The sequence below is a fragment of the Flavobacterium sp. genome (assembly GCF_043778725.1).
In the GTDB taxonomy this organism is placed as follows: Bacteria; Bacteroidota; Bacteroidia; order Flavobacteriales; family Flavobacteriaceae; genus Flavobacterium.
On the sequence record NZ_JAYWFT010000153.1, the window covers coordinates 1 to 57,671 of the forward strand.

A 57,671-nucleotide genomic window follows, 5' to 3' on the forward strand; every position below is an offset into this window, starting at 1 on the left:
GCATTGAAAATTAAAAAGAGAGGCAAAACAAGAGTTAATACGGATAAAAACGGAAATAATTTAGGCGCAAGAAAAGGCAAAACATAGGCAAGAAAGGTCAATACAGTAAGCACTATATTAAAAAAAAACATTATTTTATTGAACCATGAAAGTCTTTTCATTAAAAGAATTTAAAAAATAAATGTGATAGCTAAAGTATAAATATCTAAGAGTTAAAAGTACAAAATCATTAGGTTATAAAACAACTTACTTTTGTTAATTTGTTACTTTTCGATCTCACGCATAGAATCCATTTTTTTATGTGCTAAGAAACCTTTAATGTCTTCAAAATGCTCTTTTACGCGTTTATTTCCAAATTCAAATACTTTAGTAGCCAATCCGTCAAGGAAATCTCTATCGTGAGAAACTAAAATTAGAGTTCCGTCAAAATCACGTAAAGCATCTTTAATAATGTCTTTGGTTTTCATGTCTAAATGATTAGATGGCTCATCAAGTATCAATAAATTTACTGGTTCAAGCAATAATTTAATCATTGCCAAACGTGTTTTTTCGCCTCCAGATAGTACTTTTACTTTTTTAGTTATATCATCACCATGAAACATGAATGCACCTAAAATATTTTTTATTTGTGTTCTTACATCGCCAACGGCAATATCATCTATTGTTTCAAAAATAGTAGCATTTTCTTCTAATAACGAAGCCTGATTTTGAGCAAAATAGCCAATCATTGAGTTGTGACCAACCTCAACAGAGCCACTATTGATTTCTATTTCTTTCATAATGGCTTTAATCATGGTAGATTTTCCTTCACCATTCTTACCAACAAAAGCTACTTTATCGCCGCGTTCAATGACAACATTGGCATCTTTAAAAATTAAATGATCACCATACGATTTTTCTAAATCTTTAACAATTACAGGATATTGTCCCGAACGAATTGCAGGCGGAAATTTCAATTTTAATGCCGATGTATCAACTTCATCAACTTGAACTAAAACCAGTTTTTCTAGCATTTTAACCCTTGATTGAACAGCATCGGTTTTAGAAAAAGTTCCTTTAAAACGATCAATAAATGTTTGATTATCGGCAATCATTCTTTGTTGTTCATCGTAGGCTTTTTGTTGGTGCATTCTTCGATCTTTTCTAAGTTCGAGATAATGAGAATATTTGGCTTTATAGTCATAAATTCTTCCCATTGTAACTTCAATAGTTCGGTTTGTTATTGCATCTACAAACGCTCTATCGTGCGAAATTACAACTACAGCTTTCGCTGAATTGATTAAAAAATCTTCCAACCATTGAATACTTTCAATATCCATGTGATTGGTTGGCTCATCAAGAAGAATCAAATCTGGTTTGCGTAAAAGGATTTTCGCCAATTCAATTCGCATTCTCCAACCTCCAGAAAACTCGGATGTTTGACGGTTAAAATCTTCTCTTTCAAATCCTAAACCTACTAAAATTTTCTCAACTTCGGCTTCATAATTGACTTCTTCAATGGCATAAAATTTCTCACTCAAGTCTGAAACTCGTTCAATTAATTTCATGTAAGCATCACTTTCATAATCGGTACGAATCGTTAATTGCTCATTGATTTCGTCAATTTCAGATTTCATTTTGAAGATTTCACCAAAAGCTTTTGATGCTTCTTCCATTACTGTTGAACCATCTTGAGTTAGCAAATGCTGGGGCAAATAGGCAATAATGGCATCTTTAGGAGCAGAAACATTTCCAGTTGAAGGTTTACTTTCTCCTGCAATAATCTTTAAGAGTGTTGACTTTCCAGCTCCGTTTTTACCCATTAAGGCAATTTTATCATTCTCATTGATAGCAAAAGAAACATCGCTAAATAAAGTGGTTCCGCCAAAATTTACGGAAATATCGTTAACTGTAATCATAATATAAGTTTAAGGTTTAAAAGTTTAAAAATTTAAAAATGGCTCCTTAATTTTTTTGAAGGTGCAAAGATAGATTAATTAGGCAATTTTAATATGACAATTGCATAGGAAACTTTGAAAAAATACTATCTAATAAAGAAAAATGTTATGTTTACCTTTAACTTTGTATAAGTAACTTCAAATTTAGAAACCGATGCCATTAATTGACTATAGTTTTTTGAGTAAAATTTTACCTAAAGCAAAGATTAAAAAGTCGTTTAAAAAAGCTAAAAGTTCCTATCTTTCTAGAGTACGCTTTGCCACGGCATTATTTTTCTTTGGCATGGGATTTTGCTTTGCAACTTGGGCAAGTAGAATTCCCGATTTAAAACTGAGTTTGAATTTAAGCGAAGCCAATCTCGGAACAATTTTATTCGCATTGCCAATTGGTCAATTAATTGCAATGCCATTTTCGGGAAAAGTTGTGGCCAAATATGGAAGTCGAAAAATTGCAATTTTAGGATTACTTTCTTATGCTTTTTTCTTAATTTTTCTGGGTTTACCGACGCAAAGTTGGCAACTGGGATTGGGATTATTTCTCTTCGGATTTTTTGGTAATTTTTGCAATATTGCGGTCAATACGCAAGGTGTTTACACACAACAATTGTATGAAAAACCAGTTATGGGTTCCTTTCACGGTTCGTGGAGTTTAGCAGGATTTTCAGGAGCATTATTGGCGTTGATTATGTTATATTTTAAGTTAAATCCGTTTGAGCATTTTGTAACTGTTTTTGGAATTATTATTTTACTGATTGCTTTTAATTACCGTTATTTAGTTGAAACTTCTTCAAACAAAATAGAAGAAAAAGAAAAAGTTTCCTTTTTTAAAATTCAAGATAAATCACTCATTTGGCTTGGTGTGATTAGTTTTTGCTGCATGGCAAGCGAAGGAATCATGTTCGATTGGAGTGGCGTATATTTTAAAGAAATTGTAAAAGCACCAGGATCATTAGTCGTGTTGGGATATACTTCTTTTATGGTAACTATGGCAATTGGACGCTTTTTAAGTGATGTTCTTGTGGGAAAATTTGGTCCAAGAAAAGTATTAATTGTGAGCGGATTTGTAATTTCAACAGGATTATATACAGCAGTTTTATTTCCAAATTTAATTGCTTGTACTTTGGCATTTATGTTGGTAGGATTTGGAGTTTCCAATGTAATTCCGATTGTTTTTAATGCCGCTGGAACTAGTAAAAAAGTACCTACAAGTATTGCTTTGACAATCGTTTCAAGTATTAGTTTTATGGGTTTTTTAATTGGTCCGCCAATAATTGGTTATATCGCTGAACTAACGAGTTTGAAATATTCGTTTGCTTTTATAGGTATTTTTGGAGTTTTTATTTCGATGCTAACGTTTAAATTGAAGTTGTTTAGGTAAAATTATTTAATGTTAGAATTTTCAATAATATTTATTAATTCCTGCTGTTTTTCAGAACGTATTTTATAACCACAATAAATTCCTAATTTTGAATAATACTTTGTATAGTTATCAAATTGGTTTTTATAAAATTCAGATTTCAAATAAAAATATAACGTTTCCTTATCTAAAACTTCTAGCTTTTCAATTGTAAAACTTTTGATTTTGTATTCTGAATTCATACCATTTACTTCTTTAACAAAACGATCTTGAAGTTCAATTTCTTCTGTTTTATTTTTAGTTTTTAAATCTAAAAAAAGAATATCAAGTTTTTTTGTAACTGTATTCAATGTATCAAATTCTCCTGATTTAAATCCATAATCTTGATGTTTAGCATTGATTGCCGCTGAAATTTGTTTGATTTGTTCATCATAAAAACTTGAAGTTTCTTTTAAGTTTTCAAGAAATAAACTTTCTGTTGTATACTTTTCTTTTTTACATGAAAAGCTTATAAGCACTATAAAAATTACGGCTATTTTTTTCATGTTTAATTTAATTTTCCAAAATCACTTTCAACTTCTCCTGATAATCTTCATTATTATTAATTCCTAAATGACCTTGATTTTCTAATTCGAAAAATGCATCATTAGGTTTTAACAACTTTTGCAATCTACTTGAATTTTCAATCGAAATTAATTGATCTTGATTGCCGTGAAAGATATAAATTGGTACTTTTACTTTTGTAATGTATTTATCGGTTTCAAATTGAAATTTCTTTAAAAAATCAGGAAAATATGGTGCTCGTGAAGTTGAAAATTCTAAGAAATTATAATATGGCGCTTGAAGAATTAATTTATTTGGATTTTTAATTGATGCCAAATAAGTTGCCAATCCTGTTCCTATTGAGTATCCAATAATAATTGTTTGTTTATTTTTATATTCCGATTTTACTTTGTCATAGACAATAGAAATATCTTTAAAAACCTGATTTTGATCTTCAATATGTCCTTCGCTTTTTCCAAAACCACGGTAATCTAAAATAAAAATATCATACCCTAAATTGGTGTAAATTTCGGCAGCATTTCCCCAAGAATCTAGTGAACCAGCATTTCCGTGAAGATAAAAAATAAGTCCTTTTGGATGTGGCGTTGTAAATAATAATCCATTTAATTTTTTATTATCGAACGAGGGAATATTTAATTCTTCAAATTTCTGATTGAATTCAAACTTGTAGTTTTCAGGAAGTTTATTAGCTCTAAAAACCATTTCAGCTTGATTAAAATAGATGTAACTCACATAAAGCAAATAAATTATACCAAAGAAAGTAAAAAGTGAAATAAATATAAATCGGATGGCTTTCATCTATTATTAATTTTAAACTATTTTAACACAATTAATCTATGATAAAATGATCCAAATCGTTTTGGGTTGGAACAATATAAATTCGTTCCCAATGATCGCCTTCAATAATTCTCCACGAATGACCTTCGCCTTCGGTATCTTTGGCTATTAGAATAATTCCGGGTTCGATAATAAAGGTATTTCCTTCGGATGTTGTAAATTCTAATTTTCCTTTTAAAGTAACAACAAACTGGTATCTTGGCGCAGTATGTTGGTGTTGCTGATACGCTTCAATTTTAGTTTGGATATTAAAATATTCGACTTCAATTTTATGATATTCTGGTAAAGTTCCTTTTTCAAAATAGGAATTTCCAAGATCGTCATTAAGTAATCGTATTGCTTTCATGAAAAAATTTATTGCTAAATATTCAACCTAAACTCCTCAATTACAGGATTTGCTTTGCCAAAATCGGTTTCTTGAATAAATAATTCCGCAGCTTTTGCAGCTTGAATACTTGGCAACACATTAGCTTGATTGTTGTTTCTAAGAACAGTATTAATTCCTATTGATTCGATTTTTTCTTGTAATGAAACAGCAAGAATTTCGCTTCCTGAAAATATTTTTATTAAACCCATTTTTTAATTTATAATGTATTTCTGTATAATGTAATCTTATTGTGAGATTCTAACACAATGACACCGTTTTCTTAAATCTGTTTTCTAAAATCTATTCCTCTTCTTCCATTTCGAAGAAAGATGGTTCTATCATGATATTATCGGCTAAACTTTCTACTCTTTCTGTAATTTCGTTACAAAAGAAAATACGTTGCGTTTTATCTATACTAGCTGAAAGTCTTAAAATTGTGGCGTCTAACCTATTTCTAAAAAGAATATCGGCATCATCAACGACAAACATTTTTATGGTATTAATGTTAAATCCAGCAGAAGCAAAAAGCGCATTTATCCTGTTTGGCGTTCCTATAAGAATATCTAATCCTAAAGAAATGATATTTTTATCGTAGTCAATATCGCCTTTATCGTGCGAACCAAAAATGCTTAAATCAGTGTAATTGCCATATTTTAAGAACAATTCTTCCATTTCGAGAACTTTCTCTTTGTTCTCAACTATAATTAGAGCTCTTGTACTTTCATCCATGGTTTTTTCTAAACGCTGAATAACATTTAGTACAATAGTTGTAGTTTTTCCTGTTCCTTGTGGCGATTGAATCACAGCATCTTTTCCGCTTTTTATGGTTGAAAAAGTGTCTTGTTGCATTTCATTAGCTTCAATTAAATCGTTTTCAATTAAGGCTTGCTGCAGGTTTAGATTTATTTTTTTTAATTGCATAATTTTAGTTTCGGGTTTTGAGTTTCGAGTTTTGGGTTTTTGTTTTGTGGTTATTACTTTCAAAACTTTAAACTCGCAACTTTAAACTCGCAACTTTTTTATTTACTTGCGAATAACTTCACGTCGGTTTCTGAAATTTCGTTTCCTCCCAGTATTATTAGTCGTTCTACTACGTTTCTTAATTCGCGGATGTTTCCTGTCCAATCGTATTCTTGTAATAATTTTATGGCTTCTACTGAAAAGGTTTTTTGAGCATTTCCTTGTTCTTCGGCGATTTTTATTGCAAAATGTTCGATGAGCAAAGGTATGTCATCACGTCTATCATTCAATGCCGGAACTTTAATTAAAATTACAGCTAATCTATGGTATAAATCTTCACGAAAACGACCTTCGGCAATCTCGGTTTTTAAATCTTTATTGGTTGCTGCAACCACACGAACATTGACTTTAATATCTTTATCGGCGCCAACTCGTTGAATTAAACTTTCTTGTAAAGCGCGCAACACTTTGGCTTGTGCGGCCAAACTCATATCGCCAATTTCATCAAGAAAAATGGTTCCGCCATCGGCAGCTTCAAATTTTCCGGCTCGATCTTTTACTGCCGATGTAAATGCTCCTTTTACGTGACCAAACAATTCGCTTTCTATTAATTCTGATGGAATTGCAGCGCAGTTTACTTCGATTAAAGGATAAGCTGCGCGTTCGCTTTTTTCGTGCAATTGGTGTGCAACTAGTTCTTTTCCTGTTCCGTTTGGTCCAGTTATTAAAACTCTTGCGTCTGTTTGCGCTACTTTTTCAATCATTTGCTTGATGTGATTGATTGGTTCTGATCTTCCAATCATTTCGTAGTTTTTACTGACTTTTTTCTTTAAAATTTTGTTTTCTACAACTAGCTGTTTTTTGTCTAAAGCGTTTCGAACAGTGTTTAAAAGTCGGTTTAAATCGGGTGGTTTTGAAATGTAATCAAAAGCTCCAAGTCGCATTGTGTTTATGGCAGTTTCCATATCGCCGTGACCAGATATCATGACCATTGGAATTTCGGGCTTTATTTTTTTAACGGCTTCAAGTAATTCTTCGCCGTCCATTTTGGGCATTTTGATGTCGCAAAGAACCAAATCGTAATCGTTGTTTTTTATTTTTTCTAGACCTTGAACTCCGTCTTCGGCTTCTTCAACTTGATAGGTATCGTTTTCTTCGGATAGAATTTTGGTTAAAACTCTTCTTATAGATGCTTCGTCTTCTATGATTAGTATTTTGCTCATGCTTTGGGTTTCGGGTTGTGAGTTTCGAGTTTATGGTTACAAAGTTAACAAAAATTAAAATGGTTTTTCTTTTAGCCCTGATTGAAATGGAAATCCTTTTTTCAATTGCTTGGGGTTTAAACCCGATGTAATTGAAAAAAGATTGGAATGAAAAGCAGGAATAAGGTTTACTGATAAAGCCCAAGCCATTCGCTTCTTAATATTTTAACCATTTATATAATTCTTTCCAAGTTGGTTTTTTTCCATACATTAAAATTCCGACACGGTAAATCTTAGCCGCAAACCATACTACTCCAAAAAATGTTGTGAAAAGAATTGTCATAGAAATTAAAATTTGCCACCATGGCACGCCAAAAGGAATTCGCATCATCATAACTATTGGCGATGTTAATGGAATCATTGAAAATACGGTTGCAATTGTTCCGTGTGGATCGTTTATTACGGTAAAAAAACCTATGTAAACACCAAGAATTAGTGGCATTATGATGGGTAGTAGAAATTGTTGCGAATCGGTTTCGTTATCGACAGCTGCACCAATTGATGCGTAAAATGAGCTGTAAAGAAAGTAACCACCAATGAAATAAACGAGGAATGAAATAAGTATTGTAGCAATTGGCAAATTCCATAATTCTTTAATATACATTTGAATTGTTCCTGCCATTTCGTGTTGTGCAGATTGTATAACTTGGTCTTGCATGCCCGATGTTGCTCCCATTTGTACTCCGAATACAGATGACATAATGAACATTGCCGTCATACCAAGTATTGCCCAAATCAAGAATTGTAGAATTCCTGCAAGTGAAGTTCCTATGATTTTGCCCATCATTAATTGGAATGGTTTTACAGATGAAATGATAACTTCAATAATACGAGAGGTTTTTTCTTCGATGACACTTCGCATTACCATGTTTCCATAAATAATAATGAACATCATGATTAAATATCCAAATGCACCACCAATTCCGATTTTTATTTCGTTTAAACCTTTTAGTGCTGTTTCGCCTGAAGCTTTGGATAAATTAATGGAAACATCGGCCTTGGCTTGGTTGATTTTTAATGTGTCTAGACCTGCTATTTTATAGTTTTCGGTTGTTAATTTTTTATTGATAACATCTTGTAAGTCTTCAATAAAAATAACACCTGGACTATCGTTGGATACATATTGAATATGTTTTTGAAAGGTTTTAGTATTAGTAAACTTGGGAATTATTAAAAGTCCTTCATAGCTTTCTTTAACAATACTGTCTTTTAGAATTTTGGTATTTATTGTTGAAAAATCGACATATTTATATTCTACATCGCTTTTAAATTCTTTAGCGAACATTCCTGTTTCATCGTGTATTGCAATGATTTTTAAATCGGCTTTCATGTTACTCAAAAAGCCAACAAAAACGCCTATTGCAACAAATAAAAGCGGACTCAAAAAAGTCATTACTATGAATGATTTATTGCGGACTTTGGCAATAAATTCTCTTTTTATGATTAATAATAATTTAGACATATTTTTATAAATTCCAATTTTTAAATTCCAAATTCCAATTTTAATTTAGCTTATTTTGGAATTTGAAATTTTGAATATTATTTTTTATTCGGTTACTGTTTTAATGAAAATATCGTTTACGCTGGGTATTTTTTCCATGAAATGGGTTACTTGACCACGTTGAATTAAGATATTTAATAATTCGTTTGGAGTTGCTTTTCCGAGGTTTACTTCTAGTTTTAATTCGTCGTTTAACGATTTAAAATCGGTTTGTGATAATGTAAATTTTTGTGATAAATCGAACATTAATGCTTCGATATTATCGCTTAAAATTCCGACTTCGTAACTGTTGGTTCTAAATTGTTTTTTTACATCGGTCAGTTTTCCTTCTATTAGTTTATTGGATTTATGAATTAAAGCAATATGGTCGCACATTTCCTCTACACTTTCCATTCTATGGGTTGAGAAAATAACCGAAGTTCCTTGTTTGTTCAATTCTATAATTTCATCTTTAATTAAATTGGCATTAACTGGATCGAAACCTGAGAATGGTTCGTCAAGAATTAATAATTTAGGTTTGTGCAAAACGGTTACAACAAACTGAATTTTCTGAGCCATTCCTTTAGAAAGTTCTTGAATTTTTTTGTTCCACCAACCTTGAATTTCTAGTCTATCAAACCAATAATCTAGTTGTGTCTTGGCATCATGTTTAGACAATCCTTTTAGTTGCGCTAAGTACAAACATTGCTCTCCAACTTTCATTGATTTATACAAACCGCGTTCTTCGGGCATGTAGCCAATATATTGAACGTCTTCTGGCTTTAAAAGGGCACCGTCAAGAATTATTTGGCCACTATCGGGCATTGTAATTTGGTTGATAATTCTAATAAGAGATGTTTTTCCGGCGCCATTTGGGCCAAGAAGTCCGTAAATACTTCCTTGAGGAACAGAAAGCGAAACGTTGTTGAGTGCGGTATAATTACCGTATTGCTTCACGACATTTTTTACTTCTAGTATATTGCTCATAAGTTAGTTTTAAATATCAAAAAATCAATTGCAAATTCAATCAAAATTACAAACTCATTATTATGATTGTTTTTTGACATTGTAATTGATATTGTCGTTGTAAAAGTACTGAATTAGTATAGATTTTAATGGAATTTTTACAAAAAAAAACCCACCCTTATTTTAACACAAGGATGGGAAAAATTGCTATGAAAAAGAAATTACTTGTTTCCAAGTAATATTCAAATGTAGAAATAAAATTACAATTACGAAAACATATCTTTAACTTTTTCGAAAAAAGATTTATCGGTCTTTTCTGGATGTGGAATAAAGTTTTCGTCTGTTAGTGTTTTCTCAAAGAATTGTCTTTGTTCTTTGGTTAATGTTTTTGGAGTCCAAACGTTTACGTGAACTAATAAATCGCCACTTCCATAGCTATTTAAACTCGGAATTCCCTTACCTTTTAGTCTAAGAATTTTACCCGATTGAATTCCTTCTTCTAGTTTTATTCTTACTTTTCCGTTAACTGCATCAATATCTTTAGATATTCCTAATGCGGCTTCTGGATAACTTATGTATAAATCATAATGAAGATTTTCGCCTTCACGTTTTAAAAATTCGTGTTCTAGTTCCTCTATTGCAACTATTAAATCTCCTGGAACACCGTTTCCAGGCGCATCGTTTCCTTTGCTAGAAACTTTTAGTTGCATGCCATCAACGACTCCAGCTGGAATTTTTATTGATACGGTTTCGTCTTCAAGAATCATACCTTGCGAATCGGCATTGGCAGGCTTACTTTCAATAGTTTGTCCTGCTCCGCCACAAGATGGACATGTTGAAGCAGATTGCATTCTTCCTAATATAGTGTTGGTAACTCTTAAAACTTGCCCTTGACCATTACAGGTTGAGCAGGTTTTATATTTTACTCCTTGTGCTTGAATTTTACGTTTAACTTTTACTTTTTTCTCTACTCCATTAGCAACTTCTTCTAGAGTAAGTTTTACTTTTATGCGAAGATTACTGCCTTTAACACGACGTTGACCTCCAGAGTTTCCTCCGAAACCTCCAAAACCGCCACCTCCAAATATATCACCAAATTGACTAAAGATGTCGTCCATATTCATGTGACCACCACCATAACCGCCACCACTTGCTCCATCAAATGCTTGATGACCGTATTGATCGTATTTGGCTTTCTTTTGAGAATCGCTTAAAACTTCGTATGCTTCGGCTGCTTTTTTAAAATTTTCTTCGGCTTCTGCGTTACCTGGATTTTTATCTGGGTGAAATTCTATTGCTTTTTTGCGGTAGGCTTTTTTAATTTCGGCTTCGGTTGCTGATTTTGTTATGCCTAATATTTCGTAAAAATCTTTTTTCATAAATATAATGCTGAATTAAATTCCCTAGGCTGCGCTTGGGATGATAGTAGGTCGATTACAATTAAGGACTATCGCGACTTGTTACTATAAATAATTATTGTCCTATTACAACTTTTGGAAAACGGATGATTTTATCTCCTAGTTTATATCCTTTTTCTAATACGTCAACAATTTTTCCTTTTAACTTGTCGTTTGGAGCAGGAATTTGGGTAATTGCTTCTGCATAATCTGCGTTGAAAGCATCGCCTGGACGAACTTCTACTTCTTCTAATCCTTTAGAAACTAGGGTTGACTTTAATTTTTCGTGAATTAATTCGACACCTTTTAATAATAATTCGTCGTTAGATTTTGATATTTCAATCATTGCTCTGTCAAAATCGTCTAGGACTGGCAAGATGGCTTGAAGTACTTCTTGATTGGCAGTTTTAAACAAATCGATACGCTCTTTGGTTGTGCGTTTTTTATAGTTTTCAAATTCGGCAAAAAGGCGTAAGAATTTGTCTTTTTCTGTTGTTAAATCTAGTTGCAATTGTTCTTCAACACTAAGTTCTGTTGTAGTTTCAACTTCATTAACTATATTTTGTGTTTCGTTTTCGATTGTTTCTTTGTCTGTATTTTCAGTACTCATCGCGCTTTTATTTTTAAATATATTTTTGATGTTCATTTTGTTTTTTGTTCCGAATTATTGTTTGCAAAAGTACTGCCATTTCTTAATAAATGTCAAATTGTCACTTCTTTTTACTTAGAAATTAAGTTTGAAAAGAATTTGCGTTTTTTTTTTAATATTGGGATGTAAAATACTTCTTAGGAAATTATATTAATGGATTAGGATAATTTTAAATTGAAATAACTTGTTGGTGAAAAGAAATTGTAAGAATATATGAAAAAAGTAATTTGAACTACTGATTTTAGAAGCCTAAAGATTGAATTTTAACCCTGATTGTAGTGGAAATCCTTTTTTTTATTGCCTTTGTTTTAAAGGTAATAAAAAAAAGATTGAAATGGAAAGCAGGAACATGGATTGATAAAATGCTAGTTGTGATGTTTCTAATTAAAACTTATTGTGAACTTTAAAATCTTGGTGTTTTAGGTAAAAATAAAACGGGAATAAAATTTAATAAAATTTTAAGACTATTACGATATAGTTTGTGTATTTTTGAATTATAAAAGGTTTACAATTAGTCGAAAGGCAAAAGATACTATTAATTCATTTATGAAAAAAGTTCCAGCTACAACTGGAACTTTTTTTATTTTATAATGTTATTTAGTGCTTGTTCAATGGTTGGGAATTGAAATTGAAAGTTGAGCTGGGTTGCTCTTTTAGGAAGTATTTTTTTATTGTTGAATAACAAAATATGCATTTCGCCTAGTATTAATTTCATAAACCATTGTGGTATATTGGGTAAAAACAAAGGTCTTTTAAGGTGTTTTGCAATTGCTATTGTGAGTTCTTGGTTGGATATACAATTGGGTGCTACTGCATTGATTATTCCTTCTGATTTGTTTTGAATTACAAAATAATAGAGGTTGGCTATGTCTTGCAAATGTATCCATGATTGTATTTGTTTGCCCGAACCGAAGCCCGAACCGACATACATTTTTATTGGTTTTATCATTTCTAGCAGTGCTCCACCTTTCTCTGAAAATACGACTCCTGTTCGCAGTTTTGTTACTGGTATGTTTAACAATTTAAATTGGTCTGCACTTTCTTCCCACTTTACAACTACATGCCCTAAAAAAGTAGTGTCTATTTGTGTTGATTGTTCTTCATAAATATTAGAATAACTGTCGGGATATATTGCTGTACCTGATGCAGAAATGAAGTGTTTTACGTGGTTGGGTGTTTTTTTTAGTAAACTAAATAGTAAGTTGGCTGACAGAACACGGCTTTCTATAAGCTCTTGTTTGTATGCTTTTGTCCACCGCTTAGAAATAGATGCTCCTGCAAGATGAATAATTGCATCTACTCCGTGTATGCAATTATCATCAATTTTAGACTCTTGTGGATTCCAATAAAAGCCGTTATAATTGTTGGTGTTTTTGATTTTTAACGGTGATGTAGTTAAATAATTAACTTCATGATTATCTTTTAGAAGTAACTCTGTTAATTGATGTCCTATCAGTCCTGTTGCGCCAGTGATTAAAACTTTCATTATCTTTTTTATTCAAATTTACGCGTTATTAATTAAAAAAGTAAGTTAATTGGTATTGGTTTAACTTTTGTTGAAGATGATTTAAGTTTTTTATTTGGTTCTTTTTTTATCTAAAAAAATTTGTCAATTAGATCCGAATTTAATTTTTATATCTAAAAAGAGGGATTGATTACCTTATTTTTTTTGATAAAAATGTTGCTAATTCATTAAAGACACTAATAGATTAATTATTTTTAATAAAAAAATGAGCCCGATAAATATCGAGCTCATTATTAAAAATTCTAGTTATCATTTTATTGACACTTTATATTTAATTATGACAATTTGCGTCTAGATGTCTCTTTTTTCCGTTAGATGTACCTGTGCACAGTGGAATATTAGCAAAATCATAATAAAATGTTTCTCCGCCAACTAGGTATTTTAATTCAAATTTAGTTGTATATCCATCATTATCGTCATCAGTATCAAGAAAATCTGGTGTTCCGTCTTGATCGGTATCGTCTTCAAATGTAACATCGTTATCTCTTAAATATCCGTCACCATTTATGTCTTCTTGAAACGAATAAATCCCATCAGCATCGTTATCTACTCTTTGAACTTCAAATAATTTAAAGTTAAATATTAGTGGTGAATAAGATGGTATTGCAGTAGTAGATTGAGAATAATAACCTAAACCAGAAGGTAAAAACATTACACCTGCACCAAAGTTTGTGTTGGTAATTGTTCCATCAGGATTAGCTGTATAAGTACCTGTTTTAAATTTTGGAAATAATTCACTCCAACCTCTAATTACTTGGGAAAGGTAAAGGTAAGATTGAGGATAAAAGTTAGAATCGAAAACAGTTCCATCTAATAACTGACCCTTATATGCAGTTAAAACGCCATCTGCATTACAAGGAGATTTACTAGTTGCTCCTGAACCTTCTCTTAATTTTAAATAATATAATTTATATACAATTCCATCTTTATCAACATTTATTGATTGTAAAGGGTATGTGGTTTGATCCCAAATAGAAATTTGTGTTCCGCCTGTAGGAATTAAAGTTAGTGTAATATTTTGATCATCGTTTGCACCTGGATTATTAACAACGGTTATAAAGTGCGTTTTTAGATAGTTTTCAATACTATTAATATCCGTTGTATATTGTTCCGTATAGTCTCTCAGTGGCAAAACATCGACAGTATCACTTTTAGAACATGAAGCCAAAACTACACAAAAAACAAATACAGAAAGTATTTTAAAAAAATTATTCATTATTAATCAATTTTAGGTGCGCAAGATACAATATTGATTTATTTTTGTAAACTATTTAACGTTGATTTTAGATATTTTTATGAGAGTAGATAAATATTTGTGGTGCGTACGATACTATAAAACGCGAAATATGGTTACAGAAGCTTGCAAAAAAAACCATATTACAGTAAATGGACAGGTTGCAAAAGCATCTAGAGAGGTATTTCCTAGTGATAAAATTACGTTTAGAAAAGACCAAATTATTCATATTATTGGTGTTTTGGATATTCCTGACAATCGTGTTGGAGCAAAATTGGTTGATATTTACAGAAAAGATGAAACTCCAGCCGAATCTTTTGCTCATTTAGAACTTCTAAAACTATCAAAAGAGCATTATAGAAAAACTGGAACAGGAAGACCTACCAAGAAAGACAGACGTGATTTGGATGATTTAGAACTAAATAATGAATCAAATGAAGCTGAATAGTACGTATTGGGAAGAGCGATACAAAAATAAAGAAACGGATTGGGATGTTGGAGAAATTTCGACACCTTTAAAAGAGTATATTGACCAAATTAAAGATAAATCAATCAAAGTTTTAATTCCAGGAGCAGGTAACGGCTATGAATTTGAATACCTATTAAATAATGGATTTGAAAATGTTTTTGTTTTAGATTTTGCTCAATCACCATTAGATAATATTCAAAATCGGGTTCAAAATTGCTCTAAAAATCAATTGATAAAATCTGATTTTTTTGAACACGATAATCAATATGATTTACTTACAGAACAAACATTCTTTTGCGCTTTAGAACCTTCACTAAGAGAAAATTATATAAAAAAAAACAAAATCATTATTGAGTAGCAACGGAAAAATTATTGGCTTACTTTTTCAGTTTCCATTAACTAAATTTGGTCCGCCATTTGGTGGTTCAAAAGAAGAATATCTAAAATTATTTAGTAATGATTTTAATATAAAAACTTTAGAAACTGCATATAATTCGGTTAAACCTAGACAAGAAAACGAACTCTTTTTTATATTTACAAAAAAATAAACTAATGAATCAAAATATCATTTTAAACAATCAAGAAATTGATCATAAAATAAAGCGAATTGCTTATCAGATATATGAAACTTTTGTTGACGAAAAAATCATTGTTATTGCTGGAATAGCATCTAACGGGTATGTCTTTGCAAAAAAAATCGAATTAGTATTGAAAACTATTTCTCCGCTAGAAGTGATTCTTTGTGAAGTAACTGTAAATAAACTAACTCCAAATTTAGAAATAAAGACATCAATCTCAAAAGATACTTATCAAAACAAAGGAATTATCCTAGTAGACGATGTTTTAAATTCAGGCTCAACGTTAATGTATGGCGTAAAACACTTTTTAGATGTTCCACTCAAAAAAATAAAAACTGCTGTGTTAGTAGACCGAAATCACAAAAAATATCCAATAAAAGTTGATTTTAAAGGAATTTCGTTGTCAACTTCATCTCATGAACATGTTGCTGTGGTATTTGAAGAGAATAATAGTTACGCAGTTCTAAGTTAGTAAATCTATAATTTCATTTACAATTTCATCAATATTTTTATTATCAACACTAACTTTGTAGGTGGATTGATTGTAATAAAAACTTCTATCAAAAAGATGTTTAGCAATAAATTCTTTGAGCTCAATATCTTCTAAATACGCAATTAAAGGACGTTTTTGTTTCTCATTTATTAAACGCATACTTAGAGTATCTATAGATGCCTTTAAATATATTGAAACAACCTCATCTCCTTTCAAAAGTTCATGATTATTGAAATAACACGGAGTTCCACCACCAGTGCTAATTATTAAATCTTCATTTCTTAATAATAACTCTAAAAATAATTGATGTTCGAGTTTTCTAAAATAAAGTTCACCTTTTTTAGAAAAAAGTTTTTCAATACTCATTTTGCTTATTTCTTCAATCTCTTCATCAAGTTCAATGAAGGATATTTGCAACTTCTGAGACAATTTTTTAGATATTATCGACTTACCGCTTCCCATGTAACCAATTAAAACAACTTTCTTCATAGAATAAAACCTTATAAATTAAGACATTAAGATATATTATTAAAAAAAGGTAAATTTAAAACAAAATTGCTTTGAAAAATAAATAATATCGCCTTATATTTGCACCCGCGTTCAAGAAATGATAATGACTCGATAGCTCAGTTGGTAGAGCACATCACTTTTAATGATGGGGTCCTGGGTTCGAGCCCCAGTCGGGTCACTAAAAAAGTCGAGCATTTTGCTTGACTTTTTTTTATTTAGGCCACGTGGAGAAACGGTAGACTTGCCAGCTTGAGGTGTTGGTGCTCGAAAGAGCGTGTGGGTTCAAATCCCACCGTGGTCACATAAAGCAAGCAAAATATGCTTGCTTTTTTTTTATTTTAAAATTTAAAATCCTTTTGTTTATTTTTTTTAGTACTTTTGTTTAACAAAAAATAAAAAACAATGAACAGTGTAAAAAATACTTTCAGTATTAAAGACCTCGAAAATCTATCTGGTATAAAAGCGCACACTATTAGAATATGGGAAAAAAGATATAATGTTTTGGAGCCATTGCGTACAGACACCAATATTAGAATTTACGATTTGTCTGCACTACAAAAATTATTAAACATAACTTTACTTCATGATTACGGCTATAAAATTTCGAAAATTTCGAAAATGCCTCAAGAAAACATCCCTACATTGGTTCGTGAAATTGTATCGGCTAAAAGTGCTAAAAATCATGCAATAAGTTCTTTTAAGCTTGCAATGATGAACTTTGATCAAGCATTATTTTTTACTACTTACAACACGTTGCTTTCAGAAAAATCTTTTAGAGAAATTTTCTTTGAAGTTTTCGTCCCATTAATGGAAGAAATTGGTTTTTTATGGCAATCAGAAACTATAACGCCGGCACACGAACATTTTATTAGTTATTTGATTAAATTGAAATTACTTATAAACACTGAGAAATTTCAAAGTCAAGAACCAACAAGGTCTGATAGATTATTTGTGCTTTATCTTCCTATGAATGAAATTCACGAATTAGGATTAATGTATCTTAACTATGAAATTCTTTCAAATGGATACAAAACAATATATCTAGGAGAAAGTGTTCCTACTGATAGTTTAAAAGATTTAAAAAAATACTTCGACAATATAACTTACGTATGCTATATGACAGTTGAACCAAATAAATCTGATGTAAATCAATATATTAAAGACTTAAACGAAGAAATTCTTGACGAAACTTCAGAGTTATGGTTAATTGGTAGAATGAGCGAATATGTTGAACAAAAAAATATTACTCATAAAATTAGCATTTTTAACTCAATTACAAATTTAGTTGATGAATTATAATTTTATCACAAAATTTTTTTATTGTTTAACTTTTAATTACTTTTGTTAAACAATATGAAAAAAGAAATTAAAATAATAGGTTCGGGATTTTCTTCTTTGGCTGCAAGTTGTTACTTAGCCAAACAAGGACATGATGTAACAATGTTTGAAAAAAATAGCACAATTGGCGGAAGAGCGCGGCAACTAAAAAAAGAAGGGTTTACTTTTGACATTGGACCTTCATGGTATTGGATGCCCGATGTGTTTGAAAAATTCTTTGGAGATTTCAATAAAAAACCTTCAGATTATTATCAATTAACAAAACTATCGCCAGCATACAAAGTGTTTTTTGGAATTGATGATTTTATAACCATTGCAGATAATCTTCCTGAAATAGTAAAAACATTTGAATCCATAGAAAAAGGAAGCGGAGAAAAACTATCTTCTTTTATGAAAGAAGCACAAAGTAATTACAATATTGCAATAAAAGATTTGGTTTACCGACCTGGTGAATCGCCATTAGAATTAATAACACTGGAAACAGCAACTAAAGTAAATCAGTTTTTTTCTAACATTAGTAAAGACGTAAGAAAGAAATTTAAAAACAAGAAACTAATACAAATATTAGAATTTCCAGTACTGTTTTTAGGTGCAAAACCATCAGACACGCCTTCTTTTTATAGTTTTATGAACTATGCAGATTTTGGCTTGGGAACTTGGCAACCTAAAGACGGTATGTACAGTGTTATTCTAGGAATGGAAAAATTAGCCAAAGAACTTGGTGTAATAATTCACACTAATTCGCCAATTGAAAAGATAATTGTTGAAAATAAAAAAGCTGTCGGAATTGTAATAAATGGTAAAAAAATTGCAGCAGATATTGTATTGTCAGGAGCTGATTACCACCATTCCGAAACACTTTTAGATGTGCAACACCGTCAATATTCTGAAAAATATTGGAGCAAAAAAACATTCGCACCTTCTTCCCTACTTTTTTATGTAGGATTTGATAAAAAATTAAAAAATGTTGAACACCACAACCTGTTTTTTGATGTAGATTTTGATACGCATGCCGAAGAAATTTATGATAATCCAAAATGGCCAAAAGAACCATTATTTTATGCTAACTTTACTTCGGTAACTAATCAAGATTTAGCTCCTAATGGTTGTGAAAATGGTTTTTTCCTAATTCCAATAGCACCAGGAATAGAAGACACCCAAGAGTTAAGAAACGAATATTTTCAAAAAATAATTTCAAGATTTGAAACTATAACACAACAAAGTGTCGTAAATAATGTTATTTTTATAGAATCATTTTGCATAAATGATTTTGTTAAAGAGTACAATTCATACAAAGGGAATGCTTACGGAATGGCAAATACGCTATTACAAACTGCATTTTTAAGACCAAAACTAAAGAGTAAAAAAGTAAAAAGTCTTTACTTTACTGGTCAATTGACTGTTCCTGGACCAGGAGTTCCACCAGCATTAATCTCTGGTAAATTGGTCGCAGATTTAATACAAAAGCATAGCTAAATTTAAAAGAAATATTATGAAATCACTTTTTGACACCGTATCTTTTGAATGCAGCAAGAATGTAACAAAGGCTTATAGCACTTCATTTTCTTCTGCTGTAAAAATGCTTGCACCAACAATAAGACAAGATATTTACAATATTTATGGTTTTGTTAGATTTGCAGATGAAATTGTAGATACTTTTCATGATTATAACAAAGAAAATTTGTTTGATTTATTTGAAAAAGATTTGGAGACCGCTTTGCAAAATAAAATTAGTTTAAATCCAATTTTAAACTCATTTCAGCATACTGTTCACAAATATCAAATTCCAAATACTCTAATAAATGCTTTTATGAAAAGTATGAAAATGGATTTAATTAAAACGAATTACAATACCGTTGCAGAATACAACGAATACATCTATGGATCGGCAGATGTAGTAGGTTTAATGTGTTTGAAAGTGTTTGTAAACGGAAATGAAGAAAAATATAAAGAATTAGAACAATCGGCTATGCGTTTGGGATCTGCATTTCAAAAGGTAAATTTCCTTAGAGATTTAAAAGCCGATTTTGAAGATTTAAGTCGTACTTATTTTCCAAATACCGATTTGACTAAATTGGACGAAGCCTCTAAAAATCAGATTATAAAAGAAATTGAAGCCGACTTTGAAGCTGGTTATAAAGGTATTGTTAATTTACCTCTTGAAGCAAAATTTGGAGTTTATACTGCCTACATTTATTATAAAAAATTACTTTCTAAACTAAAGAAAACACCATCTACTGAAATTAAAAACACAAGAATTAGAGTTCCAGATTATCAAAAATATGGACTTTTTGCCAAATGCTATTTCTCTTACAAATTCAATATTATTTAAATTACAATTATTATGTGGATCCATATTCTCGTTTTTATTTTAACCTTTTGCATCATGGAATTTATGGCTTGGTTTACTCATAAGTACGTTATGCATGGTTTTTTATGGTCACTTCATGCAGACCATCACAAGAAAGATCACGACTCGTGGTTTGAAAGAAATGATTCCTTTTTTATTTTTTATGCTGTAGTTAGTATTGGATGTTTCCTTCTTTGGCAAAAAGGAATTTTAGAAATTGGAATTTCAATAGGTTTAGGTATTTTCGCTTATGGTTTGGCTTATTTTTTGGTTCACGATATATTTATCCACCAACGTTTTAAAATGTTTAGAACAGCCGATAATATCTATGCAAAAGGCGTTAGAAGAGCACATAAAATGCACCATAAACATATTGGCAAAGGAGATGGAGAATGTTTCGGAATGTTGTTTGTGCCTTTCAAATATTTTAAAAAATAAAAAAAATCCGATTCAAAACTGAATCGGATTTTTTAGTTTATAACTAACCTCAACCTTTTATTATTTTATAAATCCTTTTAGTGCATCTAATTGTTTCATATCTATATTGGACTCTTTTAAAATAGACATAAATGTCATTGCATCGGCTGGATTCATATCTTTTCCTAAAATTCGAACAACCGCAAATCCGTTGTCACTTTTTATTCCATACAAGATAAACTCATCAATATGATTTTCATCACCAATGTAACTTATTGAAGCACAATCTTTACCAGAACCAAACTTCATTAATTGTTGATAATTTAAAGTGTCTTTTAAAATAGCACTTACTTTTTTTCTTTCAATATCAAATTGTCCTTTATTTTTAGCATCCAATTTAAAGGCAAGAATATTCATTTTATTGAATGAGGATAGTGCTTTACTTTGTTCTAGAGTCAATTTAGTTTTGTCTAAATTTAAAATACTTGATGAAATATCAACGGCTAGAAAACCAGGTCTCTCTTGATTTTCAACAAAATACTTTTGCAATGTAGGCTCAGAATTGCAGCTGACTAAAAGTAAACTCATGGCTATAGCCAAATAAAAAATAGCTCTCATAATATTAGTTTTAATAGCTATGACAATTTCAGTTTATATTAAAATTGCCATAGCACATTGATTTATTATTTTTTACCTGCTTTTTTTAATTCTGAACCACCAGGTAAATTCATTTTATCTGTTAAAGCCGAAAGCTCATCCAAATCAAAATTACCAGTTAATGACATTAAGACTGACTCTTCTTTTCCTGATCCTTCTATAAACATTAAAAGTTCTTTTACTTGGGAGTCTGTTGTACCAGTTTTTACATAAATTTTTACATTTTTACCTTTTTCATTAATTCGCATTAACTCTTCTAAACCTGCTGTTTTTAAATATTTTTCAGCAGTAGCTTTCATCTCGTCTGATTTTTTATCGCTAGATGTAACAAAAACTTTTAAGTTATCTAGCTTTTTTATCAAATTGATATATTGTTGTGATTGCTTGTCTTTGGCATCAACTTTACTAAGCATTGAAAACATTTTTTTGTTTACAATTACGGTCATAATATCGTCTTGATTATCAAACTTATCAAAGACAGATTGTGCGAAAAAGCTATTAGAAACTAATACTAATGCGATTACTAAAATTAATTTTTTACTCATGATTTTAAAATTGTTTTTTTTGTTTTTGTGAATCGTTGATTTCATGATTTCTATTTGTTTTTTATTTGAACTTGTTTAAGATTATCCTCTTTTTAATTCAGATTGTGATTAATGATTTTATTTTTTAAAAATTTTATTTTTTGAGTTTTCATACTCGTTAATATAACTCACACTTTCTATTCCAGTATTTAAATGTTTAGAAACTAATGCCAACGCTCTTTGTGTTTCTTCTAAAGCTTTTTCTGGATCTTCATACGTTCCATATTCGCTTAGATTTGTTGTTTGTTCATTATATTTTGTAAACATAAAAGTACCTACTCCTAGCATTACAACAACCGAAGCTGCAATAGATATCCACATAACGATATTTCGTTTTTTAGTTTGTACTGGAATTTCTTGCGTAAACTGTTGTTCTTTTGCCTGAGAGAAATAACCAAAAATGGTTTGGTATTGCTTTAAATGCTGCGCAACATCTAATGAAGAAAAATAAACTTTAAGTTCGTTTTCTTCGGCAATACTTGTTTCTCCTTCAAAGTATTTTTCTAATAATTCTTCTACTCTATCCAATACCATAATTATGTGTTTTGGTCATTATTTCTCTTATCGTTTTTCTAGCTCTTGAAAGTGCAACTCTTATTGTTGCTTCACTCATATCTAGTATTTTAGCAATATCTTCAAACTCGTATTGCTCAATATCTCTCATTTGAATAATCAATTTTTGCTGTTCGGGCAAATCATTAATTATTTTTTCAACCCAACTCAAACTATCAATGTCTTCAATTTTTTGTTGTAAACTAGCTTGATTGTCAGTGTAATTATTATGAACAATAGTCATATTACTGGCTCGTTTCGACTTTAATTGATCTAAGCAATAGTTTTTGGTCATTGTCATTGCCATTGCTTCTATACTTTTCAATTCGTTTAAAGTTTCATTCTTTGTCCATAACTTTACTAGAACTTCTTGCGTAGCATCTTCTGCTTCTTCAGTACTCACGAGCAGACGTTTGGCCAATCTAAAGAGTTTATCTTTAAAAGGTGAAACTATCTTTATAAACTCGTTTTGTTGCATTGGTTTCTTGGTTATATAGTGAAGACGAATCACAATTTATTTTGTTACAAGAATAACTCTTTTTTTTTATATCTTTGAGATTGGTATTACTTAAATAGATTATAGCTATGAAAAAAATAGTATGTTTACTTCTGTCATTGGTTGCTTTTTTTTCAATATTAAGTTGTGAAAAAGACGATTTAGATGTTCCAGAAAATTTAAAAATTAATGATTTTGTTTGGAAAGGAATGAATTTATACTATTTATGGCAAAAAGATGTCCCTAACTTATCTGACAATCGATTTGCCAACCAAGATGAATTAAATAGTTTTTTAAATAATTATTCAAGTCCATCAACTTTATTTAATAGTTTAAGAACAGACAATACTATTGATAGATTTAGTGTTATTTACAGTGATTATTCAGCACTAGAAGGTGTTTTATCTGGAACTACGCTCAATAATGGTGTAGATTTTGGTCTAAAATATAAAACAGGAAGTACTACCGAAATTTTTGGATGGGTTAGATACATACTTCCCAACTCTGATGCATCTTTAAAAAACATTCAAAGAGGAGCAATATTTTATGCGGTAAATGGAACTCCATTAACTATTAGTAATTATCAATCTTTGCTCTCTGGATCAAGTTATACTTTAAATTTTGCCGATTTTAATAACGGAAATATAACTCCCAATGGCATCTCGGTTGCATTAACTAAAACTGCTTTAACCGAAAATCCTATTTATGCAACATCCATAATAAATCAAGGACCCAAAAAAATTGGATATTTAATGTACAATGGTTTTTATTCTGGTTTCGAAAATCAGTTAAATACTGCTTTTGGACAATTAAAATCACAAGCTGTAACCGATTTAATTCTTGACTTACGATATAATTCTGGCGGATCAATTGCTACTGCAACTAGATTAGCAAGTATGATTACAGGACAATTTATGGGACAATTATTTGCAAAACAAGAGTGGAATGCAAAACTTGAAGCCTATTGGGCTAGTAATAATCCAAACCAATTTTTAAACAACTTTACCAATAAAACAATAAGTGGTTCGCAATTAAATAGTTTAAATTTAACTAAAGTATATATTCTAACCTCTAGAAGTACAGCATCTGCAAGTGAATTGGTCATTAACGGATTAAAACCATACATTCAAGTAGTACAAATTGGTGATAAAACAACAGGAAAAAATGTAGGATCGGTAACATTATATGATTCTCCAAATTTTGGGAAAAGTGGTGCAAATCCAAATCATAAATATGCCATGCAACCTATCGTTCTTAAAACCATTAATGCAGCAGGTTTTGGAGATTATCAAACTGGTTTAGTCGCAAATTACTCTTTCTTAGAAGATTATGGCAACATGGGTACTATAGGCGATTCATCCGAACCTATGCTTAGTTATACACTAAATCTTATTTCTAACGGAGCAAAAAAAACACCATCAAGCCCTTCCAAAATATTCGAAAATTTTTCTGATTCTAAAAATATTGACCCACTAAGAAGTGAAATGTATGTTGAATTAAAATAAAAAAATGTCCAAAACTATTTAGTTTTGGACATTTTTTTTAAGAAACTTTAAAAAATTAATTAAAGTAAAACCCAGCAGGAATAACTCCTACAGTATAATTGTGCTCTAATATGCCTGTAGAAGAATACACATAAATTTTTCCATTAGAATTATAATCTCCAGCATCACCAACATAAACTTTATCATTGTGAACTGAAAAACTATAAACACCATAAACTCCTTGAGCAGTTGTAGTAAACAAAGCAGTAGTTGGCAAAGTTGTAGCACTTAAAGTAGATTTAAAAATTGAAGACCCAACTGTGTAAAAAACGTTATTATCAACAATATCTAAATTTGATGGATGTGAAGCAGCTGGAAAATTCAATGTACTAGTAACGGTATTGTTTGTAAGATTAATTTTTACAAAACTTCCGGCAGTTTCCGTTGGCGCATAACTTGGTTTACCACCACAAATAACATATAACGAACCGTTATTAACTTCTAATGAGTTTGGAACATCACCAACATTTATAGTAGTTGTCAAAGTATTATTAGTTCCATTAATTACAGAAATTTTGTTTCCGTAACCATATCCACCAGTCTGTGCAACATATAATTTATTGTCATTTTCAATAATTCGTTCTGGCCCTTCGGCAACCGGAATTGTGCTAGAAACAGCATAACTAGAAAGATTTAAAACTGCAACATAATCATCTGTTGGGATTCCAGCATCACCCCAATTTGTAACAAATCCTTTTCCGTTAGAAAAAGCTATGTATCTCGGATTATTTAAACCTGTTGTTATTGTTGCAACATGTACCATTGTATAACGGTTTACAACTTCAATTTTGTTAGAATAATTTAGAACTATAAAAGCCAAATTTTGATATAAACCAACATCTTGACCTGTATCACCAAGCGTAATTGTAGGATTTACAATTGAAAAAATATTGTTTTGTTGTGTAGCAAAATCATCCGATAAATAAGATACAGATGCGTCACCATGACCAAAACCACCTTGATTTAAAATTAAAACACCATTGTCATAACTTCCCAAAGGCGTTTCTACAACTGCATCATCATCACTACAAGACACAAAAAAAACAGAGCTTACTAAAGCTACAAATACTAATTTACTGAATTTCATTCTATTAAAAATTAAAGGTTAGATTTATTGTGTAATTTCTTCCTGGCAATGGTCGTGTACTCACGCTTTGATAGTTTTCATTGAAAATATTGAGTACATCAAAACCAAGTTTCAGGAATTTCTTTTTTCCAAATTGATAATCTATTCCAACATTAGAAACCAAATAATCATCGAGTTTATAAAAATTATCCGATGAAGTAAACACTTTACCGTTATATAAATACTGATAATGAGCTGATAATTTATTAAATGAATAAGCCAAAGCTGCAGTGAATTTATGATATGGAACATAAATTAATTGTTTCATTTTTACTTCATCTCTAGATATTGTGTAAGCATAAGTGGTTGTAAAATCAAATTTACTTTTACCAATTTCTTTGTTGTAATTCAATAAAAATTCGGCACCATAAGTTACAACATTCGCAACATTATTTGGTGTCCAATTGCCACTAGAACTTGGAGACCAACGCAATAAATCCTGAATTTTTATGTAATAATTGGTAAGCGAAAACGTAGTATTTTTAAATTTAAATTCGTGTCCAATTTCAACTTGATACGAACTTTCGGGTTTTAGATTCAAATTTCCACTTCCTTGATAATACAAATCGTTGAAGGTTGGAATTCTGTAATTTCGTGAGCCGTTTATCTTCAAATTATAAAATGAAAATACCGAAAAATTAGTTCCAACAGAAAATAAAATCGGACTTTTATAATTACTTGTAATTTCTTTTCGAACCGTAATTTCATATAAAAATTTGGCGAAAGGTTTGTGTTTCAACAATAAAATTCCCGATCCAATTTGTCTTTTATTGTTACCAATATCGCTTCCAAAACCTTTTGTTTGAGTAAAATCTATAACCGAATTCAGTTCTAATTTTGAATTAACTTTGTACAACAAATCATATTTTGCAGTAAATGTTTCGGCTTTGGCATCACTAAAAATTGAGGTCGCTGCATTCTCAAAATATTTATATTTTTCAGATAATAAAGCCAATTTCACTTTTGATGTAAATTGATTGTAACTTCCAATCCATTCTAATAAATTTCTAGTATTCAAGTCGTTATACTTACTTTTAGATGGCGCAGCAAGAGTTCCAGAAAAATGGCGCTCACCATCAAATAAATAACTGTACAATTTCAAAATATTTTTAGAATCCAATTTATAACCCAAATTCACATTGAAACTGGTATTGTAAAATTGTCCGTTTTCGTTCTTTTTATCAGAATCTAAATACTTATAATCGTTATCGGAAGAATTTCTGGAAATACTAATTTGCGAACTAAATTTAGCTGATGCCAGTTGCATTTTATAATTAACACCAAGCGTATTGAAACTTCCATAATTGGTTTGAAGTGTATTCTCAAATTTGTTTCCGAAACTTAAATCATTATTCAAGTGAATGCTTCCGCCGATAGCGCTGCTCCCATAAACTGAACTTCCTCCACCAGCACGAATGGAAATTGAATTAAAATCTTTGGCAGAAATAGTGTTGAAATCGGTTTGACCATTAAGTTGTGAATTGATGTTTATTCCATTCCAAATAACTGCTGTTTGTTGCGCCGTTGTTCCTCTAAACGATGGTGACGAAACCATTCCGAGTCCGTTTTCCTTAAAATAAATTACCGAATTGTAATTCAATAAAGTCGTTAGCGAAGTTTTATTGTTAGAAAGTATAGAATCTGGTAGTTTTAAAACTGACTGCGAATTAGAGAATTTTTTAAGCTGAACATCTGAAATTAAAACCTCGTCCAAAACGGTAATAGAATCTTGTTGCGCACAAATACATTGGCACACAAACAAAACTGCGAATAAAAACTGCTTTTTTAAAGTCATAATTTCTGAATCTTTTTTCCCGAAGATTCGATATTTGTTATAAAAAAGGCAGGTATCCTGGCTTGCGTCTTGTTGTTTACCTTCTCATTTTAGATTAAGGATTAAGGATTTTTTGATTAAGGATTTTAAAGTCCTAATTCAAAATTCTTAATTCCAGAATTTTCAAACAATGGTTTTGTAGTAACAACAAGCTTTGTAGCTTACAGTTGCGGGTACAGCTTTGGTTTTTATCCAAATTCCCTTTTAATGTGATTTTAATGATTCTAAATCACAACCTTATTTCGGGTGCAAATATAGACTAAATAAAATTCTTTCAAAATATTAAAACAATAATCTACTTTTGTGAAAAATTCATTTAATGAAAATCACAAAACATTTTATACTTCTTTTTATAGCTTTTTCAACATTGGTTCAATGCAAACAAGAAGCGAAAAATACAACTGAAATTTCTTCGGAAAATACAGTAAAATATGCCAAAGGTTTTTCTATTGAGAACTATGATGGCTATACAATTATTACTGTAAAAAATCCTTGGCCAAAAGCTTCTAAAACGTATCAATATATTCTAAAAGAGAAAAACGGAATTGTTCCTGAAAGGTTTAAATCATTGATGAAAATCAATATTCCTTTAAAAAATATTGTGGTTACTTCTACTACTCATATTCCGTCTTTGGAAATGCTAAACGAAGAAAAAACTTTAATCGGTTTTCCTAATTTAGATTACATTTCGTCAGATAAAGTTCGTGCGTTAATAGATGCTAAAAAAATAAAAGAATTAGGAAAAAATCAGTCATTAAATACCGAAGTTTTAATTGATTTACAACCCGAAGTCATCATTGGTTATGGCATCGATAACAACAATCCAACCTTAGATAATTTGCAAAAAAGCGGATTGAAAGTGATGCTAAACGGCGATTGGAACGAAGAAACTCCATTAGGAAAAGCTGAATGGATTAAGTTTTTTGGCGCTTTGTATGGCAAACAAAAAGAAGCTAACGAAATCTTTAATAAAATTGAAAAAGATTATCTAAAAACAATTGAAATTGCTAAAATGGCTACTTCAAAACCTACAGTTTTAGCTGGTGACATGTTCGAAGATAAATGGTATTTACCAAAAGGAACAAGTTGGGGTTCACAACTTTTAGCACAAGCAAAAGGCGAATATTTATGGGCAGCAACCTCTGGAACAGGAAGTTTATCTTTATCGTTTGAAACGGTTTTAGAAAAAGCTAAAGAAGCCGATTTCTGGATCACATCTGGACAATTTACTTCCTTAAAACAAATGATCGATGCCAATCCACATTATGAACAATTCAAGGCATTTCAAAACAAAAATGTATATTCGTTTACCAGAAAGAAAGGAAAAACTGGTGGCGTTTTATATTATGAATTGGCTCCAAATCGTCCAGATTTAGTGCTGAAAGATTTGGTTAAAATTTTGCATCCAGAATTACTTGTAGGCTATGAACCTTTCTTTTTTGAGAAGTTGAAATAAATTTTACACGAATTGCACGATTTTTCACGATTTTGATTCCGTTTAAAATTACACGAACTTAATTTTAACACTAATTGGATTACGCTTAAAATCACACTAATTCTTAATTAACTATTTACATTTAAAACTTAATTTTCTTAATTCCTTAATGGTTAAAAAACAAATGTTCCAAACTCGAAATACAATTCTATTTTCAATATTGACCTTGCTTTTGCTGGTGTCATTGCTATTGAATATTTCGTTTGGACAAGTTGCCATTCCGATAAAAGAAGTTTTTAAAAGTTTGTTGGGTTCACCTGCAAGCAAAGAAACTTGGGAATATATCATCATCAATTTTAGATTACCAAAAGCAATTACGGCAATTTTAGTTGGCATCGGATTATCAATTTCTGGATTATTGATGCAAACGTTATTTAGAAATCCACTTGCCGGACCTTATGTTTTGGGTTTGAGTTCGGGTTCGAGTTTAGGAGTCGCTTTTGTGATTTTAGGAGCCGGAATTTTACCAAGTTTTCTATCTGAAATGTTACTTTCGTCTTTCGGAATAATTATAGCTTCTTGCTTAGGAAGTTTATCTGTTTTATTATTGGTTTTGTTAGTTTCTAGCAAATTGCGTGACACGATGTCGGTGTTGATTGTTGGATTGATGTTTAGCAGTTTTGCAGGCGCAATCGTATCGGTTTTAACCTATTTTAGTACGGCAGAACAATTGCAAAAATTCACTTTTTGGAGTTTAGGAAGCATCGGAAATCTATCCTGGAACAATATTATTTTCTTATCAAATGCCGTTTTAATTGGATTAGTATTGAGTTTGTTTTCGATTAAATCATTGGATGCTTTGCTTTTAGGAGAAAATTACGCTCGAAGTTTAGGTTTGAATATTAAAAAATCAAGATTGGTTATTATATTCGCAACTAGTATTTTAGCAGGAAGTATTACTGCGTTTGCCGGACCAATTGCTTTTGTAGGATTGGCTGTTCCGCATTTGGCAAAATTACTTTTTCAGACTAGTAATCATAAAATATTATTTTTTAGTACGATTTTAATTGGAGCGATAATCATGTTATTTTGCGATATGGTTTCGCAAATGCCAGGAATGGATTTTACATTACCTATAAATGCGATAACATCAATTATTGGCGCACCTGTCGTGATTTGGCTTTTGCTTAGTAAAAAAAGAATGATTTAATTTGACAAAAATGGAAGACAAAAAAAACATTCTAATAACTTCAAATTTAAGCATTGGATACAAAACTAAAAATGCAGAAAATGCCATTGCTAAGAACTTAAACATCAATTTATCTGAAGGCAAACTTATCAGTTTGGTTGGCGCCAACGGAATTGGAAAATCTACACTTTTAAGAACATTAACTGGAATTCAAAAACCACTTTTTGGAACTGTATTTTTGAATAATAAAGACATTCAAACTTATGATTCGGTTGCTTTGGCACAAAATTTAAGTGTGGTTTTAACCGAAAGATTGCCATCGAGTAATTTGACAATTTTCGAATTAATTGCTTTAGGAAGACAACCTTATACCAATTGGATTGGAAAATTATCTAACGACGATTTAGAGAAAGTAAAAACCGCTATTGAACTGACTCAAATCAAACATTTATCAGATAAAAAACATTACGAAATAAGCGACGGACAACTTCAAAAAGTACTAATTGCAAGAGCTTTGGCACAAGATACGCCATTAATTATTCTGGATGAACCAACAACTCATTTGGATTTATTGCACAAAGTTTCAGTTTTTAAATTGCTAAAAAAACTATCCAAAGAAACTAATAAATGTATTTTATTTTCGACACACGACATCGATTTGGCAATTCAATTATCTGATGAAATGATTGTCATGACCGAAACCACATTTGAACAAGATGAACCCTGCAACTTGATTTCAAAAGGCGTTTTTGATACACTTTTCAAAAATGAAAACATCTATTTTGATGCTGAAAAAGGAAAGTTTGTTGTTACAAATTAATTCTTCCCTTTCAATAAATTAATACTCACAGTTGCAAAATCGGCATCTGGAAAACGCTTGAATATTTTTTCGTCTGGAAACAATCCGGCTTCGGCAGCTATTTTATTAAAAACATCAATTTCAACAATATATTGATCTGAAAAACCGTGTGTTGCATCGTAAGCTGTTGCAGCAGTTTTACCAATATTGGATGCTGTTAAAGTTGGTGAAATAGTATGCAATTCAATTAACAACAATCCGAATTTTGAAACATAAGGCGACCATTTTTGTAAATGCTCCAATAAATTTTGTTCTACCAAATTATTGCTAATTCTAACGCCACGATGCGCAAAAGCTCCAGTTGAACTACTGATGCTGTTAGGAGTTTCATTTTTTGGAGTTTCCCAAATTCGATTGTGATCTAAAAAAGTGCGCACATTTAATAAATCTTTCAAATCGATAGTATAATTTTCCATTAAGTCGTTGCTCAACAAATCGGGTCTTCCTATATCGCCAAAAATCACTTTTGCCCAAATATCAGCTTTGATTAAATTGGCACGAGTAACTTTTAAAGCCGCTTGATTATAATCGGCACCAACTAAAAATAACGGATAATCGTCAAGCATTTTTCCGCGTAAAGTTTGCCTGTCGACAACCTCGAAAATGTGTTGTAAAAAAGCACCGTTTCCGCAACCCATATCTAAAATTCCTTTGGGTTGTTGCTCGATCGGCAGGTTAAATAATTCGATTAAAATTTCGTCAACTACTTTAAAATAGGTATCGTGCGCGCCACCACTTCCCCAAACATTCATTTCTCTATCTACGTGAATTTCGTCTGCACCGTTATCTAGTAATCGCAAAACTGCTGGATTTCCGAACATTAATTCTTCAATTTTAGCAAATGTTGGCAAATAGGAAACCGTAACTCCATAAGCAGAAGCGCGTTTGGCAAAAAACAAACCCTCTTCTGTGAATTGATAATTGCCATTTTTCTCTTTAAACCAACCTAAAAACACAAAGAAATCTAGAATTTTAGTAAATAATTCTGGTGATTTATGATATTCTTCGGCGCGGAAAGAAATTTCCATGAAATATTTATGAAACATGCCGTTCATGCCCAATCGGACTAATGTGGGACCAACCAAATAACCTTCTACATGTTTCAGAATTTGATGTTGAATTGCAGCAATTTCGGTAGCATCAGAAAAAGTAATTCCGTAGTTATTTTTATATCTTTCGAAAATTAAATTCAGACGATTAAACGGTTCCTCTTCAAACAAACGCGGATGAAATTGACTTGAAAAATGTAACAAATCGACTACATCGTCATATAAATAAAACAACGAAAAAGCCGTTTTAGATTTATTATTTACAGTGAATTTTATTTCTTGAGTTTCATTATTTACATGATAATCTAAAAAACCTTGCGAGCACAAAACCCGAAGCCCAACGTTGAGATAACCTTCGTTGCATCGGAATTGCAAAACCAATCTTTCAAGAGTAACTTCTTGATTTTGAAGAATAAAATCTAGAATTCCTTTTTTACTTAATGCTACAGCAACTGGCGCGGTTGCCAATCCGTCAAGGTGTTTAAAAATGGTGCTTCGAAGTTGGTTTTTATCCATCATATTTTGAAATTTTGAAATTCTAGTCTTTCAAATATAAGGATTTATTTCTTTAGATAAAGAATGTAATTGTTACCAAAACTAAATTTAATTTGCAGTATTCTTCTCAAAACGAACTCGGTAAACCTGAAGTAAATTTTCTAACACATCAAATTTAACGTCTAAATTATCAATAGAAATTTTTTCATTATTAAAGGCAAAATAATTTGTAGAAGATTTTCCGTGCGATTCATTAAACACCCTATCATTATGAATCTGATTCCATGCTATCAAATCTGTTTTCTTCAATTTTATTCCTTCGCTGTTGATGATAATCTGTGGTGATTTATCAAAATATTTTTTTAAACAGGAAAAGAAACTATAAACGCCAATTAGTGGTAATAACATCCAAAAATATCCCGAAGAATGAGTCTCATAAAAATAAATTCCAGAAGCAATCATAAATACTCCAACTATAAATTCAATAACCATAGTAGATTTTGAAAAATAAATTGCGGTTTCTTTTGGAACGTTAAAATCATCATGATAAACATCTTTTTCTAGGAACTTTTTTTCCAGTTGTTTGAGTTTTTGCTTTTGCTCATAATTTATAATTTCGGTTTTATTGAACCAACTTCCGTCGTCCCAAATCAGCTTTTGTTCGATTGCTTTTCTTTTTAATTCATGGACGTTTCTCACGTTTTCAAATGCCCAAACTTTCCAATCAACCACAAAAAAACTCCATGCTAACCAACTTAGTAAAAAGCCAATTACAACCGAAATTCCAATTGCCCAACCACTGTATAATTCAACAGATTTTAGATAGATTCCAATTCCAATTGATGAAAATAAAAGAAGCAATGGAAGATAAACTAATTTCAATTTTCCTTTACTTAATGCTTGCTGAACGGTAACATTTTCTCTCATGCTATAATATTATTATTAAGAAATTTTCACTATATTCTTTCTATTAAATCGTTCTCTATGAATTTTAGCAGAATCAATTAATTCAAAACAACCAAAATTTAGTATATCAGTTCTAAATTGTATTTCTTTATGTTGACTTTGATCAAAGAAAACAAAATCATGTCGTGAATTTTTTCTCTTTCCAATTCTTATAATTCGCTCATTCTCTATGTTTTCCCAACTAATTATTGGTTCATTTTTTACTTTTATTCCATAAGAGTTAATGGTCAACTGAATTTCGTCTATTTCAAGATACAGTTTCTTTATTTTTTTAACTAAAAAATAAGTTGGGATTAGTAATAAAATTGATACTATATAATTGCCATTTATTATAGAAAGGTAAAACAATAAAAGAATTACGATTTGAATAAAACATGCACCTGCCATCTCAAATCTAGACACGTAAACTACAGTTTCTTCAGAATGCCATGTATTATTTAAATCGATAATTGGTCGCATGATTATTTTAAATTAATCTGTCTTTTAGCTTCTCCAACCACAAAAGCAACCGAATTGGCAATGTTAAAACTACGAATTAATTTTGACATTGGAATCGTCAAATGATTTTCAAATTGATCTAAAACTTCTTGACTCAAACCCTTACTTTCTTTACCAAAAACCAACCAATCTTCATCTTGAAACTCATTTTCATAAATAGATTTGTTAGCATGTGAACTCATCAAGAAAACTCTTGATTTATCTTTAATTTGAGCTATCCATTCGGCAACATTTTGATATTCGGTAACTTCAAGATGTACCCAATAATCTAGCCCTGAACGTTTCAGGTTTTTATCATTAATTACAAACCCAAACGGATGAATTAAGTGCAAACGACTTTCGGTTCCTACACACAAACGACCAATGTTTCCAGTATTGTTTGGGATTTCTGGTTCTACTAAGACTATGTTTAACATGGGATTAACGATTTTAGAATTTTGATTTTTGATTTAAGAATTACTAATATTTGAAAAATCTCCAACTTCGAGAACTTCTCCGGGTTTTAAATCATTTAAATAGATATTTCCAACACGAATTCTTACTAATCTTAAAGTAGGAAATCCAACCGCAGATGTCATTTTTCGTACTTGTCGAAATTTGCCTTCATTAATTGTGATGGATAACCATGAAGTTGGTCCGTGACGTTCATCACGAATTTTTTTGGCACGATCTGGAAAGTTTGGAACTTCTGGCAAAATTCGAGCTTCGCATTTTTTGGTTAAATACTTCTTTCCGTTAAAGCCAATTAAAACGCCATTTTTCAATGCTTCGATTGCTTCTTGAGTTACAATTCCATCCACTTGAACGTAATATTCTTTTTCTACTTTTTTACTGCGAACAATTTCGCTCATCATTCCGTCGGTTGTAAGCAAAAGCAAACCTTCTGAATCTTCATCTAATCGACCAATTGCCATTGTATTCTCTGGAAAATTATATAATTCTCCGAGTAGTTTTTTAGGACGTTTCAGCTCGTAAATAAACTGCGATAAATAACCGTAAGGTTTAAAAATTAGGAAATGTTGGTGTTGTGACATGAAATCTATTTGTGGCAAAAATACTATTTAATCTGATAAACAACTATTACATTTTTTAGTACATTTACATTCTTATACTTTTATTTTTATGACAGCTGTTTTACCTTTTTTATTAGTCTTTATTATCGCCTTAGCCATTGGACTTTTCCTTGGCAAACAATTATTCTCTGCCAATTCTAAATCGGAAAAAGCATCGTTAGAAGAGAAATCTAATGGCTTGTTATCACAAATCAATCAGTTGAAAGAACAATTTCAAAACGAAAGAAATCAATTTGAAAAACAAATTCTATCTGATAAAATAGATTTTGAAAAGCAACTTGCGTCTTCCAATCTTGAAAAAGAAACCATTCGATCCGAAAAAGAATCGTTAGCTATACAATTATCTAAAAAAGAAACCGATTTTGAAAATCTTTGGGAACGAAACAAAGAGCAGAAGCAAGAAGTGGAGCAATTGCAAGAGAAGTTTACTAAAGAATTTGAAAATTTAGCCAACAAAATATTAGACGAAAAAACATCGAAATTTACGGAACAAAATAAGGAAAATCTAAAAAATATTCTTTCGCCATTGCAAGATAAAATTCAGCTATTTGAAAAGAAAGTAGAAGATACACATAAAGAAAGCATCGATTATCATGCGGCTTTACGTCAGCAAATAGTAGGCTTGCGCGAAATGAATGCTCAAATGAGTAAGGAAACTTTGAATTTAACCAAAGCATTAAAAGGCGATAGTAAAATGCAAGGAAATTGGGGTGAATTGATATTGGAACGTGTTTTAGAAAAATCGGGATTAGAGAAAGACAGAGAGTATTTTGTGCAACAAAGTTTTGTTACCGAAGACGGAAATCGTGTTTTTCCAGATGTAATTATCAATTTACCTGATGGAAAGAAAATGATTGTCGATTCTAAAGTGACTTTAACCGCTTATGAACGTTACATCAATGAAGAAGACGACAGTTTAAAAGCGCAACATTTAAAAGAGCATGTAATTTCAATAAACCGTCACGTCGAACAATTGGGCAGCAAAAATTACCATGATTTGTATCAAATGGAAAGTCCAGATTTTGTATTGCTTTTCATTCCAATCGAATCGGCATTTGCTTTAGCATTAAATGAAGACACGAGTTTATACAACAAAGCATTTGAAAAAAACATTGTCATCGTTACACCTTCTACTCTATTGGCAACATTGCGTACAATTGATAGCATGTGGACGAATCAAAAGCAGCAAGAAAATGCTTTAGAAATTGCACGACAAGCTGGAGCTTTATATGATAAATTTGAAGGTTTTGTTTCTGATTTAATAAAAATTGGTAAGAAAATTGATGAGAGTAAAGTAGAATATTCTGGAGCGATGAACAAGCTTGTAGAAGGAAAAGGGAACCTAATTACTAGCGTTGAAAAATTAAAAAAAATGGGTGCAAAAGCTAAAAAATCACTTCCAGAAAACATTATAAACAGAGCAATAAGTTCCGATAATTCATTAACCGAAAACGAATAAATTATGTTACGAAAAATTATTTTATATTTTGTATTGGCACTTGTAATAATCTCGACTGCCTATTTTTCATTTGTGTATTATGCAACTTACAGCGAAGGATATCGCTCTGGTGAATTAATAAAAATCAGTAATAAAGGTGTATTTTTTAAAACTTGGGAAGGCGAATTGAGCCAAGGAATTTCTGGTGCTCAAATTTTTAAATTTTCTGTCATGGATAGCGATGAAAAAGTAATTCAGCAAATGAAAGATTTGCAAGGAGAATATGTAAAAGTTACTTATGTAGAACGTTACAGAACTTTTCCGTGGTGGGGTGAAACAAACTATTACATTTCGGAAGTAGTAAAAGAGGATTCACCGTTTAAAGTAAAATAAATGGAACCAATTTTTAAAACTATAAAATCCTCAAAAATTACAATTTCTGAGTTGATGTTGCCATCGCACACTAATTTTTCTGGTAAAATTCACGGTGGCTACATTTTATCATTATTAGATCAAATCGCATTTGCTTGCGCAAGTAAATTTTCGGGAAATTATTGTGTTACGGCATCTGTAGATACTGTAGATTTTTTAAATCCAATAGAAGTTGGCGAACTTGTTACCATGAAAGCCAGTGTAAATTATGTTGGAACTAGTTCGATGATTGTGGGAATAAGAGTAGAATCTGAAAATATTCAAACAGGAAAAGTAAAACATTGCAATTCTTCTTATTTTACTATGGTTGCCAAAGATGAATATGGAAAAAACATAAAAGTTCCGGGTTTAATACTTTCAAGTTATGAAGAAATTCGCCGTTTTTGTAATTGTATAAAACAAATTGCGCTAAAAAAAGAACGAAATCTACACGAAGAGATTTTCGACTACAAAACAGATGAAGCATTGTCAGCATTGAAAAACTACAATGTAAAACTCGAAATGAATTAAGACAGTTATTGCGAAAAAAAAAAAATTATGCACAAATTGATAAGTTAATTCAATAAAAATTAGGAAGTTGTCATTTTTTTCATATTTTTGAATTGAACAAACAAAACTTATGAAAAAATATTACGCACTAGCATTTTCGTTATTTTTATTTACGACAATTATAATTTCTTGCACAAAAAATGATGATGAAGAATATGTTCCAGTATCACCAGTTGTAGTAGATTTAACTCAAGTTCCCTATCAAAAATTATCTGATTATCATTTTTTTGAAGGCGAAATAAAAAATCTTGTCCCTTCCTTAAATGTTCTTCCTTATGAGCCTGCAAGTAGTCTTTTTACAGATTATGCCTTGAAAAAAAGATTTTTATGGATGCCAGTAGGTAGTATTGCTACTTACACTGCTGATAATAAAATTTTAAATTTTCCTACAGGAACGGTATTAATAAAAACTTTTTATTACAATACAATTCAACCTAACAATACAACGAAGTTAATAGAAACTCGTTTAATGATTTTAAAATCTGATGGTTGGAAATTTTATGAATATTTATGGAATGATGATCAAACGGATGCTATTTTAGTAAATGGTGTAGATTTTGAAAATGGAGGTTCGGTCAACCTTACGTTTAAAAAACCAAATAATGAAATAGTAACTATTGATTATAGAATTCCATCAGAACCAGAATGTTATGCTTGTCATAAAATTAATGAAGTACGAACTCCAATTGGGTTGAAGCCTCAAAATTTAAATTACAATTATAATTATGGTGATGGTGTAAAAAACCAATTATTAAAACTTAAAGAACAAGGTTATCTTCAAAGTTTTCCATCATCAATAGCATCAACTGTAGATTATCACGACACTTCTAAATCTTTAGAATTAAGAGCAAGATCTTATGTAGATGCAAATTGTGCTCATTGTCATCAAAATCAAGGAAGGTGTGATTATCGAGCATTAAGATTTAGTTTTGGATCAACATTAGATCCAGCAATGATGGGTGTTTGTGTAACTGCAGACGAAATAATAAGTCCTACATTACAGAAATTAGTAAGTCCGGGAAATTCTAGTAAATCTGTTCTTGTTTATAGAATTAGTACCAATGATGAAAGTGAAAGAATGCCTTTACTGGGTAGAACAATAATTCACGATGAAGGAGTAGCGCTAATGGAACAATGGATTAATTCATTAAATCCATCATGCAATTAAAAATAAAACAACTAACCAAAACCAAATAAACAAACAAATGAAAAAAACATTATATTTTATCATTGCTTTTTTTAGTTTTACGATATCCTTTGCACAAGGAACTTGTGATACTGCTGTAACTATTGCCATAGGTTCGACAACTACAGCTCCGGCTTTTACTAATGAAACTGGAACAGCTCCAACACAACTTTGTGGATTAGCAAATGGAGTTGGAACTAAAGGAAAATGGTATAAATTTACCGCTACTCAAACCACTACTTTAATTCTATCCACATTATTAAGTCAGAATAATAATGCCGATACACGAGTAATTATATATTCTGGAAGTTGTACTGCACCAGTTTGTATTGGATCTAATGATGATTATAACGGTACATTATCATCACAAGTCTCATTTAGTGTAACAACTGGAACAGTTTACACAATAGCATTTGACAATAAATACAGTCAAGTAGCATTTGATTTTACATTATCAGTTGCTCCTCCACCAGCTCCAGATAGATTATCCTTTACATCAATTGCAGTTGCTGGTATAACTGGCGGATATAATAATTGTATTGTAGATATGAATGGTGATTATAAAGATGACATTGTATCTGCAATAAGTACAACGCAATTGGCAATAACCTATCAACAAGCCGGAGGAACTTTTAGCACCTCAACCTATACGGTTCCTAATACCGCAATTCTTCCTTCTTGGAGTATTGCTGCTGGCGATTATGACAATAACGGATTTAATGATTTACTTTATGGTTCTGGTAGTGGTGTAACTTTTCTAAAAGCAAATGCAACTGGTACTGGCTATACAACCGATAGAAAAACGCAATCCTATTTAGTACAAAGAACAAATTTTGTAGATATTAATAATGATGGAAAACTAGACGGATTTGCTTGTGACGATAATGCACCAAACAGATTTTACATGAATGATGGAACAAACATGAACCACAATCAAGGAGGATTAGGTGACTTTACTACAGGTGGTAATTATGCAACTAACTGGTTTGACTATGATAACGATGGTGATATTGATATGATTATTGCCAAATGTGGACAAGGTGGTTCTGGTGTAGGTGGCAATATTAATCAGATGTATAAAAACAATGGCAATGGAACTTATTCAAATGTTGCAGCAGCAGCTAATCTAGCAGATCCAGAACAAACATGGTCTTGTGCCGTTGGTGATTATAATAACGATGGATGGATGGATGTAATAGTAGGTGTAAATTCTACTGCAAATGGAAATACTAATGTAAAAAGAAATAATGGTGATGGAACATTTACAAGTGTAACCACAGGATCTGGATATGAAACAATAACTGACACAGGAAGAGAATATGTGGCAGAAGATTTTGATAATGATGGTTATCTTGATGTTTTAGGAGCTGGAAATACTATTATGTTTGGAAATGGAAATTTTCATTTTACACCTAATCCAAATTCTTACGCTATTTCAACAGTTGATAGACCAATTGGAGATTTAAATAACGATGGATTTATAGATATTCAAAACGGAAATAATGTATTGTTTAATAATGGAAATTCTAATCATTGGATAAAAATTAATTTACAAGGTGTTCAAAGTAATAGAAACGGAATTGGTGCACGAGTAGAACTATATGGTCCATGGGGTTTACAAATTAGAGATGTACAAAGCGGAACAGGATTTCAAAATATGAGTTCAATAACGGCACATTTTGGTATTGGAACTGCAACAACAATAACAACTGCAATAATTAGATGGCCATCTGGAGTTGTTGATGTTATTAATAATCCATTAATAAATCAATCTCTTTTAGTACTTGAAGGTTCTTCGCCATTGAGTAATAATACATTTACAACATCAGAGTTTAGTTTATATCCTATTCCTGCTAATGATGTTTTGAATATTACAACCGCTAATTTAAAAATGATTTCTGGAAAAATATATGATTTAAACGGAAAAACAGTTTTAAAATCTACAATAAATGATGCTTCAATAAATATTGAGTCTTTACAATCTGGAACATATATTCTTATGCTAACGGATGAAAATGGAAAAGTTCATGCTCAAAAGTTTATAAAAAAATAAATTAAAATTTTAATATATTTACAAAACTTCTGTTATATATAAAATATAGCAGAAGTTTTTTCTTTTTTTACTATATTTCACAAAATTATATTAGATGAAAATACTATCAAAATTAGCTGTTTTATTGGTTCTAACTTCAACATTAGCTACTGCACAAAAAAATATTGATCCAACACCAGAAGATATTATATTGGCAAAAAAAATAAGATCAACTTATGACAAAGATGATGTAGCCATTCTTGAAAGTACAGAAAACATAACTTTTGATTTAAACAAAAATGAATCTAAAGTAGTTGTTAATCATAGTTTGAAAGAACGATTAATGAATATTAATCACAGAGCTACTATTCAAAAATATGAGTTCTATGATAGCGAATCAAAAATTGAAACCTTCAATTTAAAATTTAGAAACGACAAGAATACCAACAATTACATAGCAGATGAGTTTTATAAAGACAAAGACTTATTTTATAACGATGCAAGAGTAAAATATATGTCGGTAAATTTTCCCATTCAAGGATATACATACAACTATGAACTTGAAAAAAAATATGAAGATGTAAAATATTTTACCGCACTTTATTTTAATGATGAATTTCCAGTTTTAAAGAAACAAATTGTGGTTACAGTACCAGAATGGCTTACAATAGAGTTAAAGGAATTTAATTTTGAAGGGAAAAATGTGACTAAATCACAAACCAAAGATTCTAAAAACAATAGTGTTTACACCTTTACAATAAATGATGTGCCTGCGCTTTACAAAGAAGAAGATTCGCCAGGAAGAAGTTATATTTATCCTCATATTTTATTAATAGCGAAATCATATTCATTAAAAGGAAAAGAAATTACTTTATTTAATTCATCAGCCGACTTGTATAAATGGTACAAATCTTTGGTAGATTTAATGAAAGACGATACAACGGTAATGAAGAGTAAAGTAACAGAATTAACAAGTACTGCCAAAACCGACGAAGAAAAAATAAAAAATATTTATTATTGGGTACAAGACAATATAAGATACATAGCATTTGAAGATGGCATTGCAGGATTTAAACCTGATGAATCCAATCATGTATTTGAAAATCGATATGGTGATTGTAAAGGAATGGCAAATCTTATTAAACAAATGCTAAAACTAGCAGGATTTGACGCTAGATTAACCTGGATTGGGACTAAACATATTGCTTATGACTATAAAACACCGTCATTAGCAGTAGATAATCACATGATTTGTACCTTAATTTATAAAGGGAAAAAATATTTTCTAGACGGAACTGAAAAATTTAACTCTTATGGAGAATATGCTGAGCGCATTCAAAACAAAGAAGTTATGATAGAGGATGGAGATAAATTTATAATAGACAAAGTTCCGATGGCATCTTATGAAGGTAACAAAGAAATTTTCAAGGCCAATTTATCAATAGACAATGAGAAACTTCAAGGCAGTTGTTCTAAAAGTTATTTGGGCGAGAGTCGTTCACAATTTTTATACATTTATAACAGTTTTAAGAGCGATAAAAAATCGGAAACACTTGAAAATTATTTATCGAAAAGTGATAAAAACACACATGTTACCGATGTAAAAACATCAGATTTAAAAAACAGAGATGCCAAGTTGGTTATAGATTACAATGTTTCTGTAGAAAATAAAGTTTCAAGTTTTGACAACGAAATGTATGTAGATCTAGAATACATGAACGAATTTAAAGGGTTTGAGCTTAAGGATAGAAAAACAGATTATGAATTTGATTATAAAAAAAATTATGAATCTAATGTTACACTAGCTATACCAACTGGTTATAAAGTAACCAAACTCCCATCTGATTTAATTGTGAAAGAAGCAAACTTTGACATAGCTATCACTTTTCAAAAAACGGATAAAGAAATTATTTATAAAAAATCATTTATTTTTAAAAATGCTGAAATAAAAGCCTCCGAAATGAGCAATTGGAATGCATTTATTAAAAATTTAATTGCAAATTACAACCAACAAATTACCTTTACAAAACAATAAAACTAAACAATGAAAAAAATATTTTTATACTTATTTATAGCAATTGGTAGCGTATCATTTTCTCAAGATAAAGCCAAAATTAAAGATTTATTTTGGGGAAAAACAGATCAATACAAAACGGCAACTACAATTCCTGAGAAGTGGAAAAATGAGTCGGCAGTAATTATTTACAAATATGAATTTTATGATTATCATAAGTTTGGCGCAAGCGTAACTTATTCTTCTGCTATTAGAAAAAGGATAAAACTACAAGATCAAGCTGCGGTCACAGAGTTTTCTGAGTTTTCATTTAAAGACAAGTTTTATTCTAATAAAGGCATGCGCTCATTGGGAAGAGGAACTAATGTTATTGGTATAAAAATTGTAAAACCTACTGGAAAAGAGATTGAAATAGATGTAGAAAAAAATGCAAAAGAAGTTGATAAAGAAAAGAAAATAGCTATTGCAAATTTAGAAATTGGTGATATTCTAGACTTTTATTATTATAGTGAAGAACCTTTTAAGTCAATATATGAATTTGGATTTGAACCAGAAGAATCGCCAATTGGTGATGTCTATCCAACAATGGATATGAAGTTGGCATTTGATACAGAAAATGATTTTTTCATAAATTTCAACACCTACAATGGTGCACCAGAATTGAAAGAAATTCCAACCAATAATAGTGGTGAAAGAAAGTATGAATTGAATGCTAAAGATATTGATAAAAACGAATTTCCGCGTTGGTTTTTACCGTTGGCAGAGTTGCCATGCTATAAATTTCAGGTATTTTTTGCTCGTTCAGGAAAATTTGAAAAACGAGCAGATGCATTTCTATCTGATAAAGAAAAGGAAATAAAAAAGACCGTTACCAAGGAAGACATCTTCAATTATTATGATGAAAAGTTTAAACCCAATGGCTCCTTAACTGTCATTAATGATTATCTAAAAGGTAAAACTTTTGCAAATGATGAAGAGAAAATTAGAGATGTATATTATTATACTCGACACATGTTTTTTACTCAATATATTGAAGCAATGATAATTACAGACGCAACAAAATATTATGCCTTAGGAAATTATGGAAATCCTATTTTCTTTAGAACAGAAGAATCTTTCATTAATTATTTTATGGAATATTTAAAGAAAAACAATTATGATTATGATATTATTGTAGGAACTCCAAGGTATAATGGAACAATTGAAGATTTGCTAATTCAAAAAAATGTAACCGTATTATTGAGGGTAAATACAAAAACACCATTATTTCTAGAATATTTTTCACCCTATACAAGTGCAGATCAATTTAATTATAACCTCGAAAACACTAAAGCTTACGCGCTACAGATTGCCAAAGGAAAACGAGTTGTAGATGCAATAAATGTCTCCTTACCTGCAAGTACAATGCAAGATAATGTTTCTAAAATTATTTCTACAGTTTCAGTATCTGAAGATTTTACAGGATTAAATATAAAAAAGGAATCTTCTTATTTTGGTCATTTAAAAGAAAGTGAACAAAGCGATAAACTATACTATTTTGATTATGCCTTTGAGGATTATAAAAAATATGGAACAAAATCTGTGATAGAATATGTAAAAAATAAAAAAGATAAAGAGCGTTATGGTAAAGAAATTGATGCTGTTGTAAACAAACTAAAAGACCAACAGAAAGAGGCTTTCAAGAAATCTACAGCTGATGAATATGACTTTGAAATTGACGATCATAAATTTGAAATAAAAAATACTGGCCGTTTTGGAAAAAAATCACCATTGGTATATCAAGAGGATTTTGCAGTTAAGAATAATTTAATTAAAAAAGCTGGAGAAAACTACTTGATAGAAATTGGAAAATTAATTACATCGCAAGTAGAAATTGATAAAAAAGAAAAAGAACGTAAAAACAATGTTTATATGGTTTATCCTAGAGCATTTGAAAATGAAATTAGAGTAGCTATTCCTGCTGGATATTCGGTTGCTGGACTAGATAAACTTAATAAAAAAGTAGAAAATGAAACTGGCGGATTTGTAAGTTCTGCTAGTATTGAAGGAACCAATTTGGTAATTAAAACCAATAAATATTATAAAAATTACTACGAACCAAATAGTAATTGGAACAAAATGATTCAGTTTTTAGATGCTGCATATCAATTTACACAAGAAAAAGTTTTATTAAAGAAAAACTAAAAACTACAAGAAACGCTCAATTAAAATTGGGCGTTTTTTTATAGAGAAACCTGTTCATAAAGATTTAATTTATCAATATGCAACAACGTTTTATTATTATCTTGACTACGAGTAAACATTGGTAAAAACTTTGCTCCATAAATTATTTCATCAAATGTATAAGACGATCTTTTCACTACACTTGTGCTGTACATATCGTCGAAAACCTTGATAAAAACAATAATTTCTCCAAGAGTATTTTTTATATCAGCTTCATTCAATTGGTACAATGGACTGTCCTCAGTAATGGGATGAACCAAAGTCCAACTTAAAGTAAGCGCATTTACTCGATCTAGTTCTAGGTCTAATGTATAAAATTTATTAACCATTTTTCCTTCTTCTTCAGTGTGAATACCCATTGTAATCTTGGCTTCGGCATCAGATAAATTAGTGTTTTTATGTGGTGACAAACGCATCATTAATGCAGTTGCACCTTGAAATGGTGCAATAAGAGCATTATCAGAAAAAACAATATGTGCTTTTGGTTTACTAAATCGTCCATAAAATAAACCTGTTGCAATTGCAAAACTCAACAATCCAAAAAGTGCCTCTACAGAAGCCACAAAACTAGTTAGAAAACCACTTGGGCTAATGTGACCGTATCCTACTGTTGTGTAAGTTTGGATACTAAAGAAAAAAGATTGACCAAATTTATCTAGCTTATTTATAGCATCAATCCCATTGAGATGTTCAACACCAATTAAATAATAAATACTAGCAAAAATAAAATTTATAAGAAAGTAAAAAGCAAAAATAATAAATAAAAATTTCCATCTTGGTAGGGTTAACATTGTATGGTACCAACTTATACCGTCAAAAAAACCTATTCCGGTTTTTCGCACATTAGCATTTCCAGATTTTGTAACAAATCTACCTCCATAACTTGAAGCATTTGTACCAAAACCAGTATTTTTAACGGTTTTAGCTTTAGTATTTATTTTCTTTAAAAACGCCATTTATTTATATTTAAGTGAGAATAAATTAGAAAAGTACCTTTAAAAAAAGGATTCAATTACAATTTAATTTTATTTAAAAAAGCAAGTCCAACATTATTAAACTCATCAGAAATTTTCAATTTATAATTTAAGTATGAATAAAAAATAGTAATCAAAATTGACTTCAAACCTATATTAACAATAGTATAAAACTGAAAATCCCAAAAGAAAAATAGAAAAAAACAAGCTACTAATATTCCCAATGAATAAACTGTTTTTAGTGTAAAAGGGAACAAATTCATCTTCTTTACAACATAAAAAAACTTGATTGTATTGTAAGTCGCGACGGTCAATAATGTAGCAAAAGCGGAACCTTCAATTCCATAAAGCGGAATAAAAATCATGTTGAGAACAATCATTAAAACTACCGTAAAAACACCAAATAAAAGTACAGTTCTATAATGCTTAGTATTGACAATAATAGAATTATTATTTCCCAAAAGTACATCATAAAACTTGGACAAACCAATCATAAAAACTACCCAAATACCACCACTGTAATCTTTTGGAATAAGATGGTACAGTTCTTTTATGTTCAAGAAGATTAGCATCATAATAAAACCACCAATTACTTGAAGATTTATAGAACTTTTCTTGTACAAATCGTTCAATTCGTCGTGTTTATTTTCTACCATTAGTTTAGCAGTTATTGGTGCAATAATTTGAGTCATAGCGCGACTAGGAACAGCAATTACAGTAGAAATAAATATAGCAACAGAATATAGAGCGTTCTGACTTACGTCTATATATTTAGCAATCATTACTTTATCAAAATCTATAAGCATTACCGCAACGCCACCAGAAACAATAATAAAAAAAGAATATTGAATTATTTCTTTCAAATTATCGGGAATCACTAGCCTTAGTATTGGTTTTCTAATGTTTATGGCATACAACATCATTGCTACAAACTGAGCAAAATAGACTATTACAAGACTGTAAATAAAAGTAGATTTGGTTATCCAATCTAAATGAACAGCGAACAGCAAAGCCATGATTATAAATCGGGCAAGAACTTCACTAATTATATTTCCTACAACTGATTGCATGTGTACTTTTACCCAGGCATAAAAAACTTCAAAATAGGCCATAAATAAACCTATTATTGGAATTAACCAAAAATAAGGTTCCAATTCGGGATTTTTAGATATCCAACCGTATGAAATTGAATCATAAAAAATATAAAAAATAGAAGCTATAGGAACAATTAAAACTAGTGGCATAAACAACATAAAGGTTAGAAATTCTTCTTTTCCTTTCTCTGTTTTATAATGCGAAAAAAAACGGATTAATGTGTTTTGAACTCCAAAAGCCATTATAGGCATTAAGATATTGGCTCCAGAAAGTACCGTTGTTACAATTCCGTAATGCTGTTTTTCTAGAAAATTGGTGTACAAAAACAGTGCATTAACAGCACCAATACCAAATCCGAAGAAGGTAATGATGGTATTTTTTATTGATTGCGATTGTACTATTCCCATTTTTTATTTGATGTTTACTATCAGAATTTAATTATTTGTTTAAATTAACTTTCCAAGAAAGATCTAGACTCAACGTATGCTCATATTTAAAATTTGAACCCGAATTAATTTGAAAAATTGTTGGTTTATATACTAATCCAACATAAAAATTATCGCTCAATTGATAATATCCATTTACCAAAAAACCAAAATTATATGTTTTTCTATCTATTTCCAGAATTGTTCTGTTAAATTCATTTTCAACATTTTCATTATAATACCTCCAATTATGTATTGCATATAAAATTCCATAACCGTATGTAAATCTATTTAAATTATAATTATCTGAAATGCTATAATTTACTGATTGATACCATTCACCTCCGCTATCGGAAACTGGAACGGGAATAGGAACAAAAAAATCGATTATGCCACTTGTATTAAAAGCTAGAAATTTATTTTTTTTATAAAAATAATCTAAACCACCCGAAATACCCAAAAAACCAGTGCTAGATTTATTAAAAGCAGCTGTTGAAGGAAAATAAAAATTATTTATCCATGGAATTGAGACAGTCAATTTGAATTTTCCCTTTTGGTCTTGATAATTTTTAGCTATCGCATAATGAACTTTTTTCTGAAATGACATTCTTTTGATAACTTTTGAAGTATCCTTAATGTCAATAAAAATCATCTTTCCATAATAAAATCTTTTTTCATTAGTTAAATCAATCAAATATGAAAATGGCGGATAAAAAAATAAATTTCCAATAATAAATTTTGGTGAAATTCTAGATTTTAAAATATGATTTTTAGAAACAGTGTCGTTTATAAAAACAATTGGTAAGTCATTTTTTGATCTTTTAACCGATACGGAAGCAGGAAGATTATAAATGCTATCGTAAATCTTTACTTTTGCATTTTCTGCATTAGATTGAATTTGAATTTGATAGTTTTTTTTCGAAAAAATAGTAGCGCATGATATTAATAATAAAGGAATCGCAATTAAAAAAAAATATTTTTTCATTAATTTTGATTGATTAAGTTAACCAACTTTTCTGTCAAACTCTTTCGAGAATATTGTTGCAATCCAACAGGATAAACTTGCAATTTCTTTACTAAATACAATTCGAAATAAGCTAAGATTGTTTTTTTTAATCGTTCTTTTTCGCTGTAAGTAAAGAAAACTCCTGTGTTAGTGGAAGTTATGATTTCGGCAAAATCAGAATCTTTTGGACCAATAGCAATTATAGGTCGTTCCGAAACCATGTATTCGAATAATTTTCCGGGAATAATGCTCTTGGTATCTTTAGAATCGATTTCTATTAATAGTAAAACTTGCGATGTTCTTTGGTGCTGAATGGCTTCAATATGGGACACATATCCAAGATTATCACAATATTTAAATAATTGAAAATCAACAATACTGTCTATAATTTCTTGACTAGTTTTACCAATTAATTTGAGTTGAAAACAATCGGCAAAAAAAGAATTTTCTGCAATCAATTCCTGCAAAACTTCCCACAATATCTTAGGATTTCTATCGGATAAAAACGAACCAATATGCGCCATCGTGAACTTTTCATCCAATGGTTGTTTGGTTATTTTTTCAACATCATAACCGTTGGTGATTACCGCAATGGGTTTGTTAGTGATTGCTTCAAATTCGGTTTTAGTAGTTTTGCTTGTTACAATAATTGTATCAGCAGTATTTAAAACTTCCTTTTCTAATTTCTTATGTTTTTTATCGGCATACGAAGACAATTTTAATGCTTTATGATACCCAATTGTTGTCCATGGATCACGAAAATCGGCAAACCATTTTATAGTCAACTCTTGTTTTAATTTTAGACCAATTAAATGCAATGAATGTGGCGGACCAGAGGTTACAATAGTATCAATATTGTTCTCTTGAATGTACTTTTTTAAATAAGTTACCGATGGATTTACCCAATAAACTCGTGCATCTGGAATGAATAAATTTCCTCTAATCCAAAGAAGTATTTTTTCTATGAACGATTGTTTTTTAGCATTTGGAATGATTCCGGAGCTAATTTTTTTGGTTTTATTTTTAGAAAAAAAACCTGCTAATTGATAAGGTTCAAAGATTTTATTTTTTAAAATCACAGCTTTATCAGAAACCTCATTAACCAAACCTTCATCAACAATAGGATAAGTAGGATTTTCTGGAATATAAACTATTGGTTGAACTCCAAACTCGGGCAAATACTTGACAAACTTTAACCAACGTTGTACTCCTGGTCCGCCAGCTGGAGGCCAATAGTAGGTAATTATTAGAAGTTTTTTTTGATTCAAGGTTTGAATTTAAATGGTAAATATACTGATGGTTTATTCTTGAGTCTTAACTTTCTTTCTTTCAAAATAAACGCCACCAACTAACAATAATAACATTCCGATAGAGCTTACTAATGCAATTGTACTTCCTGTTTTTACAACTTGTGGTTCAAATTTGAATTCAATTTTATGATTTCCTGCAGGAACATACAGTGCTCTTAAAGCATAATCAACTTTAAAATGATCGGTTGCTTTTCCGTCAATGTAGGCATTCCATCCACTTTTATAATACATTTCTGAGAAAACAGCTAAGCCTTCGTTTTTATTGTTAGAAACATATTTTAAATCATTGGGTTTGTAACTTGTCATTGAAATTGTTGCCGTTGAATCTTTAATAAATTTTTGTAAACCAATAACTTTAGTAAAAGGCTCTGTTTGAAAAATAGCTGCATTTTTAGTATCTAATTTATCTAAACCTTTCATTTCTTCGTCGGCAGAATTTACTTTTTTCAATTCTTTAACAAACCATGCGTTTCCGTTAGCATCAGGATTGTTGGTTGGAAACTCCTCGCCTTTATCGTTAGTTTGAATGATGTATTTAACATTCAACATATCAATTACTTCTTTATTATTTTTTGCAATTTGATAATCAAACAATTCTTGCATTGCTCTTGGTTTTACAGCACTGTAACCTCCAATTGATTTATGAAAGTAAGAAGCTCTTGCGCTTGATAAATTGCCATCCACTTCCAGAACTCTATAATTAGTAGTGTCTTTAAGAATTTGAATATCCGATTGGCTTGCTTCAAACGGAACGTCTACCTCTCTTGCGCTCACAAAACTTTTACTACTCACATAATTTTTATCTACAAAAAACAAATCGGAAACCATAAAAAGTCCAACTAAAACAATAGCTGTTGTTTGGGCTAACTTATTTTTGGTATATAAATAAAGTACTAAACTAGCAATTGCGATAAAAAATCCAGAACGCAATAAATCAGCTGCATACAAACTTTTTCTATCTTCTTTCAACGCATCAATAAAGCCAACTCCAAACGATTTATCTTGACTTTGACTGAACATTTCTCTCATTTGTCCGTCCATTGCTCCCACAAAGTCAAACGAATTTTTACATAAGAATAGTAAAACTATCAAGCCTAAAGTTGTTGCTGCAGCTTTCCATAAACTATTCAATTGTTTTTCTTTATTGGTTGTAAAAAACGAATGAAAGCCCATAATTGCAACTACTGGAACACACAATTCCAAAATAACTTGAATAGAAGATACTGCTCTAAACTTGTCATACATTGGAACATAATCGATAATTAAATCGGTAAGAACAGAAAAATTTTTTCCCCAAGAAAGAACTAATGAAACAATGGCGCCAACAAGAAAAACATATTTTATTTTTCGTTTGTCGTGGTACATTCCAAGTACAAACAAGAAGAAAACTATTGCACCAATGTATGCCGGAGCAGCAACACTTGGTTGTTCACCCCAATAAGTTCTGGCATAATATGATGTAAATTGTTTAGCCTCAGCTTCTGAAGCGCCATATTTAATCATGAAATCATAAACAGATGAATCTTCGTTTAGCTCTTCTGCGCTTCCACCACCAAAAAGTCTTGGAGCAATTAGATTTAAACTTTCTAAAACGCCATAGCTGTATTCGTTTATATATTCTTTATCTAAAACCGAGTTACTTGTTTTCTTAGTTCCATCTGGTTTAAGTTGCAATTCGCTTTTCCCTCTTGTACTAAAATCTGCATATTCTTTGGTTGCCAATAAACTTGTTGCATTGGCTCCAACTGCAAGAATTATTGCTCCAACAAAAGTTCCCATCACTTTTAGTAGCGCATTATAGTCTTTACTTTTTATAAATTTATACGAATAATAAACGCCCAATGATACGAGTACAATCAACAAATAATAAGTCATTTGAAAGTGATTGGCATTAATTTCTAGAGCTACGGCTAACATCGTAATCAAACCTCCAAGAACATAGCGTTTCCTGAAAACCAAAATTACTCCTGCGATAACCATTGGCATGTAAGCAATTGCATGAGCTTTGGCATTGTGACCTACGCCAAGAATAATGATTAGATAGGTAGAAAAACCAAAGGCTAAAGCTCCGAAAAATGCTTTTAATGGATCTATTTTTAAAACCAAAAGCAAGGCATAAAAACCAAGAAAATAAAGAAATAAATAATCGGCAGGACGAGGTAAAAATCGTAAAGCATCGTCTAAATGTCCAATAAAATCATTTGGATATTTTGCACCCAATTGATAGGTTGGCATTCCTCCAAAAGCAGAATTGGTCCAGTATGGCTCGGCATGTTCAGTACTTCTAAAATCATTTTGCTCTTTGGCCATTGCAGTATATTGCACAATATCCGATTGACTGATTTTTTTTCCTTGTAAAACCGGATAAAAATAAATTATTGCAATAAAAACAAAACCTAGAATGGCTAATAAATGAGGATATAACTTTTGAACCTGCTTCATAATATGACTTTAAATATTAGATTTTAACTGGTGTAAAATCTTTAAACAATTTTGATTTTTGGATAATTTTTGATTTCAAAAAAACTAATCAACTTCTTCATAGTCGATGTATTCACCCACTTTTTTGGTCTCGCGAGGTTTATCGCTTTTGGATGTTTTAGAATAATTATCTTGATTTTGATTATTTTGCTGTGCTTGTTGTTGAAATTGTTCAGTTGCTTTTTCGACTACTTTTTTTGCGATAACAGGTAAAAATAGACGTGCTAAAAATTTTAAAGCATAAATAATAAAAAAAATCCAAAATAACGTTTTTACTAAACCTTGTAAACTTGCTTCTTGCATAACATTAAATATTTTGTCAAAAATACTAAATTACCACATTCAAAATTAGGAATACGTCTTAAATAAATAATAAAATATAGTACATTTGGATTTCCAAAAATATAGAATTCTTAATATCATAATTATGAAATTAAAACTTTTAGTTCTTTTTACCTTCTTTTTTGCTTTCGAAAACAATTATGCACAACATACCGATGTGATTAATTCTAATCGACCAGGCGAATCTATGTCGGCATTTGCAGTAGGAAAAACGGTGATTCAAGTTGAAAGCGGTGTAAGTTATTTAAGTGAAAAACACAATTTGCTTAATTATAAAGCAACTGGGCTAGGTTTAGATTTCAACACACGATATGGCTTTTTTAGAGAACAATTGGAAGCTATTTTGGAAATAAACTATCAAAACGACAATTATACATCTGAGGAATTATCGATAAACAGAAAAGGCATTAAAGCATCAACATTAGGATTAAAATATTTGGTTTATGATCCTTTTAAAAATTATGAAGAAGAAGTAAATGTTTACAGCTGGAAAGCCAACCATAAATTTAAATGGCATCAATTAATTCCAGCAATTGCAGTTTATGCTGGTGCAAATTTAAATTTTAGCTCCAATCCTTTTTTGTACGGTAAAGAAGAAATTAGTAGAGTTAGCCCAAAAGGAATGCTGATTACTCAAAATATTTTTCCCGGAGCTTGGGTTTTTGTAACAAATATTTTTGTAGATAAAATAGGTACAAACAATCAATCTATTGGTTATGTAGCCACACTAACTAAGGGATTTAACGATCAATGGTCGGCATATCTAGAAAATAAAGCTATTGATGGCGATTATTATGCCGATGGAATTTTCTCTACAGGAGTTGCTTATTTATTTAATAGTAATATGCAAGTTGATGCTTATGTTAGTAAAAACTACAAAGATACGCCAGCATTACTATTTGGTGGAATTGGTTTTTCTTGGCGATCAGACACTAATTATAAAGACGTAATGATTAGAGCTCCAAAAAAGGACAAAAAGAAAGATAAAAGTAAGAAAGGTAAAGAAAAAGAGAAAGCTAAAAAACGTCTAGACGAAGTTCAAGTAGAAAAACCATAGTCAAAAAATAAAATGATTACAATTATAGAAGCCAATTCTAAAGCGCTATTAAAAGAATACGTAAAGTTTTCGTTTACGTTATATAAGAACCATCCTTATTGGGTTCCACCATTAATAAATGACGAATTAGAGACTTTTGACAAAACTAAAAATCCTGCTTTTGAAAGTGCAGAAGCCTATTTTTATTTGGCCTACAAAGACAATAAAATTGTAGGACGAATTGCTGCAATAATTAATTGGGACGAAGTAAATAAACAAGAAAAAAAGAAAGTTCGCTTTGGTTGGTGGGATGTTATTGATGATGTAGAAGTAACTAAAGCATTGCTTGAAAAAGTATATGAATTAGGCAAAAAAAACAATTTAGAACACATTGAAGGTCCAATGGGATTTTCAAATCTTGATAAAGTTGGTGTCCTTACAGAAGGTTTTGACGAAATTGGATCTATGATAACTTGGTACAATTATCCTTATTATAAAGAACATTTGGAGCAATTGGGCTATGTGAAAGAAAAAGAATATCTAGAGAATAAATTTCCTTTTAAAAATGTAAAACCTGAAACTTTTTTTAAAGCACAAGAGCTAATAAAAAAAAGATACCAACTTACACCTTTAACGTTTACAAAGACAAAAGATATAATGCCTTATGTAGATAAAATGTTTGATTTATTCAATGCATCTTATGCAAGTTTATCCTCATTTGTTGCCATAACAAATACACAAAAAGAATATTTTAAGAAGAAATACATTAGTTTTATCAACCCTGAATATATTTTATTTGTTGAGGATAAGGATAAAAATTTGGTAGCTTTTAGTATTGTAATGCCATCATTTGCAGAAGCATTGCAGAAAGCAAAAGGAAAATTATTCCCATTTGGAATTTACCACATGTTACAAGCAAGAAAAAATAGTAAAGATGTTCTTTTTTATCTAATTGGTGTGGCGCCAGAATATCAAAATAAAGGTGTTCATGCTATAATTTTTAATGAATATTATAACACTTTCACGGCTAAAGGAATTCAAAATTGCATAAGAACACCTGAACTTGAAGATAATATTGCCATTCATCAATTATGGAAACATTTTGACCCTGAAACTTTTAGGAGACGAAGAACTTATTTGAAAAAAATCTAAAAAAGCATATTTTATAAAAAATCCATCATTAGTAATTCTAATTGATGGATTTTTAAAAAAAATTTTATTTACATGGAATTTCGTTTAAAACCATATTTGCTGTGAAATTTAGTTTCTTTTTATCTTTGAAAATCATTTTTCCTTCCTTCTCTTCGCTTTCACCATAACCTTCTATAAGTGATTTATTTTTTCTTAAAAAAGCGACTTCTCTAATTGATTTTTTTCCTTCAGACATAAAAGCATAATCAGCAATTAAAGTATCTCCAACAATTTTACCTGTAATTGTTCCACTATTTTTATCTTTTTCGAAAATTTTATAGATTAAATCACCACTTACCGTTTGCGATTGCACTAACAAATTAGCCTGAATAGTGTCTTTTCCTTGCACATATTCATAACATTCTTTGGTTGCAACTTCTTGTACTTGTGTACTTGGAGTATTATCAACTTTCGTTTCTGCTTTTTTACAAGAAAAAAATAACGAACAAAAAACTACCATTACTAAAATTTTCTTTTTCATAACTTTCTATTTTTTAGAATTATAAATATACAAAAAAAAATCCACTCAATTTTTTGAATGGATTTTTGAATTATAAAATTTTATTTTGAATTATGCGTCTAAGTCCACCTTAGTTGCATCGGCAATTTTTTTGTAAGTTCCGTTTACTAGTTTTTCACGAATTGCTTCAAAAGCAGTTAATGTTTCATCAATATCGCTCAATGTGTGCGTTGTTGTAGGAATCATTCTTAACAAAATAATACCTTTAGGAATTACTGGATAAATTACAATAGACAAGAAAATACCGTAGTTTTCTCTTAAATCGTTCACCATTACCATTGCTTCGGGAACACTACCTTCAAGATATACTGGTGTAACACAAGTATTTGTATCACCAATATTAAAATTTCTGTCACGTAAACCTGTTTGAAGTGCATTTACATTCTCCCAAAGTTTATCTTTTAATTCTGGATGATTACGCAATAATTCCAATCGTTTTAATGCACCAATCGTTTGAATCATTGGCAACGATTTAGCAAACATTTGCGAACGCAAATTGTATTTTAAATAATCAATAATATCTTTATCAGCTGCAATAAAAGCACCAATACTAGCCATTGATTTGGCGAAAGTCGAGAAATAAACATCTATTCCGTCTTGACAATCTTGCTCTTCTCCTGCTCCGGCACCAGTTTTTCCTAGTGTACCAAAACCGTGAGCATCATCAACTAATAATCGGAAATTGTATTTCTTTTTCATTTCTACAATTTCTTTCAACTTTCCTTGTTGACCGCGCATTCCAAAAACACCTTCTGTAATAAAAAGAATTCCACCACCAGTTTCTGTAGCTAATTTTGTAGCACGTTGAAGATTTTTCTCCATACTTTCCAAGTCGTTATGACGGTAAGTAAAACGTTTTCCCATGTGCAAACGAACGCCGTCAATAATACATGCATGTGCATCTACATCATAAACAATTACGTCATTTTTAGTCACTAAAGCATCAATTGTAGATAAAATTCCTTGGTAACCAAAGTTCAATAAATAAGCAGATTCTTTCATCACAAAAGCTGCCAATTCATTTTCTAATTGTTCGTGAGCATCAGTGTGACCACTCATCATTCGTGCTCCCATTGGGTAAGCTGCACCATATTGAATTGCTGCATCAGCATCGGCTTTACGAACTTCTGGATGATTTGCTAGACCTAAATAATCATTCAAACTCCAGTTTAAAATATCTTTTCCTTGAAATTTCATTCTTGGACCTAATTCTCCTTCTAGTTTTGGAAAAACAAAATAGCCTTCTGCTTGAGAAGCCCATTTTCCTAATGGTCCTTTATTGTTTTGTATTCTTTCAAATAAATCTTTTACCATGATAAATAAGTTGTTTAAAAACGATGCAAAAGTAGTGATTATTTTTTTTGTTTTTACAACTATTTTCTACTACATTATTCAATTTGTATAAAACAAAAAAAGCAGCTCGTTAAAGCTGCTTTTTCTCACATTTAATTTGACCAATTCACTCTTTACTGTTTTTATAAAAGACCCCAAATCAATTTATAAACTTAGAAAAAATCTAAGAAGAAGTATTTGTAAAGAGAAATTATCAACTGCATTTGTCATAAATAGAATTAAAAGGTGTGGCTTTTTATTGATGCTTTCGCAAAAAAATATATTCTATGAAATAACAAAAATCTAACCTAACTACTTACCACAAAGATAAAGTGTCTTTTAGTATTGTAAGTACGTAGTTTTACGTGTTTTTTAAAAAAATGATCTAAGAATTAAGTAAACTTTTTAATAGTTTCAAACAATAACTCTTTAGAAACTGGTTTAGACAAATAATAATTCATCCCTATCTCTTCAACCCTTAACTTGGTTGCCTCCATTACATCGGCAGTGATTGCAATAACAGGTATATCCTTATCATTTATACCCGAATTCCCTTTTCTAATTTCTATTGTTGCTTCATAACCGTCCATAACAGGCATTTGCAAATCCATTAATACAACATCATACTTAATATTTTGCATAAGTGCTAATCCTAGTTGACCATTTTCGGCAAAATCAACTTCTGTATTTAACCATTTTTTAGTAATCATTTTTAAAACCATTTGATTCATCGTGTTGTCTTCAACCACTAAAATTCGCTTTCCTAGTAAGTCGTAATCTAATGTAATAGGTTCGGTTTTATTGTTAATTTCAACTTTACCAACATGTATTTCAACTACACAAACCGTTCCTTCATTGACTTTACTTTGCATGTCTATTGAACCTTTATGTAAATTTACCAATGCTTTCACAATGTATAATCCTAAACCTAAACCACCATATTTGCGTTTATTATTTATGGTTTGTTGAGAAAATGAATCGAAAATACTATTCATTTTTTCTTTTGCAATTCCTTCTCCAGTATCTGAAATTTCAAAA

Annotated in this window: 57 protein-coding genes, 2 tRNA genes, 1 pseudogene and 1 riboswitch (1 of these 61 running past the window's edge); of the genes and pseudogenes, 24 read left to right on the plus strand and 36 right to left on the minus strand. The window is 30.6% G+C overall.

The annotated features are described in order from the left end of the window. Positions 1 to 161 (minus strand): annotated as a pseudogene (locus ACH2CG_RS14060) (endonuclease); the annotation flags it as partial. Between the two features lie 102 nt (positions 162 to 263). Further along, positions 264 to 1,898 carry an ABC-F family ATP-binding cassette domain-containing protein gene (locus ACH2CG_RS14065; RefSeq protein WP_395066284.1) on the minus strand — a complete coding sequence of 545 codons (1,635 nt, stop codon included), beginning with the start codon at positions 1,896 to 1,898 and terminating at the stop codon, positions 264 to 266. 193 nt (positions 1,899 to 2,091) lie between these two features. Here ACH2CG_RS14065 and ACH2CG_RS14070 point away from each other — a divergent pair, with 193 nt between their 5' ends. Continuing rightward, on the plus strand, positions 2,092 to 3,315 hold the full coding sequence (locus tag ACH2CG_RS14070; protein ID WP_395066286.1) for an MFS transporter: 1,224 nt from the start codon (positions 2,092 to 2,094) through the stop codon (positions 3,313 to 3,315). A gap of 2 nt (positions 3,316 to 3,317) precedes the next feature. On the opposite strand, the gene ACH2CG_RS14075 is transcribed toward ACH2CG_RS14070, so the two are convergent. The 13 genes from ACH2CG_RS14075 to ACH2CG_RS14135 form a co-directional block, all read right to left on the minus strand. Continuing rightward, positions 3,318 to 3,839, minus strand: coding sequence for a hypothetical protein (locus ACH2CG_RS14075; protein WP_395066288.1), 522 nt, complete (start codon positions 3,837 to 3,839; stop codon positions 3,318 to 3,320). A 7-nt stretch (positions 3,840 to 3,846) separates the two neighbouring features. Continuing rightward, on the minus strand, positions 3,847 to 4,656 hold the full coding sequence (locus tag ACH2CG_RS14080) for an alpha/beta hydrolase (protein ID WP_395066290.1): 810 nt from the start codon (positions 4,654 to 4,656) through the stop codon (positions 3,847 to 3,849). Between the two features lie 31 nt (positions 4,657 to 4,687). After that, complete coding sequence (locus tag ACH2CG_RS14085) at positions 4,688 to 5,041, minus strand: hypothetical protein (RefSeq protein ID WP_395066291.1); 354 nt, start codon at positions 5,039 to 5,041, stop codon at positions 4,688 to 4,690. 14 nt (positions 5,042 to 5,055) lie between these two features. Then, a complete protein-coding gene (locus ACH2CG_RS14090; RefSeq protein ID WP_395066293.1) occupies positions 5,056 to 5,271 on the minus strand; it encodes a DUF2007 domain-containing protein in 216 nt (71 codons plus the stop codon). Between the two features lie 91 nt (positions 5,272 to 5,362). Next, on the minus strand, positions 5,363 to 5,983 hold the full coding sequence (locus tag ACH2CG_RS14095) for a DEAD/DEAH box helicase (RefSeq protein ID WP_395066295.1): 621 nt from the start codon (positions 5,981 to 5,983) through the stop codon (positions 5,363 to 5,365). A gap of 98 nt (positions 5,984 to 6,081) precedes the next feature. Beyond that, positions 6,082 to 7,245 carry a sigma-54-dependent transcriptional regulator gene (locus tag ACH2CG_RS14100; protein ID WP_395066297.1) on the minus strand — a complete coding sequence of 388 codons (1,164 nt, stop codon included), beginning with the start codon at positions 7,243 to 7,245 and terminating at the stop codon, positions 6,082 to 6,084. Between the two features lie 54 nt (positions 7,246 to 7,299). Further along, entirely contained in the window at positions 7,300 to 7,434 is a 135-nt protein-coding gene (locus ACH2CG_RS14105; RefSeq protein WP_395066299.1) for a hypothetical protein, read from the minus strand. A gap of 7 nt (positions 7,435 to 7,441) precedes the next feature. Next, positions 7,442 to 8,746 (minus strand): ABC transporter permease, encoded by a 1,305-nt coding sequence (locus ACH2CG_RS14110; RefSeq protein ID WP_395066301.1) that lies wholly within the window; start codon positions 8,744 to 8,746, stop codon positions 7,442 to 7,444. 84 nt (positions 8,747 to 8,830) lie between these two features. After that, positions 8,831 to 9,751, minus strand: a complete 921-nt coding sequence (locus ACH2CG_RS14115; RefSeq protein ID WP_395066303.1) for an ABC transporter ATP-binding protein — start codon at positions 9,749 to 9,751, stop codon at positions 8,831 to 8,833. A 245-nt stretch (positions 9,752 to 9,996) separates the two neighbouring features. Then, positions 9,997 to 11,109 (minus strand): molecular chaperone DnaJ, encoded by a 1,113-nt coding sequence (gene dnaJ, locus ACH2CG_RS14120; protein WP_395066305.1) that lies wholly within the window; start codon positions 11,107 to 11,109, stop codon positions 9,997 to 9,999. 94 nt (positions 11,110 to 11,203) lie between these two features. Continuing rightward, positions 11,204 to 11,773 (minus strand): nucleotide exchange factor GrpE, encoded by a 570-nt coding sequence (locus ACH2CG_RS14125; RefSeq protein ID WP_395066306.1) that lies wholly within the window; start codon positions 11,771 to 11,773, stop codon positions 11,204 to 11,206. Between the two features lie 583 nt (positions 11,774 to 12,356). Then, complete coding sequence (locus ACH2CG_RS14130) at positions 12,357 to 13,262, minus strand: TIGR01777 family oxidoreductase (protein ID WP_395066308.1); 906 nt, start codon at positions 13,260 to 13,262, stop codon at positions 12,357 to 12,359. A 310-nt stretch (positions 13,263 to 13,572) separates the two neighbouring features. Continuing rightward, positions 13,573 to 14,517, minus strand: a complete 945-nt coding sequence (locus ACH2CG_RS14135) for an FKBP-type peptidyl-prolyl cis-trans isomerase (RefSeq protein WP_395066310.1) — start codon at positions 14,515 to 14,517, stop codon at positions 13,573 to 13,575. Between the two features lie 79 nt (positions 14,518 to 14,596). Here ACH2CG_RS14135 and ACH2CG_RS14140 point away from each other — a divergent pair, with 79 nt between their 5' ends. From ACH2CG_RS14140 to ACH2CG_RS14155, 4 genes are read left to right on the plus strand one after another with little or no spacing between them, the layout of a single operon-like run. Further along, positions 14,597 to 14,983: an RNA-binding S4 domain-containing protein gene (locus tag ACH2CG_RS14140; protein WP_395066409.1), complete on the plus strand. Its 387-nt coding sequence runs from the start codon at positions 14,597 to 14,599 to the stop codon at positions 14,981 to 14,983. Further along, positions 14,970 to 15,362 carry a hypothetical protein gene (locus tag ACH2CG_RS14145; RefSeq protein WP_395066312.1) on the plus strand — a complete coding sequence of 131 codons (393 nt, stop codon included), beginning with the start codon at positions 14,970 to 14,972 and terminating at the stop codon, positions 15,360 to 15,362. Before ACH2CG_RS14140 ends, ACH2CG_RS14145 begins: the two co-directional genes overlap by 14 nt. Continuing rightward, entirely contained in the window at positions 15,355 to 15,552 is a 198-nt protein-coding gene (locus tag ACH2CG_RS14150) for a hypothetical protein (RefSeq protein ID WP_395066314.1), read from the plus strand. Before ACH2CG_RS14145 ends, ACH2CG_RS14150 begins: the two co-directional genes overlap by 8 nt. A 4-nt stretch (positions 15,553 to 15,556) precedes the next feature. Beyond that, positions 15,557 to 16,054: a phosphoribosyltransferase family protein gene (locus tag ACH2CG_RS14155; protein ID WP_395066316.1), complete on the plus strand. Its 498-nt coding sequence runs from the start codon at positions 15,557 to 15,559 to the stop codon at positions 16,052 to 16,054. Here ACH2CG_RS14155 and ACH2CG_RS14160 read toward each other — a convergent pair. Continuing rightward, positions 16,046 to 16,564 (minus strand): shikimate kinase, encoded by a 519-nt coding sequence (locus tag ACH2CG_RS14160; protein WP_395066318.1) that lies wholly within the window; start codon positions 16,562 to 16,564, stop codon positions 16,046 to 16,048. The genes ACH2CG_RS14155 and ACH2CG_RS14160 overlap by 9 nt on opposite strands. Positions 16,565 to 16,690: 126 nt before the next feature. Here ACH2CG_RS14160 and ACH2CG_RS14165 point away from each other — a divergent pair. The 6 genes from ACH2CG_RS14165 to ACH2CG_RS14190 all read left to right on the plus strand — a co-directional run bounded on the left by ACH2CG_RS14165 (position 16,691) and on the right by ACH2CG_RS14190 (position 20,711). Next, positions 16,691 to 16,763, plus strand: a tRNA-Lys gene (locus ACH2CG_RS14165). Between the two features lie 40 nt (positions 16,764 to 16,803). Continuing rightward, positions 16,804 to 16,886, plus strand: a tRNA-Leu gene (locus ACH2CG_RS14170). Between the two features lie 101 nt (positions 16,887 to 16,987). Continuing rightward, positions 16,988 to 17,884, plus strand: coding sequence for a MerR family transcriptional regulator (locus tag ACH2CG_RS14175; RefSeq protein WP_395066320.1), 897 nt, complete (start codon positions 16,988 to 16,990; stop codon positions 17,882 to 17,884). A gap of 54 nt (positions 17,885 to 17,938) precedes the next feature. Then, a complete protein-coding gene (locus ACH2CG_RS14180) occupies positions 17,939 to 19,399 on the plus strand; it encodes a phytoene desaturase family protein (protein ID WP_395066322.1) in 1,461 nt (486 codons plus the stop codon). Between the two features lie 16 nt (positions 19,400 to 19,415). Beyond that, the gene (locus ACH2CG_RS14185; protein WP_395066324.1) at positions 19,416 to 20,255 is read left to right on the plus strand and encodes a phytoene/squalene synthase family protein; all 840 of its coding nucleotides are present in this window, start codon (positions 19,416 to 19,418) and stop codon (positions 20,253 to 20,255) included. Positions 20,256 to 20,267: 12 nt separating this feature from the next. Next, on the plus strand, positions 20,268 to 20,711 hold the full coding sequence (locus ACH2CG_RS14190; protein ID WP_395066325.1) for a beta-carotene hydroxylase: 444 nt from the start codon (positions 20,268 to 20,270) through the stop codon (positions 20,709 to 20,711). A gap of 60 nt (positions 20,712 to 20,771) precedes the next feature. On the opposite strand, the gene ACH2CG_RS14195 is transcribed toward ACH2CG_RS14190, so the two are convergent. The 4 genes from ACH2CG_RS14195 to ACH2CG_RS14210 form a co-directional block, all read right to left on the minus strand. After that, entirely contained in the window at positions 20,772 to 21,308 is a 537-nt protein-coding gene (locus ACH2CG_RS14195; RefSeq protein ID WP_395066327.1) for a DUF4252 domain-containing protein, read from the minus strand. 65 nt (positions 21,309 to 21,373) lie between these two features. After that, positions 21,374 to 21,892 carry a DUF4252 domain-containing protein gene (locus ACH2CG_RS14200; protein ID WP_395066329.1) on the minus strand — a complete coding sequence of 173 codons (519 nt, stop codon included), beginning with the start codon at positions 21,890 to 21,892 and terminating at the stop codon, positions 21,374 to 21,376. A 117-nt stretch (positions 21,893 to 22,009) separates the two neighbouring features. Continuing rightward, the gene (locus ACH2CG_RS14205) at positions 22,010 to 22,465 is read right to left on the minus strand and encodes a hypothetical protein (RefSeq protein ID WP_395066331.1); all 456 of its coding nucleotides are present in this window, start codon (positions 22,463 to 22,465) and stop codon (positions 22,010 to 22,012) included. Next, entirely contained in the window at positions 22,452 to 22,961 is a 510-nt protein-coding gene (locus tag ACH2CG_RS14210; protein WP_395066333.1) for an RNA polymerase sigma factor, read from the minus strand. The genes ACH2CG_RS14205 and ACH2CG_RS14210 overlap by 14 nt, the downstream gene beginning before the upstream one ends. 107 nt (positions 22,962 to 23,068) lie before the next feature. On the opposite strand from ACH2CG_RS14210, the gene ACH2CG_RS14215 reads away from it, so the two are divergent. Then, complete coding sequence (locus tag ACH2CG_RS14215) at positions 23,069 to 24,484, plus strand: S41 family peptidase (RefSeq protein WP_395066335.1); 1,416 nt, start codon at positions 23,069 to 23,071, stop codon at positions 24,482 to 24,484. A 55-nt stretch (positions 24,485 to 24,539) separates the two neighbouring features. Here ACH2CG_RS14215 and ACH2CG_RS14220 read toward each other — a convergent pair whose 3' ends face one another. Both ACH2CG_RS14220 and ACH2CG_RS14225 read right to left on the minus strand, forming a co-directional pair. Beyond that, entirely contained in the window at positions 24,540 to 25,610 is a 1,071-nt protein-coding gene (locus ACH2CG_RS14220) for a YncE family protein (protein WP_395066337.1), read from the minus strand. Positions 25,611 to 25,614: 4 nt separating this feature from the next. Beyond that, the gene (locus ACH2CG_RS14225) at positions 25,615 to 27,444 is read right to left on the minus strand and encodes a TonB-dependent receptor plug domain-containing protein (protein WP_395066339.1); all 1,830 of its coding nucleotides are present in this window, start codon (positions 27,442 to 27,444) and stop codon (positions 25,615 to 25,617) included. 29 nt (positions 27,445 to 27,473) lie between these two features. Beyond that, positions 27,474 to 27,738, minus strand: a riboswitch (cobalamin riboswitch). Positions 27,739 to 27,802: 64 nt separating this feature from the next. Between ACH2CG_RS14225 and ACH2CG_RS14230 the strand changes: the two genes are divergently transcribed. The 3 genes from ACH2CG_RS14230 to ACH2CG_RS14240 all read left to right on the plus strand — a co-directional run bounded on the left by ACH2CG_RS14230 (position 27,803) and on the right by ACH2CG_RS14240 (position 30,927). After that, on the plus strand, positions 27,803 to 28,939 hold the full coding sequence (locus ACH2CG_RS14230; RefSeq protein WP_395066341.1) for an ABC transporter substrate-binding protein: 1,137 nt from the start codon (positions 27,803 to 27,805) through the stop codon (positions 28,937 to 28,939). Positions 28,940 to 29,102: 163 nt separating this feature from the next. Then, the gene (locus ACH2CG_RS14235) at positions 29,103 to 30,128 is read left to right on the plus strand and encodes an iron chelate uptake ABC transporter family permease subunit (protein WP_395066343.1); all 1,026 of its coding nucleotides are present in this window, start codon (positions 29,103 to 29,105) and stop codon (positions 30,126 to 30,128) included. A 10-nt stretch (positions 30,129 to 30,138) separates the two neighbouring features. Beyond that, complete coding sequence (locus ACH2CG_RS14240; RefSeq protein ID WP_395066345.1) at positions 30,139 to 30,927, plus strand: ABC transporter ATP-binding protein; 789 nt, start codon at positions 30,139 to 30,141, stop codon at positions 30,925 to 30,927. Here the strand turns inward: ACH2CG_RS14240 and ACH2CG_RS14245 are convergent. The 5 genes from ACH2CG_RS14245 to ACH2CG_RS14265 form a co-directional block, all read right to left on the minus strand. Then, positions 30,924 to 32,534: a class I SAM-dependent methyltransferase gene (locus ACH2CG_RS14245; RefSeq protein WP_395066347.1), complete on the minus strand. Its 1,611-nt coding sequence runs from the start codon at positions 32,532 to 32,534 to the stop codon at positions 30,924 to 30,926. The genes ACH2CG_RS14240 and ACH2CG_RS14245 overlap by 4 nt on opposite strands. Positions 32,535 to 32,618: 84 nt before the next feature. Then, the gene (locus tag ACH2CG_RS14250; protein WP_395066349.1) at positions 32,619 to 33,437 is read right to left on the minus strand and encodes a hypothetical protein; all 819 of its coding nucleotides are present in this window, start codon (positions 33,435 to 33,437) and stop codon (positions 32,619 to 32,621) included. A gap of 15 nt (positions 33,438 to 33,452) precedes the next feature. Then, positions 33,453 to 33,935 carry a hypothetical protein gene (locus ACH2CG_RS14255; RefSeq protein ID WP_395066351.1) on the minus strand — a complete coding sequence of 161 codons (483 nt, stop codon included), beginning with the start codon at positions 33,933 to 33,935 and terminating at the stop codon, positions 33,453 to 33,455. A gap of 2 nt (positions 33,936 to 33,937) precedes the next feature. After that, positions 33,938 to 34,390, minus strand: a complete 453-nt coding sequence (locus ACH2CG_RS14260; protein ID WP_395066352.1) for a tRNA (cytidine(34)-2'-O)-methyltransferase — start codon at positions 34,388 to 34,390, stop codon at positions 33,938 to 33,940. A gap of 33 nt (positions 34,391 to 34,423) precedes the next feature. Further along, positions 34,424 to 35,008: a pseudouridine synthase gene (locus ACH2CG_RS14265; RefSeq protein WP_395066354.1), complete on the minus strand. Its 585-nt coding sequence runs from the start codon at positions 35,006 to 35,008 to the stop codon at positions 34,424 to 34,426. 88 nt (positions 35,009 to 35,096) lie between these two features. Here ACH2CG_RS14265 and rmuC point away from each other — a divergent pair, with 88 nt between their 5' ends. From rmuC to ACH2CG_RS14300, 7 genes are all read left to right on the plus strand, one after another. Then, positions 35,097 to 36,506: a DNA recombination protein RmuC gene (rmuC, locus tag ACH2CG_RS14270; protein WP_395066355.1), complete on the plus strand. Its 1,410-nt coding sequence runs from the start codon at positions 35,097 to 35,099 to the stop codon at positions 36,504 to 36,506. A gap of 3 nt (positions 36,507 to 36,509) precedes the next feature. Next, positions 36,510 to 36,878: a 6-phosphogluconate dehydrogenase gene (locus tag ACH2CG_RS14275; protein ID WP_395066357.1), complete on the plus strand. Its 369-nt coding sequence runs from the start codon at positions 36,510 to 36,512 to the stop codon at positions 36,876 to 36,878. After that, positions 36,879 to 37,427, plus strand: a complete 549-nt coding sequence (locus ACH2CG_RS14280) for an acyl-CoA thioesterase (RefSeq protein ID WP_395066358.1) — start codon at positions 36,879 to 36,881, stop codon at positions 37,425 to 37,427. It begins immediately after the preceding gene. 109 nt (positions 37,428 to 37,536) lie between these two features. Continuing rightward, on the plus strand, positions 37,537 to 38,634 hold the full coding sequence (locus ACH2CG_RS14285) for a hypothetical protein (protein ID WP_395066360.1): 1,098 nt from the start codon (positions 37,537 to 37,539) through the stop codon (positions 38,632 to 38,634). A 37-nt stretch (positions 38,635 to 38,671) separates the two neighbouring features. Continuing rightward, positions 38,672 to 40,705, plus strand: coding sequence for an FG-GAP-like repeat-containing protein (locus ACH2CG_RS14290; RefSeq protein WP_395066362.1), 2,034 nt, complete (start codon positions 38,672 to 38,674; stop codon positions 40,703 to 40,705). Positions 40,706 to 40,799: 94 nt separating this feature from the next. Beyond that, positions 40,800 to 42,719, plus strand: coding sequence for a transglutaminase family protein (locus ACH2CG_RS14295; protein ID WP_395066364.1), 1,920 nt, complete (start codon positions 40,800 to 40,802; stop codon positions 42,717 to 42,719). 9 nt (positions 42,720 to 42,728) lie between these two features. Beyond that, positions 42,729 to 44,882 carry a hypothetical protein gene (locus tag ACH2CG_RS14300; protein ID WP_395066366.1) on the plus strand — a complete coding sequence of 718 codons (2,154 nt, stop codon included), beginning with the start codon at positions 42,729 to 42,731 and terminating at the stop codon, positions 44,880 to 44,882. Positions 44,883 to 44,920: 38 nt separating this feature from the next. Here the strand turns inward: ACH2CG_RS14300 and ACH2CG_RS14305 are convergent, their stop codons facing one another. The 6 genes from ACH2CG_RS14305 to ACH2CG_RS14330 all read right to left on the minus strand — a co-directional run bounded on the left by ACH2CG_RS14305 (position 44,921) and on the right by ACH2CG_RS14330 (position 52,515). After that, the gene (locus tag ACH2CG_RS14305; RefSeq protein ID WP_395066368.1) at positions 44,921 to 45,877 is read right to left on the minus strand and encodes an ion channel; all 957 of its coding nucleotides are present in this window, start codon (positions 45,875 to 45,877) and stop codon (positions 44,921 to 44,923) included. Between the two features lie 56 nt (positions 45,878 to 45,933). Further along, entirely contained in the window at positions 45,934 to 47,397 is a 1,464-nt protein-coding gene (locus ACH2CG_RS14310) for an oligosaccharide flippase family protein (protein WP_395066370.1), read from the minus strand. 31 nt (positions 47,398 to 47,428) lie between these two features. Beyond that, positions 47,429 to 48,400, minus strand: coding sequence for a hypothetical protein (locus tag ACH2CG_RS14315; RefSeq protein ID WP_395066372.1), 972 nt, complete (start codon positions 48,398 to 48,400; stop codon positions 47,429 to 47,431). Further along, a complete protein-coding gene (locus ACH2CG_RS14320) occupies positions 48,400 to 49,689 on the minus strand; it encodes a glycosyltransferase family 4 protein (protein ID WP_395066373.1) in 1,290 nt (429 codons plus the stop codon). Before ACH2CG_RS14320 ends, ACH2CG_RS14315 begins: the two co-directional genes overlap by 1 nt. A gap of 33 nt (positions 49,690 to 49,722) precedes the next feature. Continuing rightward, positions 49,723 to 52,173, minus strand: coding sequence for a YfhO family protein (locus ACH2CG_RS14325; RefSeq protein WP_395066375.1), 2,451 nt, complete (start codon positions 52,171 to 52,173; stop codon positions 49,723 to 49,725). Positions 52,174 to 52,257: 84 nt separating this feature from the next. Continuing rightward, positions 52,258 to 52,515 (minus strand): DUF4834 domain-containing protein, encoded by a 258-nt coding sequence (locus ACH2CG_RS14330; RefSeq protein WP_395066377.1) that lies wholly within the window; start codon positions 52,513 to 52,515, stop codon positions 52,258 to 52,260. Positions 52,516 to 52,639: 124 nt separating this feature from the next. Here ACH2CG_RS14330 and ACH2CG_RS14335 point away from each other — a divergent pair, with 124 nt between their 5' ends. Next, positions 52,640 to 53,611 (plus strand): transporter, encoded by a 972-nt coding sequence (locus ACH2CG_RS14335; RefSeq protein ID WP_395066379.1) that lies wholly within the window; start codon positions 52,640 to 52,642, stop codon positions 53,609 to 53,611. Positions 53,612 to 53,623: 12 nt separating this feature from the next. Beyond that, positions 53,624 to 54,742 (plus strand): GTP cyclohydrolase, encoded by a 1,119-nt coding sequence (locus tag ACH2CG_RS14340; protein WP_395066381.1) that lies wholly within the window; start codon positions 53,624 to 53,626, stop codon positions 54,740 to 54,742. A gap of 64 nt (positions 54,743 to 54,806) precedes the next feature. On the opposite strand, the gene ACH2CG_RS14345 is transcribed toward ACH2CG_RS14340, so the two are convergent. The 3 genes from ACH2CG_RS14345 to ACH2CG_RS14355 form a co-directional block, all read right to left on the minus strand. Then, positions 54,807 to 55,262, minus strand: a complete 456-nt coding sequence (locus ACH2CG_RS14345; protein WP_395066383.1) for a hypothetical protein — start codon at positions 55,260 to 55,262, stop codon at positions 54,807 to 54,809. 90 nt (positions 55,263 to 55,352) lie between these two features. Further along, entirely contained in the window at positions 55,353 to 56,615 is a 1,263-nt protein-coding gene (locus ACH2CG_RS14350; RefSeq protein ID WP_395066385.1) for an aminotransferase class I/II-fold pyridoxal phosphate-dependent enzyme, read from the minus strand. Positions 56,616 to 57,025: 410 nt separating this feature from the next. After that, a protein-coding gene (locus tag ACH2CG_RS14355; RefSeq protein ID WP_395066387.1) for a 7TM diverse intracellular signaling domain-containing protein crosses the window boundary here: on the minus strand, positions 57,026 to 57,671 show its end. Its footprint extends 1,712 nt past the window's final position; 646 of the gene's 2,358 nt are visible here — the last part of the coding sequence; the start codon falls outside the window, past its right edge; it ends in the stop codon at positions 57,026 to 57,028.

Bases quoted from the DNA above. Each gene is read 5' to 3' on its own strand.
- ACH2CG_RS14090 (WP_395066293.1), bottom strand. From the start codon at position 5,271: ATGGGTTTAATAAAAATATTTTCAGGAAGCGAAATTCTTGCTGTTTCA.
- ACH2CG_RS14130 (WP_395066308.1), bottom strand. From the start codon at position 13,262: ATGAAAGTTTTAATCACTGGCGCAACAGGACTGATAGGACATCAATTA.
- ACH2CG_RS14295 (WP_395066364.1), top strand. From the start codon at position 40,800: ATGAAAATACTATCAAAATTAGCTGTTTTATTGGTTCTAACTTCAACA.
- ACH2CG_RS14135 (WP_395066310.1), bottom strand. From the start codon at position 14,517: ATGAATAATTTTTTTAAAATACTTTCTGTATTTGTTTTTTGTGTAGTT.
- ACH2CG_RS14310 (WP_395066370.1), bottom strand. From the start codon at position 47,397: ATGGGAATAGTACAATCGCAATCAATAAAAAATACCATCATTACCTTC.
- ACH2CG_RS14070 (WP_395066286.1), top strand. From the start codon at position 2,092: ATGCCATTAATTGACTATAGTTTTTTGAGTAAAATTTTACCTAAAGCA.
- ACH2CG_RS14220 (WP_395066337.1), bottom strand. From the start codon at position 25,610: ATGAAATTCAGTAAATTAGTATTTGTAGCTTTAGTAAGCTCTGTTTTT.
- ACH2CG_RS14155 (WP_395066316.1), top strand. From the start codon at position 15,557: ATGAATCAAAATATCATTTTAAACAATCAAGAAATTGATCATAAAATA.
- ACH2CG_RS14350 (WP_395066385.1), bottom strand. From the start codon at position 56,615: ATGGTAAAAGATTTATTTGAAAGAATACAAAACAATAAAGGACCATTA.
- ACH2CG_RS14225 (WP_395066339.1), bottom strand. From the start codon at position 27,444: ATGACTTTAAAAAAGCAGTTTTTATTCGCAGTTTTGTTTGTGTGCCAA.
- ACH2CG_RS14260 (WP_395066352.1), bottom strand. From the start codon at position 34,390: ATGTTAAACATAGTCTTAGTAGAACCAGAAATCCCAAACAATACTGGA.
- ACH2CG_RS14180 (WP_395066322.1), top strand. From the start codon at position 17,939: ATGAAAAAAGAAATTAAAATAATAGGTTCGGGATTTTCTTCTTTGGCT.
- ACH2CG_RS14340 (WP_395066381.1), top strand. From the start codon at position 53,624: ATGATTACAATTATAGAAGCCAATTCTAAAGCGCTATTAAAAGAATAC.
- ACH2CG_RS14235 (WP_395066343.1), top strand. From the start codon at position 29,103: ATGTTCCAAACTCGAAATACAATTCTATTTTCAATATTGACCTTGCTT.
- ACH2CG_RS14265 (WP_395066354.1), bottom strand. From the start codon at position 35,008: ATGTCACAACACCAACATTTCCTAATTTTTAAACCTTACGGTTATTTA.
- ACH2CG_RS14100 (WP_395066297.1), bottom strand. From the start codon at position 7,245: ATGAGCAAAATACTAATCATAGAAGACGAAGCATCTATAAGAAGAGTT.
- ACH2CG_RS14195 (WP_395066327.1), bottom strand. From the start codon at position 21,308: ATGAGAGCTATTTTTTATTTGGCTATAGCCATGAGTTTACTTTTAGTC.
- ACH2CG_RS14175 (WP_395066320.1), top strand. From the start codon at position 16,988: ATGAACAGTGTAAAAAATACTTTCAGTATTAAAGACCTCGAAAATCTA.
- ACH2CG_RS14345 (WP_395066383.1), bottom strand. From the start codon at position 55,262: ATGAAAAAGAAAATTTTAGTAATGGTAGTTTTTTGTTCGTTATTTTTT.
- ACH2CG_RS14065 (WP_395066284.1), bottom strand. From the start codon at position 1,898: ATGATTACAGTTAACGATATTTCCGTAAATTTTGGCGGAACCACTTTA.
- rmuC (WP_395066355.1), top strand. From the start codon at position 35,097: ATGACAGCTGTTTTACCTTTTTTATTAGTCTTTATTATCGCCTTAGCC.
- ACH2CG_RS14315 (WP_395066372.1), bottom strand. From the start codon at position 48,400: ATGAAAAAATATTTTTTTTTAATTGCGATTCCTTTATTATTAATATCA.
- ACH2CG_RS14215 (WP_395066335.1), top strand. From the start codon at position 23,069: ATGAAAAAAATAGTATGTTTACTTCTGTCATTGGTTGCTTTTTTTTCA.
- ACH2CG_RS14275 (WP_395066357.1), top strand. From the start codon at position 36,510: ATGTTACGAAAAATTATTTTATATTTTGTATTGGCACTTGTAATAATC.
- ACH2CG_RS14285 (WP_395066360.1), top strand. From the start codon at position 37,537: ATGAAAAAATATTACGCACTAGCATTTTCGTTATTTTTATTTACGACA.
- ACH2CG_RS14185 (WP_395066324.1), top strand. From the start codon at position 19,416: ATGAAATCACTTTTTGACACCGTATCTTTTGAATGCAGCAAGAATGTA.
- ACH2CG_RS14245 (WP_395066347.1), bottom strand. From the start codon at position 32,534: ATGATGGATAAAAACCAACTTCGAAGCACCATTTTTAAACACCTTGAC.
- ACH2CG_RS14095 (WP_395066295.1), bottom strand. From the start codon at position 5,983: ATGCAATTAAAAAAAATAAATCTAAACCTGCAGCAAGCCTTAATTGAA.
- ACH2CG_RS14335 (WP_395066379.1), top strand. From the start codon at position 52,640: ATGAAATTAAAACTTTTAGTTCTTTTTACCTTCTTTTTTGCTTTCGAA.
- ACH2CG_RS14240 (WP_395066345.1), top strand. From the start codon at position 30,139: ATGGAAGACAAAAAAAACATTCTAATAACTTCAAATTTAAGCATTGGA.
- ACH2CG_RS14080 (WP_395066290.1), bottom strand. From the start codon at position 4,656: ATGAAAGCCATCCGATTTATATTTATTTCACTTTTTACTTTCTTTGGT.
- ACH2CG_RS14125 (WP_395066306.1), bottom strand. From the start codon at position 11,773: ATGAACATCAAAAATATATTTAAAAATAAAAGCGCGATGAGTACTGAA.
- ACH2CG_RS14255 (WP_395066351.1), bottom strand. From the start codon at position 33,935: ATGCGACCAATTATCGATTTAAATAATACATGGCATTCTGAAGAAACT.
- dnaJ (WP_395066305.1), bottom strand. From the start codon at position 11,109: ATGAAAAAAGATTTTTACGAAATATTAGGCATAACAAAATCAGCAACC.
- ACH2CG_RS14230 (WP_395066341.1), top strand. From the start codon at position 27,803: ATGAAAATCACAAAACATTTTATACTTCTTTTTATAGCTTTTTCAACA.
- ACH2CG_RS14110 (WP_395066301.1), bottom strand. From the start codon at position 8,746: ATGTCTAAATTATTATTAATCATAAAAAGAGAATTTATTGCCAAAGTC.
- ACH2CG_RS14300 (WP_395066366.1), top strand. From the start codon at position 42,729: ATGAAAAAAATATTTTTATACTTATTTATAGCAATTGGTAGCGTATCA.
- ACH2CG_RS14330 (WP_395066377.1), bottom strand. From the start codon at position 52,515: ATGCAAGAAGCAAGTTTACAAGGTTTAGTAAAAACGTTATTTTGGATT.
- ACH2CG_RS14145 (WP_395066312.1), top strand. From the start codon at position 14,970: ATGAAGCTGAATAGTACGTATTGGGAAGAGCGATACAAAAATAAAGAA.
- ACH2CG_RS14085 (WP_395066291.1), bottom strand. From the start codon at position 5,041: ATGAAAGCAATACGATTACTTAATGACGATCTTGGAAATTCCTATTTT.
- ACH2CG_RS14105 (WP_395066299.1), bottom strand. From the start codon at position 7,434: ATGGCTTGGGCTTTATCAGTAAACCTTATTCCTGCTTTTCATTCCAAT.
- ACH2CG_RS14205 (WP_395066331.1), bottom strand. From the start codon at position 22,465: ATGGTATTGGATAGAGTAGAAGAATTATTAGAAAAATACTTTGAAGGA.
- ACH2CG_RS14190 (WP_395066325.1), top strand. From the start codon at position 20,268: ATGTGGATCCATATTCTCGTTTTTATTTTAACCTTTTGCATCATGGAA.
- ACH2CG_RS14115 (WP_395066303.1), bottom strand. From the start codon at position 9,751: ATGAGCAATATACTAGAAGTAAAAAATGTCGTGAAGCAATACGGTAAT.
- ACH2CG_RS14200 (WP_395066329.1), bottom strand. From the start codon at position 21,892: ATGAGTAAAAAATTAATTTTAGTAATCGCATTAGTATTAGTTTCTAAT.
- ACH2CG_RS14280 (WP_395066358.1), top strand. From the start codon at position 36,879: ATGGAACCAATTTTTAAAACTATAAAATCCTCAAAAATTACAATTTCT.
- ACH2CG_RS14160 (WP_395066318.1), bottom strand. From the start codon at position 16,564: ATGAAGAAAGTTGTTTTAATTGGTTACATGGGAAGCGGTAAGTCGATA.
- ACH2CG_RS14305 (WP_395066368.1), bottom strand. From the start codon at position 45,877: ATGGCGTTTTTAAAGAAAATAAATACTAAAGCTAAAACCGTTAAAAAT.
- ACH2CG_RS14140 (WP_395066409.1), top strand. From the start codon at position 14,597: ATGAGAGTAGATAAATATTTGTGGTGCGTACGATACTATAAAACGCGA.
- ACH2CG_RS14325 (WP_395066375.1), bottom strand. From the start codon at position 52,173: ATGAAGCAGGTTCAAAAGTTATATCCTCATTTATTAGCCATTCTAGGT.
- ACH2CG_RS14250 (WP_395066349.1), bottom strand. From the start codon at position 33,437: ATGAGAGAAAATGTTACCGTTCAGCAAGCATTAAGTAAAGGAAAATTG.
- ACH2CG_RS14210 (WP_395066333.1), bottom strand. From the start codon at position 22,961: ATGCAACAAAACGAGTTTATAAAGATAGTTTCACCTTTTAAAGATAAA.
- ACH2CG_RS14290 (WP_395066362.1), top strand. From the start codon at position 38,672: ATGAAAAAAACATTATATTTTATCATTGCTTTTTTTAGTTTTACGATA.
- ACH2CG_RS14075 (WP_395066288.1), bottom strand. From the start codon at position 3,839: ATGAAAAAAATAGCCGTAATTTTTATAGTGCTTATAAGCTTTTCATGT.